Here is a 56859-nt window from a genome sequence, read left to right on the forward strand (position 1 = left end):
TGAAAATCACCGATGACTGCATCAACTGCGACGTGTGCGAGCCCGAGTGCCCGAACGGCGCGATTTCCCAGGGCGAGGAAATCTACGTCATCGATCCCAACCTCTGCACCGAATGCGTCGGTCACTATGACGAGCCGCAGTGCCAGCAGGTCTGCCCGGTCGACTGCATCCCGCTCGACGAAAACAACGTCGAGAGCAAGGACGAGCTGATGCAGAAGTACCTGATCATCACCGGCAAGGCCTGATGCCCGCGGTGCGGCCGGCTCGCCGACGCGCACTGCGCGAGGGCGTGCGGGCCTGTCTCGCCGCCTTCCTGCTGTTCTCCTTCTGCGCCCAGGCGCAACCGCCGGCACAGGGTGCCGTTGCCACCGCGCACCCGCTCGCCAGCGCAGTCGGCCGGGAAATTCTCCAGGCCGGCGGTAATGCCTTCGATGCCGCCGTGGCAGTCAGCGCCGCGCTGGCGGTGGTCGAGCCCTATGGCTCGGGCCTCGGCGGCGGTGGTTTTTTCCTCCTGCGCGAAGCCGGCGAACCGGCTCGCTTCAGCTTCCTCGACGCCCGCGAGCGCGCACCGCTGGCGGCCACTCCCGATCTTTATCTGCGCGACGGCGAGGTGCAGCGCAAGCTGTCGCTGGACGGTGCGCTGGCGGCGGCGATTCCCGGCACCCCGGCGGCGCTGACGGAACTGTCGCAGCAGCGCGGCCGGCTACCGCTGGCGCAAACCCTGGCGCCGGCCATCGCCTTGGCGCGCGACGGCTTCAGCGTCGATGCGGTCTACCGCCAGCGCGCCAGCTGGCGTCTCGATGCGTTACGCGCCGATGCCGAAAGCGCGCGGCTGTTCCTCCGCGACGGCAAGTTGCCGGCCGAAGGCCAGCACCTACGTCAGCCGGAGCTGGCCGCCACCCTCGAACGCCTGGCACGCGAAGGTCGTGACGGCTTCTATCGTGGTGAGCTGGCCGAGCGCCTGGTGCAGGGCGTGCGCGCCGCCGGCGGCATCTGGACGCTGCGGGATCTGGCCGAGTACCAGACCGTCGAGCGCGCGCCGCTGCGTTTCCCGCTGGCCGAAGGCCGCGAGCTGATCGGCGCACCGCCGCCCTCGGCCGGCGGCGTGATCCTCGCGCAGAGCCTGGGCATGCTCGAACGCCTGTCCTGGCGCGAAGCTGCGCCGGTGCAGCGCAGCCACCTGGTAGTCGAGGCGCTACGCCGCGCCTATCGCGACCGCAGCCAGCTGGGCGATCCCGACTTCGTCCGCGCGCCGCTGCAGCGGCTGCTGTCGGCGGACTATCTGCAGACGCTGGCGGCCGGCATCGATCCGGCGCGCGCCACGCCGAGCAGCGCTCTGCCGCCGGCGCCACGCTGGCGCGAGGGCGAGCACACCACCCACTTCGCGGTGATCGATACCGAAGGCAACGCGGTGGCAGCCACCCTCTCGCTAAACATGATGTTCGGTGCGGCCTTCACCGTGCCCGGCACCGGCGTGCTGCTCAACGACGAGATGGACGACTTCGCCGCCGACATCGCCGGCAGCAATGCCTATCAGCTCAAGGGCAGCAGCGCCAACGCGATTTCCGGCGGCAAGCGCCCGCTGTCGAGCATGAGCCCGACCTTCATCGAGAGCGCCAGCGAGTTCACCAGCTTCGGCACGCCCGGCGGCAGCCGCATCCCGAGCATGGTGCTGCTGTCGGTGCTGGCCTACCTGGACGGCGAGCCGGTATCCGCCTGGCCGGCAGCACCGCGTTATCACCATCAGTACCTGCCCGACGTGCTGCAGTACGAGGCCGCCACCTTCAGCCCGGCGCAACTGCAGGCGCTGCGCGCGCTCGGCCACCAGCCGAAGCTGATCGAGCGCGATTACGGCAACCAGCAGGTGCTCTACTGGAACAAGCGCAGCGGCGCAGTCGACGCCGCCAGCGATCCGCGCGGCATCGGCCGGGCGCTCCTGGTGTCGCCGCTCAGGGCCGCTGAATGATCGGACCGTCGTCGTCGGTCGACAGCTGGCGCAGCTGGCGGATTGGCTCCTGCCCGTCGGCCAGCAACAGAGCGTTGCGCAGGCTCTGGATGATGCGACTGGCGTAGCCCAGGTCGTTCATCAGCGAGCTGGTCTGCAGACCGTCCAGGTCGTGGTTGCGCACGGCGACGAACAGGCGCTTGCGAAACGCACCGTCGAATTCGGCGGCCCGCTCGTCGAGCCACTGCAGCCGCTCGCGCCAGCGCTCCTCCGGCAGCTCCGAATGGGTCAGCGCACGAATCTCGCGCAGTGCCTCGAGCAGATGCCGGCGCAGCTCGACGTACGAGCGGCGCACCGTCGAGGCCTCCTGGCGCAGGTAGTGACCGAGGTTTTTCTGCAGGTGCTTGGCGTCCTTGACCGCATCCACCAGCTGCAGCGCGGCGATCTGGCCGCTCAGCCAGAACGTCTGGTGCTGCTCGTCCAGCGGCACCTCGAGGCGGCCCATGAAGCTCAGCAGGTCGGCGTACACACCCTTGATGTGGCGCTGGTAGAGCTGCTCGGCATCCAGCGCACCGGGCTCCGGCGGCGCGGCCATCAGGGCGTCGTCGATGCGTCCCTGGCGCATCAGCTGGTCCACCGGCAGGAACAGCGCATGGCAGATCACTTCCAGGCTCAGCCGGGTCATGTGCTGCAGCTCCTGCGCCACCGCACAGGTGGCGGCATCCGCCGAATCCAGCGCGCGGGCGTTGAGGTAACGCGCGCGGGTGCGCTGCTGCGGTTCGTCCGGCTGCGCCAGCTCGGTGATTAGCACCGTCGGCTCGACCCGATCGGGCAAGAGGCGAATCAGCAGCGCTGCCAGGCGCGCCTGCCACGGCCAGAACAGCAGCACGCCCAACCCGTTGAACAGCGTGTGGAACAACGCCAGCTGCAGCAGCACGTTGTCGCCCAGGCCCACCGCCTCCACCAGCCAGCGCACCAGCGCGGTCAATGGCAGCAGCAGGACCAGCGCCACCAGCGCCGTGAGCGCATTGAACAGCACGTGCGCCAGCGCCAGACGCTGCCCGCTGCGGTTGCCGCCGAGCGAACCGACGAAGGCGGTGGTGACGCTGCTGCCGACGTTGGCACCGATGGCGATGGCCAGTGCCGGGCCGAGCGTCAGCTGGCCGGCACCCAGCGCGGCGAGCGTCAGCATCAGCGTTGCGTGACTGGACTGCAGCACCACCGTGGCCGCCAGGCCGATGCCGACGAACAGCAGCTGGCCGATCAGCCCCTCGGCCTGGTAGGCCGACATGTCCACGTCGCTGCCGAAGCTGGAGAAGCCGACCTTGATCTGATCGATGCCGAGGAAGATGAAGGCGATCCCCAACACGATGCGCCCGGCCGCCTTGCCCTTGTCACCGAGGAAGCTCGCCAGCACGCCGAACACCAGTAGCGGCAGCGCCAGCGGCGACAGGCTGAGATTGTGCCCAGCCAGCGCCAGCAGCCAGATGCCGCTGGTGGCGCCGAGATTGGCGCCGAACAGGATCGGGATGCCGCCGGCCAGCTTGATCAGTCCGGTACTGATGAAGGCGATGGTCAGCAGCGACACCAGCGTGCTCGACTGCAGCAGCATGGTGCCGCCGACGCCGAACAGCAGCCCCTTGAACGGCGTCGCGGTGGTCCGCGCCAGCAGCTGTTCGAGCTTGCCACCGGCCAGCTGGCGCAGGCCTTCCTCCAGGCACTGCATGCCGAACAGGAACAGCGCCAGACCGGCGCACAGCTCCAGCCAGGGCTGGCTGCTCCAGAACGCTGCCCCGAGCAGAAGGCTCCCCGCCACGATCAGGAATGTCCTGACGTGCTTCTTGAACGTGCCCATGTGTACTTTTCGTTACCTGCCGCGCGCCATAAGGAAAGAACCGGCTGAGCCGGTCACATAGCGAGGGTCGTCGCTGCAGCACTGGCGCACGACCGCCGGGCATTCTAGGGGATTCGCCATGCGGCGACGATGCCTCGCCGAGGTGGCGGGCCGGACGCGGACAATAGCGGCGGGGGTATTTAGGAGAATGCAGCCTGCAGGGCAGGCTGCGCGATGCGGATTCGGATTACGCGGAGCGAGCGCCCCGCGCCACCGGCATCAGTAAGGTTTTTGCGAAGTGGTGCAACCCAGGCAGCGCACGAAGGCCTCACGCGCCGGGTCGCCGACCAGTGCCTGGCCGGCTTCCTTGACGTTGCCGCCGAGCGCGGTGAACGGCAGGCTGACGACGAACGCGACGGCACCGACCAGCGTCGCGCCGATCAGCAGCGGACGGGCGACGACCAGGTCGCCGATCATGGCGAACGCCGGCGGTGCCTCGACGGTGTAGGTCGGATCGCCACTGGCATTCTGCGTGACTGTTTCCGCCTGTGCCGGCATTGCCAGCAGGCCGGTGGTCAGAGCCAAGACAACAGCGGTGGAGCGGAACAGATTCATGGTGTGGTCCTTCAGCTGTGCGAAACGCGGCATTTTCAAGTTGTGCCGGCCACTATAGCAGTGGCCGCTGCCTCGCGAGCGTGAACGCCGTCAACGCGCCGCGCAGCGATCAGCGCTGGCAACGACTGCAATAGACGCTGGCGCGCTGGCCGAGGCGAACCTCGCGCAGGGTCGTGCCGCAGTGCTTGCAGAACTCGCCGCCGCGCCCGTAGACGAACAGCTCCTGCTGGAAGTAACCCGGCTTGCCGTCGCCGCCGACGAAATCGCGCAGCGTGGTGCCGCCGCGCTCGATAGCCAGCGCCAGGATGCGCTTGATCTCGTCCGCCAGTTTCAGATAGCGCGACCGCGAGATGCCGCCGGCCGGGCGGCGCGGGTCGATGCCGGCGGCGAACAGCGCCTCGCTCGCATAGATATTGCCGACGCCGACCACTACCGCGTTGTCCATGATGAACGGCTTGACCGCCATGCTGCGCCCACGCGACAGCTGGAACAGCCGTTCGCCGTCGAACGCCTCGCTCAGCGGTTCCGGGCCGAGGCTGGCGAGCAATACGTGGTTGAGCGGATCGTCGCTCCACAGCAGCGCGCCGAAGCGCCGCGGATCGGTATAGCGCAGCGCCTGGCCGGATTCGAGCAGCAGATCGACATGCTCGTGCTTGGCCGGCGGCAACGCGCCCTCGACCAGCCGCAGGCTGCCGGACATGCCCAGGTGCGCGATCAGCGTGCCGGCCTCGAAGCGGATCAGCAGGTACTTGGCGCGGCGTTCGACCGCCTCGATGCGCTGCCCCGACAGGCGCACATCCAGGTCCTCGGGAATCGGCCAGCGCAGCCGCCGCTCGCGCACGATCACCCGACTGACGCGCTGACCGACGAGATGCGGGGCGATACCGCGACGAGTGGTTTCGACTTCGGGAAGTTCGGGCATGACGGCGGAGCGGGGGCAACGGAAGGGGAACGCATCCTAGCATGGGCCGCCGGCGCCGCCCGGCCGGGACTGGCGAACTTTCGTGCACGTGCGTGTCCGAAATCAGGTGCCCCGCACATCGCGGGCGAACCGACGGAGGCAGCCCATGAGCCAACCCCTCACAGGCAAACGCGTGGCAATTCTGGTGACCGATGGCTTCGAGCAGGCGGAACTGACCGGCCCGCGCGAGGCGCTGGAAAACGCCGGCGCGCGCGCCGACATCGTCGCGCCGAAGAACGGCGAAGTGACCGGCTGGAACCACACCACGCCGGCCACCAAGTTCCATGTCGATCAGACTTTCGACGCCATCCGCATCGCCGATTACGACGCCGTGCTGCTGCCCGGCGGCGTAGTCAACTCCGACACCATCCGCACCGAGGCCACGGCCCAGCGGCTGGTGCGCGAGGCGGCGCAGGCGGGCAAGCCAATCGCGGTGATCTGCCACGGCAGCTGGCTGCTGATCTCCGCCGGGCTGGTCAACGGCCGGCGCATGACCAGCTGGCCCTCGCTCGCCGACGACTTGCGCAACGCCGGCGCCGAGTGGGTCGACGAGCCGGTGGTGATCGATGGCGGACTGATCAGCAGCCGCAAGCCCGACGACATTCCGGCCTTCAGCAGCGCGCTGATCGAGGCGCTGCAGTCGGCCTGAAGCTCGCGGTTGGCGCGCTTTTCATGTCGCCGGAGCACGGCTCGTTTAGAATGCCCGTCTTTTTCCGGGAGCCCCGCCGATGACCCTGCCCAGCCTGCGCCTCAAAGCCAATGCCGATCGCCGCCTGCGCGCCGGCCATCTGTGGGTCTACAGCAACGAGGTGGACACCGCCGCCACGCCGCTGTCCGGGTTCGTCGCCGGCGACCAGGCGATCCTCGAAGCCGCCGGCGGCAAACCGCTGGGCATCGTCGGCGTGTCGCCGAACAACCTGATCTGCGCCCGCCTGCTGTCGCGCGACCTCAAGCACAGCCTCGACAAGTCGCTGCTGGTGCACCGCATCCAGGTCGCACTGAGCCTGCGCGAGCGGCTGTTCGAGCAGCCGTGCTACCGCCTGGTCTATGGCGACTCCGATCTGCTGCCGGGGCTGGTGGTCGACCGCTTCTTCGACATCCTCGTCGTGCAGCTCGCCTCGGCGACCATGGAGCGCAACAAGGACGCCGTGCTCGAGGCGCTGGTGCAGGTGCTCAAGCCCAGCGGCGTGCTGTGGAAGAACGACTCCAGTGCGCGTGACGCCGAGGGCCTGGAGCGCTACGTCGACACTGCCTTCGGCGTGGTGCCCGAATGGGTCGCGCTGGAGGAGAACGGCGTGAAGTTCGAGGCGCCGGTGATCGCCGGGCAGAAGACCGGCTGGTTCTACGACCACCGCATGAACCGCGCGCGCCTGGCGCCCTACGTCAAGGGCAAGCGCGTACTCGACCTGTTCAGCTACATCGGCGGCTGGGGCGTGCAGGCGGCGGCGTTCGGCGCCAGCGAGGTGTTCTGCGTCGACGCCTCGGCGTTCGCCCTCGATGGTGTCGAGCGCAACGCGGCGCTCAACGGCGTGGCGGACAGGATGACCTGCGTCGAGGGCGATGCCTTCGAGGCGATGAAGGAACTGAAGAACGCCGAGGAGCGCTTCGACGTGGTGATCACCGATCCGCCGGCGTTCATCAAGCGCAGGAAAGACCTGAAGAACGGCGAGGCGGCCTACCGCCGACTCAACGAACAGGCCATGCGCCTGCTCAACAAGGACGGCATCCTGGTCAGCGCCAGCTGCTCGATGCACCTGCCCGAAGACGATCTGCAGAACATCCTGCTCGGCAGCGCCCGCCATCTGGACCGCAACATCCAGCTGCTCGAACGCGGCGCGCAGGGGCCGGACCACCCGGTACACCCGGCGATCCCGGAGACCCGCTACATCAAGAGCCTGACCTGCCGCATCCTGCCCAACAGCTGATTCGCGTCAGTCGTCGGCCTTGCGCACGTACTGCGCACGGTCGATGCCGTGGCGCTGCAGCTTGTCGTAGAAGGTCTTGCGCGGGATGCCCAGCGTCTCCAGGGTCGAGCGCACGTCGCCGGCGTTGGCCAGCAGCGCCTCGCGAATCAGGTCCGCCTCGTACTGTTCGAGGCGGGCCGGCAGGCTGGCATGGCCGCTTTCGATCCGCAGTGTCGCCGGCGGCGCGATGACATCGCCCAGCCCCAGCGCCAGCCGCTCGGCGAAATGCGCCAGCTCGCGCACATTGCCGGGCCAGTCGTGCTGAAACAGGTAGCGGCTGACCTGCGGCGAGAGCTGCGGCACCTCGATGCCGAAGCGCGCGGCGGCGCGCTGCATGAAATGCGCGAACAGCAGCGGAATGTCTTCCTTGCGCTCGCGCAGCGGCGGAATCGACACCGTCACCACATTCAGCCGGTAGTACAGGTCCTCGCGAAAATCGCCGCGCTGCACCGGGTTGCCAAGGTCGATCTTCGACGCGGCGACCACGCGCAGGCTCAGCTCGCGGCTTTCGTTGCTGCCCAGCGGCTCGATGGTGCGCTGCTCCAGCACGCGCAGCAGGCGTACCTGCGCCGCCGGCGGCATGCTCTCGATCTCGTCGAGGAACAGCGTGCCGCCGCTGGAGTGCTCGATGCGGCCGATGCGCTTCTTCTGCGCGCCGGTGAACGCACCCGCCTCGTGGCCGAACAGCTCGCTCTCGATCATGCTTTCCGGCAGCGCCCCGCAGTTCACCGCGACGAAGTTGCCACTGCGCCGGCTGCTCCATTCGTGCAGCAGGCTGGCGACCACCTCCTTGCCGCTGCCGGTTTCGCCGGCGATCAGCACGTCCACCTCGGTGTCGGCGATGTGGCGGATGGTGCGTCGCAGGTTTTCCATCGCCGGGGTCTGGCCGATCAGCGGCAGCGACTCCTCGGCACTCTGCGCCGCCAGTCGCAGGCGGCGGTTCTCCAGCACCAGCCGGCGCTTTTCCGCCGCGCGGCTGACGCTCTGCACCAGCCGGTCGGCGCCGTAGGGCTTGGCGATGAAATCGTAGGCACCGTCATGCAGCGCCGCGACTGCCATCGGCACGTCGCCGTGGCCGGTGATGAGGATCACCGGCAGGTCGGCGTCCAGCGCCTTGAGTCGCTGGAACAGCTCCAGGCCGTCGATGCGCGGCATGCGGATATCGCTGACCACCACGCCGGGGAAATCGGCATCGAGAAATGCCAGCGCGCTTTCGGCATCGGCGAACGGGTAAACCTCGAAGCCGGCCAGTTCCAGCGACTCCTGGTTGGCGTTGCGCAGCTCGGCGTCATCATCGACGAACGCGACGCGGGGACGGTCATTCATGTTCAGGCTGCCTTCTGCAGATGGACGGTGAAACGGGTGCCCTGCGGGCCGCTGACGACCTCGATGCGGCCGCCGAAGTCGCTGACAATGTCCTTGGAGATCACCAGACCGAGCCCGAGCCCCGCCGCCTTGGAGGTGTTGAAGGGGGTGAACAGCGCCTGCATGATCTCGGGCGCGATGCCGCCGCCGTTGTCGCTGACGATCAGCTCGACGCCGGACGCGCCCTCCACCACGCTGATCTCGACGCGCCCGTCCGGCCGGCTTTCCACCGCCTCCAGGCCGTTCTGCAGCAGGTTGATCAGCACCTGTTCCAGGCGGATGCGCGTGCCCATGACCCGCAGGCCGGGCGCCGGCAGCTGCGCGTCGATGGCGCCGTAGCGCTGGCGAAAGCGACTGCCGAGCAGCAGCAGCGCACCCTCGATCACCTCGTCGAGTCGCGTCGGCTCGGCCTTCGCCCGGCCCTTGCGGGAGAACGTGCGCAGCTCGTCGGTGATGGTGCCGATGCGCTCGGTGAGGCCGGCGATCTGCTCCAGCTTGCGTTCGGTGCCCTGCGGATCGCCGCGCTTGAGGTAGGTGCGCGCGTTGTCGGCATAGGTGCGGATCGCCGCCACCGGCTGGTTGATCTCGTGCGCGACGCCGGCGGCGACCTGGCCGAGGATCGCCAGACGGTTGGCCTGGACCAGTTCCTGCTGAACGGTCTGCAGGCTGGTCTGCGCCTTGAGGCGCTCGTCGATCTGCATCTTCAGCTGGTCATGCGCCTCGCTCAGCGCGCGGGTGCGCTCGGCCACCCGCCGCTCCAGCTCGATGCGCGCGTTGTGGTGATCGACCGTCCGCTCGTCGCTCTTCTGGCGACGATAGAGAAACAGCCCACCGCTGCCGAGCAGCAGCACCAGCACGAACAGCGTGGCGGTACGGCTCTGGCGTACCGCGCGCGCCACCACAGCCTCGCTCGGCAGCAGCAGGTTGAGCTGCCAACCGGTGCCGGCCACTGCCGTCGCCACGCGCAGATAGCCATGCGCGGGTCGGTCCGGCGCCAGCTGCGCCCGCACCACATCGGCGGTGCCGTCTGCACGCGCCTCGAGCGGCAGCGGCGCCAGCGGCGCATCGCCGAACTGCAGGCTCTCGCGGATCGCCGTCTTGCGCTGCGGCTCGATGGGCGCCACGGCCATGAAGCGCCAGTGCGGCACGCTGGTTGCCAGCACGATGGACCGCTCGTCGACCACATAGGTCAGCCCGCCGGAGCGGCGCCAGTCCTGCTCCACCGTATCGAACTCGACCTTGACCACGATCACGCCCAACGCACCGGCCGGCCCGTCGACGCGCCGCGAGATGTATAGCCCCGGCCGCTTGCTGACGTTGCCCAGGCCGTAGTGCTCGGCATGGCCGTCGCGCAGCGCATCGCGGAAATAGGCGCGGAAATCGTAACGACTGCCGACGAAGCTGGCCGGCTCCCGCCAGTTGCTCGCCGCGACGCCCACGCCGTCGACATCCAACAGGTAGATGACCGAGGCCTGAGTGCCGGCCAGCAGCGCCTCGAGCTTGCGGTCGATGCGTCGCAGCGCCTGATCGTCGCGGGTGAGCAAGCCGTCGCGGATATCGCGGTCGTCGGCCAGCACGAAAGGCAGCGAGCGCTGCTTCTCCAGCACCGTGCTCAGCAACGCGCTCTGCAGCGCTGCATCGTGCTGGCCGCGCTCGTTGAGGGCGGCATAGGCCTCGTCGCGGCCATGCGTGCCAGCCAGCCACAGCGCAACGCCCACCAGCAGTGCCGCCAGCAGGGCGAAAAGCCCCGCTTCACGGCGCTGACGGCGACGCAAGACGGCCTTGCTGAGTGTGGCTTCGCTCATCGCGGTAGCGCCCCGGCGCAGATCGGGTGTGGGTGCGCATAGTGCGCCGAATTCCGCACAGGCATCAAACCGGATGTGCGGTGTTTCGCACAAGCATGACGTTCAATAACTCGGTTCTTCGGTTTTTAACTAGCTAAATCAACAAGTTATCTAATCCAGGAAAGCTGGCGCGACATTTGCCATGAGGAACATGACGAGGCGTCGACCTCCCCATGAACCTGGCCTGGCAGGCCCTGGAGAACAAGAAATGATCGTTGCGCACCCCGAAACCGATTCCCTGCCCCCACGGAAAACGCCGCTCTACGCGCACCTGTACGTGCAGGTGATCGCCGCGATTATCCTCGGCATCACCCTCGGCCACTTCTACCCTGGAGTCGGCGAGGCGATGAAGCCGCTGGGCGACGCCTTCATCAAGCTGGTCAAGATGATCATCGCGCCGGTGATCTTTCTCACCATCGCCACCGGCATCGCCGGCATGTCCGACATGAAGAAGGTCGGCCGCGTCGCCGGCAAGGCCATGCTGTATTTCCTGACCTTCTCGACCCTGGCGCTGATCATCGGCCTGATCGTCGGCAACGTAATCCAGCCCGGCGCCGGCATGCACATCGATCCGGCCTCGCTGGACCCCAAGGCGGTGGCCGATTACGCGCTGAAGGCCCATGAGCAGTCGATCGTCGGCTTCCTGAGCAACATCATCCCGACCACCATCGTCGGCGCCTTCGCCTCCGGCGACATCCTCCAGGTGCTGTTCTTCTCCGTGCTGTTCGGTATTTCCCTGGCGCTGGTCGGCGACAAGGGCAAGCCGGTGGTCAGCTTCCTGCAGGACCTGGTGGCGCCGGTGTTCAAGCTGGTGGCGATCCTGATGAAGGCCGCGCCCGTCGGTGCCTTCGGTGCCATGGCCTTCACCATCGGCAAGTACGGCATCGGCTCGATCGCCAACCTGGCGATGCTGATCGGCACCTTCTACATCACCGCGCTGCTGTTCGTGCTGGTGGTGCTGGGCGCCGTCGCGCGCTACAACGGTTTCTCGATCCTCGCGCTGATCCGCTACATCAAGGAGGAACTGCTGCTGGTACTGGGCACCAGCTCCTCGGAAGCGGCGCTGCCGACGCTGATGGACAAGATGGAAAAGGCCGGCTGCAAGCGCTCGGTGGTCGGCATGGTGATTCCCACCGGCTACTCGTTCAACCTCGACGGCACCAACATCTACATGACCCTGGCGGCGCTGTTCATCGCCCAGGCCACCGACATTCCCCTGTCGCTCGGCGACCAGATCGCCCTGCTGCTGGTGGCGATGCTCAGCTCCAAGGGCGCGGCGGGCATCACCGGCGCCGGCTTCATCACCCTGGCCGCGACGCTTTCGGTGGTGCCGGCGGTGCCGGTGGCCGGCATGGCGCTGATCCTCGGCATCGACCGCTTCATGTCCGAGTGCCGCGCGCTGACCAACCTGGTCGGCAACGCGGTGGCGACCATCGTCGTCGCCCGCTGGGAGGGCGAGCTGGACAAGCAGCAGCTGGTCGCCGCACTTGAGCGGCCGAGCACCACGGCGCCGGAGCCTGTCGAGCTGCCGCAGACGGCCTGACCGACCGCGGATACCCACGACGCCCGGCCCGCCCGGGCGTCGTGCCGTCCGGGCGGCCGACCGCCGCCCTTTCGCCCGCGCGCCGGCTGGGATTAGAATCCCCGCTCCTGCCCCACCTCAGGCGGACTCGCGAGCCGGCCGAAGCAGCGGCGATCCCGCCTGACCACCCGGCCCCGCCCCCGACAGACATCCACCGCGTTTGCCTCGGGCGTGCAGCACGCTCACCATATGCTTAAAACCTGACCAGCCTCAGCAGGACGATTGCCATGCCCGATTACCGCTCGAAAACCTCCACCCACGGCCGCAACATGGCCGGCGCCCGTGCCCTGTGGCGCGCCACCGGGATGAAGGACGAGGACTTCAAGAAGCCGATCATCGCCATTGCCAACTCCTTCACCCAGTTCGTGCCCGGCCACGTGCACCTGAAGGACATGGGCCAGCTGGTCGCCCACGAGATCGAGAAGCACGGCGGCGTGGCCAAGGAATTCAACACCATCGCGGTCGATGACGGCATCGCCATGGGTCACGACGGCATGCTCTATTCGCTGCCTTCGCGCGAGATCATCGCCGACTCGGTGGAGTACATGGTCAACGCGCACTGCGCCGACGCCATCGTCTGCATCTCCAACTGCGACAAGATCACCCCCGGCATGCTGATGGCCGCGCTGCGCCTGAACATCCCGGTGGTGTTCGTCTCCGGCGGGCCGATGGAAGCCGGCAAGACCAAACTGGCCGCGCACGGCCTGGACCTGGTCGACGCCATGGTCGCCGCCGCCGACGATTCCTGCTCCGACGAAACCGTCGCCGAGTACGAGCGCAGCGCCTGCCCGACCTGCGGCAGCTGCTCCGGCATGTTCACCGCCAACTCGATGAACTGCCTGACCGAAGCCCTCGGCCTGTCCCTGCCGGGCAACGGCACCACGCTGGCCACCCATGCCGACCGCGAGCAGCTGTTCCTGCGTGCCGGGCGCATCGCCGTCGAGCTGTGCAAGCGCTACTACGCGGACGGCGATGCCTCCGTGCTGCCGCGCAACATCGCCAACCGCAAGGCATTCGAGAACGCCATGACCCTGGACATCGCCATGGGCGGCTCGACCAACACCATCCTGCACCTGCTGGCCGCGGCCCAGGAGGCCGAGGTTGACTTCGACCTGCGCGCCATCGACGCGCTGTCGCGCAAGGTGCCGCAGCTGTGCAAGGTGGCGCCGAACATCCAGAAGTACCACATGGAAGACGTGCACCGCGCCGGCGGCATCTTCTCCATCCTCGGCGAGCTGGCCCGTGGCGGCCTGCTGCATACCGATGTCTCCACCGTGCACAGCCCGAGCATGGCCGATGCCATCGCCGAATGGGACATCACCCAGACCAATGACGAAGCGGTACATACCTTCTTCAAGGCCGGCCCGGCCGGCATCCCGACGCAGACCGCGTTCAGCCAGGCCACCCGCTGGCCGAGCCTGGACCTGGACCGTGCCGAAGGCTGCATCCGCAGCGTCGAGCACGCCTATTCCCAGGAGGGCGGCCTCGCCGTGCTCTACGGCAACATCGCCCTCGACGGCTGCGTGGTGAAGACCGCCGGCGTGGACGAATCGATCCACGTCTTCGAAGGCACGGCGAAGATCTACGAAAGCCAGGACAGCGCCGTGAAGGGCATCCTCGCCGACGAGGTGAAGCCGGGCGACATCGTCATCATCCGCTATGAAGGCCCGAAGGGCGGCCCGGGCATGCAGGAAATGCTCTACCCGACCTCGTACCTAAAGTCCAAGGGCCTGGGCAAGGAATGCGCGCTGCTCACCGACGGCCGCTTCTCCGGCGGCACCTCGGGCCTGTCCATCGGCCACGCCTCGCCGGAAGCCGCCGCCGGTGGTGCCATCGGCCTGGTACGCGAAGGCGACCGCATCCACATCGACATCCACAACCGCAGCATCCAGCTGCTGGTCAGCGATGAGGAGCTGGCCCACCGCCGCATCGAACAGGACAAGCTCGGCTGGAAGCCGGCCCAACCGCGCGCGCGCAAGGTTTCGACCGCGCTCAAGGCCTACGCCCTGCTGGCCACCAGCGCCGACAAGGGCGCGGTGCGCAACAAGGCGCTGCTCGGCGACTGATCCGGCGGCAAACAAAAAGCCCGGCCATGTGCCGGGCTTTTTCGTGCTAACCGATCCGCCAGGGCGGGCGGCAACTCAGCCGCGACGGGCAGCGAGGATGCTCGCCACCTGGTTCGGCTTGCAGTTCAGGTAGGCCGAGGATTGCAGCCAGTTCTGGTCGGGATACCAGGAAAACATGAATTGCCCGCCCTTGAGGCTGTCGACCACCATCCGCGCGACTTCCGGGCGTACCGCCGGGCAACCCTGGCTGCGGCCGATGCGGCCCTGGGTGGCGATCCAGTCGGGGTTCACGTAAGCCGCCGGGTGGATGACGATGGCGCGCGCGCGGGCGCGATCGTTGATGCCCGGCTCCAGGCCGTCCATGCGCAGCGAATAGCCATGCTTGCCGCTGTAGCTCTCGGCGGTGCGAAACAGGCCGATGCTCGACTGGTGGCTGCCCACGGCGTTGGAGAAACGCGTGGCGTGGTTGTCGCCGGACTTCTGCCCGTGGGCGACCAGATCGCGCAGCAACAAAGTGCTGCGCTGCAGGTCGAAGATCCACAGGCGTCGCTCGGACGAGGGCAGCGAGAAATCGATGACCGCCAGGCGCTGGGCCGGCGCGGCGCCGTTGTTCACCGCGCACTGCATGGCGGCAACGGCATGGGTCAGGACCTGGCGATCCAGCGTCGGCGCCACGCGCGCGAGGCTGTCGACCAGCGGTTGATAGACGGGAACGGTCGCCCAGACGGGCGCCGACAGGACAGACAGGCCTGCCAACAGGCAGAGTCGTCGCAGCAACGGACGCATACAGAAAGCCTCATCGGGCACGACCTTGCGACTTCCTGTCTGGCCGGCGCCTTATACTCGCTACCCCAAAGTGTAGCGACACAACTCGGGCCAAGCTGTAAACAGCCTGGCCCGACACGGTATGTTCTAGTGATCGGATCGACCTGCACCGCCGCCGCGGCTGGGGTCGAATGCCGCGCAGTCTAGCAGTCGAACGGTGCACGGGGAGCGCAACGTTGTACAAAAAACACGCATTTCGTCTGGCTGCCGGACTGTTGCTGCTGCCGCTGGCGGCCCTCGCCGCGCCGGCTGGCGAGCCTGTCGGCCCGCTGCGCACGGCCCTCGAACAGCTGCCGGCGTACTGCAGTGGTTATCTCCCACCGCTGCAACCGGCCGCCCGCGAGCGCCTTCAAGGATTCTACGCGCGGCAGGATTTCGCGCCGGTGTGGCGCTCCTACCGGCAGATCGACGGCCTGCTGCGACAGCTCGAACAGCTGGCCGACGACGGCCTGGCCCCGGCCAGCTACCACCTCGAACGCATCCGCCAACTGACCCATAGCGCCAGCGCCGCGCCGCAGCACCGGATCTGCAGCGATCTGCTGGCCAGCCACGCCTACCTCAGCGCCCTGCACGACCTGGCCCACGGCCGCCTGCCGCGCGAGCAGATCGAACCGCTGTGGCGCAGCCCTGACTGGCCGCTCGAGGACGATCGCCAGGCCGCGCTGGAACTCGCCAGCAGCGGGCTGAACGACCTGGCCGACGCCTTCGCCCGGGCGCGCCCGGATATGCCGCAATACCTTGCCCTGCGCGCCGCCTATGCGCGCCTGCGCAGACAGCCGCTGCCGCAGTGGCCGACGGTCCCCGCCGGGCCGACGCTGCGCCCGCAGATGCTCGACGCCCGCGTGCCGTTGCTGCGCGAGCGCCTGCTCGGCCACGCCGGGCTGGGCCTGGTCGGCGACGAGAGCCGGCGCTACGACCCGGTGCTGGTCGCTGCAGTCGAGGCATTCCAGCGCCAGCACGGGCTGGAGCCCGACGGGCTGGTCGGTCGCGGCACGCTGGCGGCGCTCAACGTCAGCCCGGCCAGCCGCCTGGATCAGCTGCGCATCAACCTCGAGCGCCTGCGCTGGATCGCCCGCGAAATCGAGCCGCGCTCGCTGCTGGTGGATATCGCCGGCGCCCGGCTGATCCTGCTCGAGGAATGCGAGGTGCAATGGCAGACGCGCACCCAGGTCGGCCGCGAGGGGCGACGCACGCCGCCGCTCAAGTCCACGGTTACCCGGCTGACGCTGAATCCGACCTGGACCGTGCCGCCGACCATCCTGCGCGAGGACAAGCTGCCGCTGATCCGCGAAGACCTCGGCTACCTGGAGCGCAGCCGCCTGCGCGTGCTCGACGCCCAGGGTAACCGCCTCGATCCGCAGCACGTCGACTGGAGCAGCCCGCACGGCATCTACCTGCGCCAGGACGCCGGGCCGGAAAATCCGCTCGGTCGGGTGGCGATCCGCTTCGCCAACCCCTTCTCGGTGTACCTGCACGACACGCCCAGCCAGCGCCTGTTCACCCAGGCGGCGCGCACCACCAGCTCGGGCTGCGTGCGCGTCGAGGGCGCGTTGCAGGTCGTCGACCTGCTGCTCGACGACCGCGAACGCGCCGAAGTCGCGCGCCTGCTGGAAACCGGCGTCACCCACGAGTATCGGCTGGCGCGACCGATACCGATCCTCATGGCGTACTGGACGGCCGAGGCGGACGAGCAGGGCGAGCCGCAGTACCGCCCGGATATCTACCGCCAGGACGCCGCCCTGCTGGCCGCACTGAACCGCGCCCAGCGCGATTAAACGGGCGTCCGCCGGCGGCTTTTGCCGGCCGCGCTTGAACCAAAGCACTCGCGCGCTAGTCTCTTGCTGACTGCCGCGAGGGCTGCGTGGCCCATGCGGACCGATCTACCGTCCGGCCAACCGATGGCTGGCTCAGCGCCATGGACAGCCGAGCAGAACACTTCTTGAACACCGATCACAGCACGCGCGCCAGGGAATGGACCGAAACCCAGCGCCTGACCGCACTGGCGCGTTACTTCGTGCCGGGCAGCCTGTGCGAGGCGGACTTTCACGATCTGCTCGCGCTCGCCGCCGAGCTTTGCGCGGCACCGGCGGCTGCGCTGCACCTGATCACCGCCGAGCAGCAGCATTGCCCGACGGCCCTCGGCGCCGACCGCACGACCGTGCCACGTAACGGAACGGCGAGCGCCTGGGCCATCGAGCATGCCGAATCGCTGGCGCTCCTGCAGGCCGACTGCCTGCCGGACGGCGTCGAGCTGCCACACCTGGCCGACGGCACACCGGCCGCCTCCTACGCGGCGGCCGTCCTGCGCACCGCCGACGGCCTGCCGCTGGGCACGCTGTGCGTGCTCGACCGCGAGCCGCGCGTGCTCGACGCGGACGCCGGGCGACGCCTGCAGTCGCTGGGCCGCCAGGCGATGGCGCAGCTGGAGCTGCTGCGCGACCGCCACATCATCGACAGCGTGATCGACCACGCGGTCATCACGCTGGACCTGCAAGGCCGCATCACCAGCTGGAACGAGGGCGCCCATCGCATCCTTCACTGGGACGCCGAACAGATGCTCGGCCATTGCTTCAGCGAACTGCTCGCCGAGCAGAACAGTCAGGACGTAACCCGCCAGGCGCTGCAGGATGCGCTGGCGCAAGGCTCCGCTGTGCACCAGCGCTGGTATCGCCGACGCGACGGTAGCCGCTTCTGGGGCAGCGGCACGCTCACCGTACTGCGGGAAGGATCGCAACCGCACGGCTTCATCAAGATCATGCGCGACCTCACCGCACTGCAGGCCGAGCAGGCCGCCACCCGCGCCGCCGAGGAGCGTTACCGCACGCTGGTCAACCTCAGTCCGCAGGTGGTCTGGCAGTGCGACGCGGATGGCGCGCTGACGTTCTGCAACAGCTACTGGAGCGACTTCACCGGGCTCGACGAGGATGCCTCGCGCGGCGACGGCTGGCTCGCGGCGGTAGCCGAGGCGGAACGCACGACGCTGGCGCAGCAGTGGCGACAGGCAGTACAGGGCCGGCTGCCGTTCAGCCTCGACCTGCCGCTGATCGCCGCCGATGCCAGCACGCGCTGGTTCCAGCTGAGCGCCGCGCCGGTCTATGACAGCGCCGGCGCGGTGCAGCACTGGCTCTGCGTCGCCCACGATATCGACAACCGCCGCCGCGCCCAGGCGCAGCAGCTGGAAAGCGAAGCCTTCACCCGCCTGCTGCTCGACTCGGCCAGCGAAGGCTTCTACTCCATCGACCGCAGCGGCGCCGTGACCCTGTGCAACCAGGCGTTCCTCACCCTGCTCGGCTTCGAAAGCCGCGATCAGGTGCTCGGGCGCCACCTGCACCGGATCATCCATCACAGCCATCCGGACGGCAGCGACTACCCGGTGCACGACTGTCCGATCCAGCACACCGCCGTCACCGGCGAGCCGCGCGAGGTCGATTACGAGCTGTTCTTCCGCCAGGACGGTAGCAGCCTGCCGGTGGCCTACCGAGTCGCGCCGATCTACCGCGACGGCGAGCTGCAAGGCGCGATCTGCACCTTCACCGACATCAGCGAACGCACCCACGGCGACGCGTTGCAGGCCTTCCTGCTGGACATCAGCGACCGGCTGCAGGAGGACGACACCCAGGTCGACATCGGCTGCGTGCTGGATGAACGCCTCGGCCGGCTAACGCGCACCGACTGCATCGCCTACGGCCATCTGGAAGATGCCACCACGCTGGTGGTGAGCCGGCAATGGCGGGCCCTGAACAGTCCCGACCGGCTCGGTCGCCACCCGCTCGGCAGCAGCGCCGAGATGCTGACCCAGCACCTCGCGCAAGGCAGCATCCTGGTGCTGGAAAACCTACTCGACGCCGCCGACGACCCGCAGCCGCGGCAGCTGCACGCCAGCCTGGCCAGCCAGAGCCTGCTGTTCGCCCCGCTACCGATTTCCGCGCAGCAGCCCAACCGGCTGTTCCTGCTGTTCGCCAGCCGTCTGCCGCGTCACTGGAACCAGGCCGACGTCGCGCTGGTGCGCGAAGTGGTCGACCGCATCCGCAATGCCAGCCAGCGTGCCAGTGCCAACCGTGCGCTGCGCGAAGCGGAACAGCGCGTCAGCCTGGCCAACGAAATCGCCTCGATCGGCGTGTGGGAATACAACGACACCCATCACAGCATGCACTGGGATGCCCAGCTCAAGGCGCTGGCCGGGCTGTCGCCGGAGCAGCCGCCGCCGCGCGTCGACGAGGTGCTGGCGCGCGTACACCCGGACGACCGCGCCGAGCTGCTGGCCGCACTCGGCCGCGCACTGCAGGGCAAGGACGGCGGCGAATTCCAGCTCGACTACCGCGTGCTGGACACCCGGACCGCGCAGTTCCGCTGGCTGACCAACCGCGGCCGCCGCGTGCTGGATGCCAACGGCGAAGTGCGAATTCTCGGCACCGCGCGCGACATCACCGCCGAGCGCAATGCCGCCGAGCACATGCTGCGCATGAACGCACTGCTCGAACAGCAGATCAGCGAACGCCGCCTGGCCGAACAGCGCCAGACCGCGCTGATCGAGCTGGGCGACCTGCTGCGCGAGCAGCACGACAGCCAGACCATCGCCCACGCCGCGGTCAGCGTCATCGGCGGCACGCTGGGTGTGGCACGGGTGCTGTTCGCCAGCATCGAGCCCGGCAGCCTCTACGCCACCATCGAGCGCTACTGGAGCGACGGTGCCTCGCGCGACAGCAGCGAGCGGGTGCATTTCCCCGACTTCGGCGACCTCTACTACGACCTGCAGAACAATGATCTGGTGGTGATCGACGATGTGCTGCACGACGCGCGCACCGTCGCCCAAACCGACCTGTACAGCGAACGGCAGATCCGCAGTCTGGTCTGCGTGCCGCTGTTCGAGCAGGGCCAGCTGGCCGCCGCGCTGATGTTGCTGCATGGCGAGCCGCGCATCTGGCTCGACGACGACATCTCGTTCATCCGCGAGGTCGCCGATCGCGCCTGGAACGCCGACGAACGCATGCGCGCCGAGCGTGCGCTGCGCGAGAGCGAGGAACAGTTCCGCACGCTGGCCGACAACATCAGCCAGTTCGCCTGGATGGCCGACCCGAGCGGGCGCATCTACTGGTACAACAAGCGCTGGTACGACTACACCGGCACCACCTTCGAGGCAATGCGCGCGCTCGGCTGGCGCGCGGTCAACCACCCCGACCACCACGAGCGGGTCAGCGCCTCGCTCAAGCGCGCCTTCGCCATCGGCTCGGTCTGGGAGGAGACCTTCCCGCTGCGCGGCAAGGACGGCATCTACCGCTGGTTCCTCTCCCGCGCGCTGCCGATTCGCGACGATTTCGGCCAGGTCACCCAGTGGTTCGGCACCAACACCGACATCACCGCCCAGGTCGCCGCCGAGGAGGCCCTGCGCGAACTCAACGAAAGCCTGGAGCGCCGGGTCGCCGAGCGCACCCGCGAGCTGGCGGCGATCAACAGCCGCCTGCATATCGAGATGGCCGAGCGCGAGCGCGCAGAAGAGGCGCTGCGCCACGCGCAGAAGATGGAAGCCATCGGCCAGCTCACCGGCGGCCTGGCGCACGACTTCAACAACATGCTCACCGGCGTGCTCGGCGCGCTGGATCTGATCCAGCGGCGGGTCAACAATGGCAACAGCGCAGACCTGCACCGCTACATCGACGCCGCGATGACCTCCGCCAACCGCGCCGCGGCGCTGACCCATCGCCTGCTCGCCTTCGCGCGCCGCCAGTCGCTCGACCCCAAGCCGGTGGATGTCAACCAGCTGGTGGTATCGATGGAGGACATGCTGCGGCGCACCATCGGCGAGCACATCCGCCTGCACACCCAGCTGCAGGCGGACGCCTGGCTGGCGTATACCGATGCCCACCAGCTGGAAAACGCCCTGCTCAACCTGGTGATCAATGCCCGCGACGCCATGCCGAGCGGCGGCGACCTGCAGGTGCGCACCCGCTGCGTGCAGATCGACAGCGCACAGCCGAACGGCCCGGAGCCCGGCGACTACGTGGTGCTCAGCATCGCCGACAGCGGCGCCGGAATGACCGCAGAGGTGATCGCCAAGGCGTTCGATCCGTTCTTCACCACCAAGCCCATCGGCCAGGGCACCGGCCTCGGCCTGTCGATGGTGTACGGTTTCGCCAAGCAGACCGGCGGCCACGTGCACATCGACAGCACGCCGGGCGAAGGCACGCGGATCACTCTCTACCTGCCGCGTAACCACAGCGCGCTGGCGGAAGCGGCGGGCGCGCCCGAACCCACCGAGGTGCCGCAGGCGCAGCATGGCGAGACGGTGCTGGTGGTCGAGGACGAAGCCGCCGTGCGCATGCTGGTGATCGAGGTGCTGCACGAGCTGGGCTATGTCGCGCTCGAAGCCTGCGACGCCGCCACCGCCCTGCCCTACCTGCAGAGCGAGCAGCGCATCGATCTGCTGGTCAGCGACTTCGGCCTGCCCGGCCTCAACGGCCGCCAGCTCGCCGACCTCGCGCGCCAGCAACGTCCGCAGCTGAAGGTGCTGTTCATCACCGGCTATGCGGCGGACGCCACGGTGCGCGGGGATTTCCTCGGCCCGGGCATGGACATGCTGGCCAAGCCGTTCAGCATCGATGCCCTCGGCCAGCACATCCGCCAGCTGATCGAGCGCGACGGCTAGGCCAGCGAAGCGGAACTCGGCCGGGGCGGGCGGACTCTTAACAGCACGCACACTCGGAGGTGTCGATCATGCGACATACATCACTGGCGATACTGGCGTTCGCCGCACTGCCTCTCGGCAACGCCCTGGCTGACGGTCTGGTCCGCGACCTGCTGTCCTCGGGCGCGACAACCGCCTCCACCTACCTGACCTTCAAGGACAACAAGCTGGCCCTGCCGGCGCGCGAGGATGCCAGCAGCTTCGTCGCCAGCGATGGCGCCATCCGCGGCCCCCATCTGGAAGCGCTGCTGCGCCAGCTGCGCGCCGAGCAGCCACAGCTGCAGGCCAGCGACATGGGGCTGGCAAGCGCGATTCTCGCCGCCGAGCCGACCCGCTGAGCCACGCACCGCCCGGCGCCCGTTGCCCGGTGCCCGGTGCCCGGTGCCTGCATTTTCATCCACCCATCGCAGGAGGATTGCACGTGAAGAAGAGCGCATCGGCCGTCTGGCAAGGCGGCCTGAAGGACGGCAAGGGCACCATCAGCACCCAGAGCGGCGCGCTGAAGGACAACCCCTATGGCTTCAATACCCGCTTCGAGGACGCCCCGGGTACCAATCCGGAAGAGCTGATCGGCGCCGCGCATGCCGGCTGCTTCTCGATGGCGCTGTCGTTGATGCTCGGCCAGGCCGGGCTCACCGCCGAGCGTATCGAGACCCACGCCGAGGTAACGCTGGACAAGGATGGCGATGGCTTCAGCATCACCGCCGTCGACCTGACCTTGAAGGCGAAGATTCCGGGAGCCAGCGACGCTCAGTTCCAGCAGATCGCCGAGCAGGCCAAGCAGGGCTGCCCGGTCTCCAAGGTGCTCAACGCGCGCATCAGCCTGAACGCCACCCTGCTCGGCTGAACGCGGCGGTCCCGGTTGCACAAATGAAAACGCCACGGCGCAGGCCGTGGCGTTTTTCGTTGCGGTCAGCAATCAGCCGCGGATGTTGTAGATGTCCTTCTCGTTCAGCTCAGCGTAGGCGTACAGACGCTTGAGGTAGGCACGCTGCTGTTCCCATACCTTGGTCGCAGCCGGATCGGCGGCGGCAGAGGCATCGACCACTTCAGCGGCGACTTCCTTCAGGCGCGCCAGAACCTCGTCCGGCAGGCGGCGTACTTCCACGCCCTGCTCGCGCAGCTGCTCCAGCGCCTCCATGTTCTTGGCGTTGTAGTCGTCGAGCATGTCGCCGTTGACGTCGCGCGCGGCGGCGCGAACGATGGCTTTCAGATCATCCGGCAGGGTTTCCCAAGCCTTGAGATTGACGTCCAGCTCGAAAGTGACGTTCGGCTCCTGCCAGCCTGGCGTGTAGTAGTACTTGGACGCCTTGTGCAGGCCGAGGGCCAGGTCGTTGTACGGACCGATCCACTCGGTGGCGTCGATCGCGCCGGTCTGCAGCGCGGTGAAGATCTCGCCGGCCGGCATGTTGACCACGGTGCCGCCCATCTTGGTCAGCACTTCGCCGCCCAGGCCGGGAGTCCGCATCTTCAGGCCCTGGAAATCCTCGACCGAGTTGATTTCCTTGTTGAACCAGCCAGCAGTCTGCACGCCAGTCGCGCCGCAGGCCATCGGCAGCACACCGAACGGCTTGTACACCTCTTCCCACAGCTGCATGCCGCCGCCACGGTGCAACCAGGCATTCATTTCCTGCGCATTCGGGCCGAACGGCAGCGCACAGAAGAACTGCGCGGCCGGCACCTTGCCCTTCCAGTAGTAAGGCGCGCCGTGCCCCATCTCGGCGGTACCGCGCGAAACCGCATCGAATACTTCCAGCGCGGGAACCAGTTCGCCCGCCGCGTAGACCTTGACCTTCAGCCGACCGCCGCTCATTTCGTTGACCAGCGTGGCGAAACGCTCGGCGCCAACGCCGACGCCGGGGAAGTTCTTCGGCCAGGAGGTGACCATCTTCCAGTTGAAGGTCTGTTGCTCGGCGGCAGGTGCGCCGGCGGCTGCGGTCTTTTCGCTCTTGTCATTGCAGCCGGCCAGAGCGGCGGCGGCCAGGCCGACGCCCGCGGCGGCGAGAATGTCACGACGTTTCATGTGGTGCTCCTTGTTGTTTGTCTTATTTGCACAACGACTTGGCTGAACACGACCGACCAGACAGGACCGCGCGGGGCAACGCCCCGGAGCCAGAACCGGCAACCGTGCAAGCAAGGTGAAGAAAACTAGCGATATCTGCGGCTCAAGCCTAGTCCATCCCTCTAAAAGTCGTATGCCGATTGCTGCAAAGCGCCACTACTGCAAGAATCCTTCTGCGCAAAATTTCCTTGCGCCCAACAAGAAGGACTCATCAATGTCCCATGACGCCCCGCCACTACTGCGCGTGGCTGGCCTCATCGATTCGCTGAATCGGCGTTTCGGCCAGCTGTGTGCCTGGTTCACGCTCTTCCTCGTTGCCGGTACCGCGATCGTCGTGGTGCTGCGCTATGGCTTCGGCATCGGCGCTATCGCCCTGCAGGAGGCCGTCATGTATGCCCATGCGCTGGTCTTCATGGGCGCCGCCGCCTGGACGCTGCAGCGCAACGGCCATGTCCGCGTCGACATCTTCTACCAGAAGCTGGTTTCCCGCCGACAGGCGATCGTCGATGGCCTCGGCCACGTGCTGTTCCTGATCCCGGTCTGCCTGTTCCTGGCCTGGAACAGCTGGGATTACGTCGCCAACTCCTGGGCCACGCACGAAGGTTCCAACGAATCCGGCGGCCTGAAGTTCGTCTACCTGCAGAAGAGCATCATCCTGGTGATGGTCATCAGCCTCGCGCTGCAAGCCGTCGCCGATCTGATCAAGCTCGGTTACCGCCTCGCCGGCCGCCTGACGCAGGACGAGGAGGTGCAGCATGGCTGAGATCATGGCAATCGCACTGTTCGTCGGCATCTGCATCGCGCTGATGTCGGGCTATCCGGTGGCCTTCACCCTCGGCGGCATGGCACTGCTGTTCGCCGGCGTCGGCGTGGTCACCGGCACGTTCGACGTCGGCTTCCTGCATGCGCTGCCCAACCGCATCTTCGGCATCATGAACAACCAGACGATGCTGGCGGTGCCGCTGTTCGTCTTCATGGGCGTGATGCTGGAGAAATCCCGCGTCGCCGAAGACCTGCTGGAATCCATGTCGCGGCTGTTCGGCACCCTGCGTGGCGGTCTGGCGATCTCGGTGTGCGTGGTCGGCACGCTGCTCGCGGCCTCGACCGGCATCGTCGGCGCCACCGTGGTGACGATGGGTCTGCTGGCCCTGCCGACCATGCTGCGCCGCGGTTACGACCCGGCGATCGCCACTGGCACGCTGGCGGCCACCGGCACGCTCGGGCAGATCATCCCGCCGTCGATCATCCTGGTCCTGCTCGGCGACGTGATGTCCAGCGCGTTCCAGCAGGCACAGCTGAAGATGGGCATCTTCTCGCCGAAGACCGTCTCGGTCGGCGACCTGTTCGTCGGCGCGCTGCTGCCGGGGCTGGCGCTGGTCGGCCTGTACATCGTCTACCTGATCATCATCGCCATCTTCCAGCCGAAGAAGCTGCCCGCGCTGCCGCAGGAAGAGCTCGGCCCGATCGAATGGGGACGGCTGATCAAGGCGCTGCTGCCGCCGCTGGTGCTGATCGCCGCCGTGCTCGGCTCGATCCTCGCCGGCTATGCGACGCCCACCGAAGCCGCCGCCATCGGCGCGCTGGGCGCGACGGCGCTGTCACTGGTCAAGCGTCAGCTGAGCTTCAGCCAGTTGAAGGAAGTCGCCTTCGGCACCACCGAGATCACCTCGATGGTGTTCCTGATCCTGATCGGCGCCTCGCTGTTCTCCCTGGTGTTCCGCGGCTTCGGCGGCGAGGTGCTGATCGAGGACGCCCTGCATTCGCTGCCCGGCGGCGTGCTCGGTGCGTTCCTGGTGGTGATGCTGGTGATCTTCCTGCTCGGCTTCATCCTCGACTTCATCGAGATCATCTTCGTCGTCGTACCGATCGTCGGCCCCATCCTGCTGGCGATGGGGCTCGATCCGATCTGGCTCGGCGTGATGCTCGCGCTCAACCTGCAGACCTCGTTCCTCACTCCGCCGTTCGGCTTCTCGCTGTTCTACCTGCGGGGCGTCACTCCGCGCAGTGTGCCGACGAGCACCATCTACAAGGGTGTGGTGCCGTTCATCGGCATCCAGTTGCTGATGCTGGTGGTCGCCTACCTCTGGCCGGATCTGATCACCTGGCTGCCCGAGCAGGTGTATGGCAGCTAGTAGTCTGTGCGGTTAGTTGGTTGAGCCAAGTGCGGATGCAACGCCGTATCGGGGCCATGGGCGCCGAATTGATTAACTGAATTAACCAACAGCTCACTAGCCCCCAGCAACGCCCGTCGACGACGGGCGTTGTGCCTTGCACGCGCCGATCGCCGTTACAATCGGCGCCCGCCCGACCGACACTCACACCGATGCGCGCTCACGCCAGCTTCACCGATCATTTCCTCGCGCTCGACCGCTTCCTCACCGAGCACCAGTCATTGTGGCGGCCTCGGCCTTTCGTGCAGCACCGGTTGGAATGGGAAGCCACGCATCCGCAATTGGCCGCCTGGCTGCGCGCACGCTCGCTGGCCGACGCCGAAGCCGCACACAACCAGCCGAGCGAACTCGATGCACCGGCGCCCTTCCCCCAGCTGGCGGCCGAGGCACGGGCGCTCAGCAAGCTGGCGGAGCTGCCGGCCCAGCCGCTGCCGGCGCCGAACAGCCGCCTGCAGGTCGACGTTCCCGGGCGCAAATGGCAGCAGATCCGCGCGTTCGCCGCGCACCTGCAATTCCGCCAATCCACGCACCACTGGCTGGACTGGTGCGCTGGCAAGGGCCATCTGGGCCGCCAGCTGGCGCAGGACGGCGGCGCCCTGACCTGCCTGGAATGGGACGCCGCGCTGGTCGAAGACGGCGCCCGCCTCAGCCGGCGTCTGGGTATCGATGCCCGTCATCTCCAGCAGGACGTGCTCGGCGCGGACTGCGCCGCGTACCTGCATGCCGATCACACGCCGGTCGCCCTGCACGCCTGCGGCGACCTGCACGTACGTCTGCTGCAGCTGGCCATCGCCGCCGGCGTGCGCCAGCTCGCCATCGCACCCTGCTGCTACAACCGGACCCAGGCCGAGCGCTATCAGCCGCTGTCACGGGCCGCGCAGGACTCCAGCCTGCGGCTATCGCGCGACGACCTCGGCCTGCCGCTGACCGAGACCGTCACCGCCGGTGCCCGCGAACGCCGCAACCGCGACCAGTCGATGGCCTGGCGGCTTGGCTTCGACCTGTTGCAGCGTCGTCTGCGCGGGCAGGACGACTACCTGCCCACCCCCTCGCTGCCCAGCGCCTGGCTGCGGAAAGACTTCGAACGCTATTGCCGCGACCTCGCCGCACTCAAGCAGCTGCCCGAGCCAGGCACAGAAGACTGGCCGGCGCTGGAACGGGCCGGCTGGCAGCGCCTGGCCGAAGTGCGCAACCTCGAACTGCTGCGCGGCCTGTTCCGCCGCCCGCTGGAAGTCTGGCTGCTGCTCGACCGCGCCCTGCTGCTGGAAGAAAACGGCTACGCGGTACGCCTCGGCCGCTTCTGCACCGGCGAACTCACCCCGCGCAACCTGCTGCTGCTCGCCGAACGCCGCTGATCCCCGAAGCCACGCAAGTGCTTGGCAGAGAACGGTTTACTCGCCGCGCGCAATCGCTATAATGGCGCCCGGTTTGCCGGTATAGCTCAGCTGGTAGAGCAACTGACTTGTAATCAGTAGGTCCCGGGTTCGACTCCTGGTGCCGGCACCACGAACACAAAGGCTCGCAGAAATGCGGGCCTTTTTCGTTTCTGCCGGAAGTGGAGCGCCCCTTTCGCCGGTTCCGGGCGTCCTTCCGCACATACCCGAGCAATAGCTTCCAGTTTTCGCCGCCTCCCTCTCCCAGGCAGCACCCGCGTTGCCTTTTCCGTAACACCCGATACCTGATATCGGCGTGCCGAGTCCTGCGCTGTACGGATCTCTATCATTTCTATACACCAAACCAATTTGTATAGGTTTTGTAAAAGATGTAGCCTCCCTTCATCACTCCCGGAGCCAGTCATGCCTGTCGGCTTCGGGTGGATGCATGCCATGACAGGCCATCGGAGACCGTACCCGCATGTTCATGCGTACCCGAACTTTCAAAGACACCCTGCGTGAGTGCCAGGCGCAGCGGGCGGTATTCGAGGCCGAATACGTGGCGCTGCGCAGTGCCGTGGCGACCATCGAATTCAGTCCCGAGGGGCTGGTGCTGCAGGCCAACCCGCTGTTCCTGAACCTGCTGGGTTTTACCCTAGAGGAGGTCAGCGGACGCCAGCACCGCGCGTTCTGCGATCCCGCCTATGCACAGAGCCGCGACTACAGCGCCTTCTGGCAGGGCCTGCAGCAGGGCCGCAGCGTGACCAATCTCATGCCGTGGCTGGCAAAACACGGTCGGCAAGTGTGGCTGCAGGCCAGTTACGTTCCGGTCCGTGATGCCGGCGGCAAAGTGCAACGCATCGTCATGCTCGCTACCGATGTGACCGAACAAACGCTGCGCGCGCAGGCGGATGCCAGCCGCATGCAGGCGGTCGAGCGCTCCTCAGCGGTGATCGAGTTCGATCTGCAGGGGCTGGTGGTCAATGCCAACGCGAATTTCCTCCAGGTCATGGGTTATCGCCTGGACGATATTCGCGGCAAGCACCACCGCCTGTTCTGCGAGCCCGAAGAAGCACGGAGCGACGCCTATCGCGACTTCTGGGCCCGGCTGAACCGGGGCGAGTTCAGTACCGGCCTGTTCCGGCGACTGACCAAACAGGGCCGTGGCGTCTGGCTCCAGGCCACCTACAACCCGCTCTACGATGCCCAGGGCCGCCTGTACGGCGTGGCCAAGTTCGCTTCCGATATCACCGCCAGGGTCGAGCAGCGGGACGCCGAAACTCGCGCAGCGCAGATGGCCTTCGAGACCTCGCGGCAGACCGACGAGTCCGCGCGGCAAGGCGCCGCGGTGGTCCAGCAGTCGGTCAGCGTGGTGCAGAGCATCGCCGACGAACTTGCGCAGGTCGCGCAGGCCATCGGTGCGCTGAGCGCCCAGTCGGAAGAAATCGGCAGCATCGTCGGCGCCATTCGCGGCATTGCCGAGCAGACCAACCTGCTGGCGCTCAACGCGGCTATCGAGGCAGCCCGCGCCGGCGAGCAGGGCCGCGGCTTCGCGGTGGTCGCCGATGAGGTACGCAACCTGGCGCAGCGCACCAGCCAGGCGACCGTGGCCATTACCGAGGTGGTCGGCAAGAACCGCGAACTGGCCCGGGTGGCGACGGAGAGCATGCAGGCCAGCACGCGCAAGGCGGAACAAGGCGTCGCCCTCGCCAATCAGGCCGGCACGGTCATCCTCGACATACAGCACGGCGCGCAGCAGGTCGTGGAAGCCATCGGTGAATTCGCCCAGACCCTGGCCTCTCCGGGGCACTGAGCAAACCCTGGCTCCCTTGCCCCGGGCCGCCTGCGGCTCGCGCTCGGCAGGCGGGCCGCCAGGTGCTCAGAACTGTTCGGCCTCCAGGCCGTAGAGCGAGGCGCTGCCGGCGCGGATGCTACCCTCCAGTCCCAGCGTGCGCGGCAGCAGGCGCTCGAAGTAGAACGCCGCGCTGCCCAGCTTGGCGCGGTAGTACGCATCGTCGGCTGCGCCGCGGGCAGCGCTCGCCGTCATGCGCGCCCACATGTAGGCATAGGCGGTGTAGCCGAACAGCTGCAGGTATTCCACCGACGCCGCGCCGACGGCGTTGGCATCGCCGCGGGCCTGTTCCTGCAGCCAGGCGCTGACGCGCTCCAGACGCTCGACCGCCTCGTGCAGCGCGGCGTTGAACGGCGTGTCGTGGGTTGCCGCGAAGGCGCGGACCTCATCGGTGAACAGTCGCAGCGACACACCACCGTTGGCGACCACCTTGCGTCCGAGCAGATCGAGCGCCTGGATGCCGTTGGTGCCTTCGTAGATCTGTGCGATGCGCACGTCGCGTACCAGCTGCTCCTGCCCCCATTCGCGGATGTAGCCGTGGCCACCGAACACCTGCTGGCCGAGAACACAGCTCTCGAACCCGGCATCGGTGAAGAACGCCTTGGCCACCGGCGTCAGCAACGCCACCAGCGCCTCGGCGCGCTCCTTCTGCGCCGGGTCGTCGGCGTACTTGGCCAGGTCCAGCTGCTGGCCGACGTAGCAGGCGAAAGCGCGCCCGCCCTCGGTCATGGTTTTCATGGTCAGCAGCATGCGCCGCACATCGGCGTGGACGATGATCGGGTCGGCGCCCCGCTCGGGCGCGACCGGCCCCGTGGCCGCGCGGCTCTGCAGGCGTTCGCGGGCGTAATCGCGCGCCGCCTGGTAGGAAGCCTCGGCGCAGCCGATGCCCTGGATGCCGATGGACAGCCGCTCGTAGTTCATCATGGTGAACATCGCCGCCAGCCCCTTGTTCACCTCGCCGACCAGATAGCCGCAGGCACCGTCGAAGTTCATCACGCAGGTGGCCGAGGCCTTGATGCCCATCTTGTGTTCGATGGAGCCGCAGGACACCGCGTTGGCCGCCCCGAGGCTACCGTCCTCGCTGACCAGCACCTTCGGCACGAGGAACAGCGAGATCCCCTTTGGCCCGGCCGGGGCGTCGGGCAGCTTGGCCAGCACCAGATGAATGATGTTCTCGGTCAGGTCCTGCTCGCCGCCGGTGATGAAGATCTTGGTGCCGCTGATGCGGTAGCTGCCGTCGGCCTGCGGCTCGGCGCGGGTGCGGATGATGCCCAGGTCCGTGCCGGCGTGCGGCTCGGTCAGGCACATGGAGCCGGCCCAGCGGCCCTCGTACAGCGGCGGCAGGTAGCGCTGCCGGAGGGCTTCGCTGGCATGCGCGTCGATCGCCAGGCAGGCGCCGGAGCTCAGCGCCGAGTACAGCGCGAAGCTCGAGTTGGCCGCGTAGAGCATTTCCTCGAAGGCCACCGCGAGCATCTTCGGCATGCCCATGCCGCCGTATTCGGGATTACCGGCCAGGCCCACCCAGCCGCCTTCGGCGTAGGTGGCATAGGCCTCGCGAAAGCCCGCCGGGGTGCGCACCCGGCCTTCGAGCCACTGCGCGCCCTCCTCGTCGCCGCTGCGGTTCAGCGGTGCCAGCAGCTCGCCGGTGACCTTGGCCGCCTCATCGAGTATGGCGTTGGCGGTCTCGGCATCGATCCGCTCGGCCAGCGCCGGCAGGCGCGCCCACAGCGCAGGCGCATCGAAGACTTCGTGGAGGATGAAGCGGGCGTCACGCAGATCGGCCTTGTAACTGGGCATGGTGAATTACCTCGGTCGGCAGGATGGGTTCTGGGGAGGGCAGCTGGCGCAGGCCGGGAAGGCTGCCGAGCAGCAGCGCATCGACCAGCCGGGTCTGCTGCTCGGCCGTGAGGCCATGCGCGGCCAGCCAGAGCGGCAGGTGTTCGATGAGTTCGAGCAGCACGCGACCTGCCGTCGGCGCCTCGCCGCCCTGCAGCCAGGTAGCGAGCTGCTCGACGATGCGTCGGCGCAGGCTGTCGATGCGTCGCCGGTGGCCATCGCGCAGGCAGTGCCGCTCGCGCGTGGCCAGCAGGAAGCGCGACGGACAGTGTCGATACAGCTCGACCAGCGCCCGGCTCAGCCGCTGCACGCGCGGGCGCACGGCCGGTTCGCCGCGCACACCGCGCTCGGCGAGCAGCAGCAGATGCTCGTAATGCTCCTCCAGCGCGTCGAACAGCAGCTCTTCCTTGCCGGCGACATGCGTGTACAGGGTCGCGGTGGAAATGCCCATGTGGCTGGCCAGCCGGCGCAGGCTGACCTGACCGAAGCCCTCGTCGGCGAACAGCTGCAGCGCACGCTCGCGGCTGATTTCAAAGGTTGCGGCAGATCGGGCGTGCATGGCAGCCTCCACGGAGATGGTCGGGCCTGCACGCAGGCGACGGTGTGAGCCAGTCTAGGCAGGCGCCGAGTGCACTTGCTATGCCCAAAACCGTCGTTGCAGCGGCATAGATTCGGCCACCCGACGCCACCGCGGGCGCAAGCCAGACCCCAGCAAACGGATAGCAACGCCATGCGTGAACAGGATTCGGTGGCGGCCTACCTCGTCCAGGCCGCGCTTCATCGTCTGCGCGACAACCCGGCGCGCCTGCAGCAGGTGCTCGCCGCCGCGGGCATCGACGCCGCCGCGCTGACCGCGCCGCACGCCCAGGTGCCGGCCGCCGCGGTCAGCCGCTTCTGGCTGGCGATGAGCGCCGAGCTGGGCGACGAATTCTTCGGCTTCGACTCCCACGGCCTGCCCAACGGCAGCTTCGCCCTGATCTGTCGCGGGCTGATCCAGGAAACCAGCCTGGGCAAGGCGCTGCCGCGCTGCCTGCAGTACCTCGGCCTGTTCATCCACGACATCCGCGCGACGCTGGAGGTGCGCAATGGCCAGGCCGTCGTCAGGCTGAGCAGCGAGCTGGCCGACCCAACGCTCAAGGGACCGGCCGAGGAAATCTTCCTCAGCATCGTGCTGGGTGTGATGTGCTGGCTGGTGGGACGGCGCATTCCGCTCAATCGCAGCCGTTTCAGCACGCCCGCCCCGGCCGGCCAGACCACGCCGTGGCACTGGGGACCGCTGGTGGAATATGACGGGGCGCAGAGCGAGGTGGCCTTCGAGGCCAGCTACTTGCGCTTGCCGGTGATCCAGGATGGCGCCTCGCTGCGCGCCTTCCTGCGCAGCTGTCCGCAGTGGCTGGTGGTGCGCTTTCGCAACGACAGCGGCTTGGCCTCGCAGCTCTTTCGCGCGCTGCGCAGCCAGCCCAGCGATCAGTGGCCGACGCTCGCCGCCATCGCCCGCGCGCGCGGGCTTGGCGAGCAGGTGCTGCGGCGGCAACTGGCCAAGGAAGGTTTCACCTATCAGGAGATCAAGCACGAGGTGCGCCGCGCCCTGGTGTTCAACCTGCTGCGCGACCGCCAGCTGAGCATCAGCGAAATCGCCGTGCGCGCCGGTTTCCAGGAGCCCAGCGCGTTTCATCGACTGTTCCGCCGCTGGACCGGCCAGAGCCCGGGGCAATTTCGCAGCCAGCTGCACCCGCCGCCGCGGAGTTGAGCGTCACAGCACGAATAAACTGTATGCATATACAGATTTTCGGTTGCCGGCGCCGCGCTTTCTGCCCATGCTTGGCGCTCGTTGCAGCCATCGATGACCAGCATGCGGCTCTTTCTCTGCGAAAAACCCTCCCAGGCCAAAGACATCGCCAAGGTGCTCGGCGCCAACCGGCGCGGCGACGGCTGCTGGCAGGGTGCCGGCGTGAGCGTGACCTGGTGCATCGGCCACCTGCTGGAGACCGCGCCGCCGGATGCCTATGACGCGCGCTACAAGCGCTGGGTTCTGGCCGACCTGCCGATCGTGCCGCAGCAGTGGAAGATGCAGGTCAAGCCGAAGACCGCCAGCCAGTTCAAGGCGGTCAAGCGCCTGCTCGGCGAGTGCGCGGAGCTGGTGATCGCCACCGACGCCGACCGCGAGGGCGAGATGATCGCCCGCGAGCTGGTCGAGCACTGCCGCTATCTCGGGCCGATCCAGCGGTTGTGGCTGTCGGCGCTGGACGAGGCGTCGATCCGCAAGGCACTCGGCGCGCTCAAACCGGGCGGCGAGACCTTCAACCTCTACCAGGCCGCGCTGGGCCGCTCGCGCGCCGACTGGCTGATCGGCATGAACATGAGCCGGCTGTTCACCCTGCTCGGCCGCCAGTCCGGCTACCAGGGCGTGCTCCCGGTGGGTCGCGTGCAGACGCCGACGCTGCGCCTGGTGGTCGACCGCGACCGCAGCATCGCCGACTTCGTGCCGGTGCCGTTCTGGGCCATCGACGTGCAGCTGCTGGCTGATGGCACGCCGTTCACCGCGCAGTGGCGCGCCCCGGAAGATGCCTGCGACGAGCAGGGCCGCTGCCTCAACCCCGAGCTGGCGCGCGACGCCGCCGAGGCCATGCGCCGCGCCGGCAGCGCACGGCTGGTCGAGCTGAACACTGAACGGATGCGCGAGGCGGCACCGCTACCGTTCGATCTCGGCACGCTGCAGGAGGTCTGTTCGAAGAAGCTCGGCCTCGGCGCCCAGGAAACCCTCGACATCGCCCAGGCGCTGTACGAAACGCACAAGCTCATCACCTACCCGCGCAGCGACTGCGGCTACCTGCCGCTCAGCCAGCACACCGAAGCCCCGGCGATCCTCGACGCACTGGGTGCTGCCGATCCGGCGCTGGCTGCCCTGGCGCCGCACCTCGACGCCCGGCGCCGTTCGCGGGCCTGGAACGACGCGAAAGTGAGCGCGCACCACGGCATCATCCCCACTGTCGCCGCGCAGGCCTCGACACGCCTGAGCGGCAAGCCGCGCGCCGTCTACGGGCTGATCCGCGCGCGCTACCTGGCGCAGTTCCTGCCCCACCACGAGTACGACCGCACCCAGGCCGACTTCACCTGCGCCGGTCAGACGCTGCGCGCGGTGGGCAAGCGCATCGTCGAGCCGGGCTGGCGTCGCGCGCTGCCCGAGGCACTGACGCCGGCCAAAGGCCGCGAAGCGCACGAGCCGCAGGCACTGCCGGCACTCGCGGCGAACCAGGACTACGCGGTGGCCGAGGTGAAGCTCAAGGACCAGCACACCCAGCCGCCCAAGCCATTCACCGAGGGCGAACTGATCAAGGCGATGAAGAACGTTGCCAAGCTGGTCGACGACCCGCGCCTGAAGCAGAAGCTCAAAGACACCACCGGCATCGGCACCGAGGCGACGCGCGCCGGGATCATCCAGGGCCTGCTCGAACGCGGCTACCTGAGCAAGCAGGGCAAGGCGCTGGCCGCGACCCCGGCGGCGTTCGGCCTGATCGACGCGGTGCCGCGGCCGATCGCTGACCCCGGCACCACGGCGATCTGGGAGCAGGCGCTGGATATGGTGCAGAACGGCGAGATGCCGCTGGAGGAATTCGTCGTCAAGCAGTCAGCGTGGATGAGCAAGCTGGTCGAACGCTGCGCCGGATTACGCCTCACCATCAGCGGGCCACCTGCGCGCGGCGGCACGCCCCGGAAGAACAAGCGCAAGGCCGCAGCAAACAAAGGTACCACCGGCAGGCGCCGCAAAGCCGCGGCCGCCCCGCGTTGAGAGGCCGCCTCAGCCGCCGAGCAGGCTGAACAGAAACGCCGCGCCGACGCCGAGCGCCACCAGGCTGGCGACCAGCACCGCCGCGGCGGCGATGTCCTTGGCCACGCCGATCTCCGGATGCTGCTGCGGATGCAGGTGGTCCATCAGGGTTTCCAGCGCGCTGTTGAGCAGCTCGGCGATCACCACCAGGCCCACCGTCAGCGTCAGCACCGCCCACCAGATGGCCGCTGGGCGCGTCAGCAGCAACACCAGCAGCACCAGCGTCGCGGCCAGCAGGTGCGTGCGCAGGCTGCGCTCGCGGCGCCAGGCCTGCGCCAGCCCGTGGCGAGCGAACCGCAGGCGGCGGTAGAACGGTTGTCCTTTCATGACAGCTCCTTGACTGGCGGGCCTCCCATGCTCCCAGCAGATCGGCGGCAATTCCAGCGGCACGCGCGGCGCCGGTGACGGCTGCGGAACATGCCGGCGCCGCCGCGCTCTGAATGCTGACGGTACCGCGCGCCTGCGTCGGACACCGCCATGCGCCGCGGCCTGCGCCATTCGACGGCCTCGCCGGGGCATTTGCCGATTCTTTCGCAAGAGGACACCCCCATGCGCAAGCTGCTTCTGCTTTCTCTCGCCCTCGCCAGCCCGCTGGCCCTGGCCGAACCCGAGTGCACCAGCGCCGACAAGGCGCAGTGGCAGGATCAGGAAAAATTCCAGGCCGACCTCAAGGCCCAGGGCTACGAGATCAAGAAGTTCAAGGTCACCGACGGCAACTGCTACGAGATCTACGGCTGGAACAAGGACAAGCAGAAGGTCGAGATCTATTTCGATCCGGTGAGCGGCGAGGCGGTCAAGACCGATATCGACGACTGACATGAAACCCGACCGCGTCACGCTCTGGGACCCGCTGGTACGCCTGTTCCACTGGTCGCTGGCCGGCACCTTCATCGCCAACTACTTCTTCACCGAGGAGGGCGAGGCGTGGCATCGCTGGCTGGGCTACTACGCCGTGGCCTGGCTGGCGATCCGCCTGGTGTGGGGGTTCGTCGGCACGCCGGCGGCGCGCTGGGCCGACTTCTGGCCCACCCGCGCGCGGCTGGCGGAACATCTGGGCGCGCTGCTGCACGGGCGGCCCTACCATCGCCTGGGGCATTCGCCGCTCGGCGCGCTGGTGATGATCCTGATGATGCTGCTGATGCTCGGCCTGGGCGTCACCGGCTTTCTGATGGAGGAAGTCGACTACTTCTGGGGGCTGGACGGCCCTCTGATCGTGCACGATGCTTTCGCCAACGCGCTGCTCGGACTGGTCGGCCTGCACCTGCTGGCCGCGCTGGTGGAAAGCCTGCGGCTGCGCGAAAACCTCTTTCTCTCGATGGTGACCGGACGCCGACGCCGGCTGTGAAGGTCACCATCCGTAATTCTGGAGCGACCATGAGCAAAGCGATCTACGTTCAACCCGGCGGCGGCTACGACAAGGTCATCGTCGGCAGCTGCCCGGCGCGCGAACCGGCGGCCGGCGAAATTACCGTGCGTCTGCGCGCCAACTCGCTCAACTACCACGATTTCGCGGTGGTCAGCGGCATGTGGGGCCCAAGCGAGCCGCGCATCCCGATGGCCGACGGCGCCGGCGAGGTGATCGCGGTGGGTGCCGGGGTCAGCGAGTTCGCCGTCGGCGATCAAGTGGTCAGCACCTTCTTCCCCGACTGGCTGGACGGCGAGCCACTGGTGGAAGGCTTCGCCACGGTGCCCGGCGACGGCATCGACGGCTACGCGCGCGAGACGGTGACCGCCCGCGTCACCTCGTTCACCCGTGCGCCGAAGGGCTGGAGCCATGCCGAGGCGGCGACCCTGACCACCGCCGGGCTCACCGCCTGGCGCGCGCTGATGGTCGACGGCGCGCTCAAGCCCGGCGAGACGGTGCTGGTACAGGGCACCGGTGGCGTGTCGATCTTCGCCCTGCAGTTCGCCAAGCTGGCCGGCGCCAGCGTAATCGCCACTTCCTCCAGCGACGACAAGCTCGAACGCCTGCGCGGCCTCGGTGCCGACCACCTGATCAACTACCGCAGCACCCCGGAGTGGGGCCAGCGCGTGCTCGAACTCACCGATGGCCGTGGCGTCGACCACGTCATTGAGGTCGGTGGCCCAGCGACGCTGGTGCAGTCGATGGCCGCCACCCGCATCGGCGGGCACATCGCGGTGATCGGCATCCTCACCGGGGTGGCCGGCGAGCTGCCGCTGGTCACCGCGCTGGTGCGCCAGCTGCGCCTGCAGGGCGTGCTGGTCGGCAGCCGCACCCAGCAGCAGGAGATGATCCGCGCCATCGACGCCAACGGCCTGCGTCCGGTGATCGACCGGCATTTCCCGCTGGAGCAGATCTGCGACGCCTTCCGCTATCAGGAGAGCAATCGCCACTTCGGCAAGATCTGCCTGGATATCTGAGCCTCAGCTCGCCGTCGGCGCATCGATTGCGAGCGCCGCCAGGCGTGCCTGCAGCAGCGCGGGAAAGCGCTTGAACCAGAGCTGATTGAGCGGCGAGGGATGCGGCAGCGGATGCAGGACGAATTCCCGCAGCGCGCCGTGTTCGTCGTGCAGCCGCACGTCGATGCTCGCGCTGAAGCGGTCGTCGCGCCGCCAGAACGCCTCCAGCCGTTCACGCACCGCGCGCGGCTGGTCGATGCCGAACCAGAGAAACGCCTCGCGACCGAACGTGACGATGTGCCGGCCGCGCCATTCGCTCAGCAGCAGCTCGCGCAGCAACGGCTGGAAGCGCCGCTTGACCGCCATCGACCAGGCCCGGTTGCCCTGCGGTTTGTACGGCACCGTACCGAGCCAGAAGAACCCCCGCCCCACCGCCAGCGCCGCGTCGAAGTCCGCCGGCTCCGTGCCGTACAGCTGGCGATGCAGCGCACGGCGCACGCTCTGCCCGCTGGCACCTACGAATGGCGCGCCGTGACGCACCTCCTCACGGCCCGGATCGCGACCGAAGAAGCACAGCGGCGCGGCCGCCTCACCGAGGCCGAGGATCGGCTCCAGCGGGTCCTTGCCTAACTGGCGGTAGACCTCGACGTCGATGCCCGCGGTGTCGGCCGCAAGCCGGCGAAACGCCTCGCGGCGTCGTGCGTCGAGCACTCAGAAGTCCGCTTCGTCGACCGGCTCCACCGCATCGGCCGGAATGACGTAAGCGGCGTCGGCGAGTTCGTTGCTCACCTTCTCGATCTTCAGCGGGCCGTCGACCCACAGCGGCGTGTAGATGTCGTCGAGCTGGATGCCACGCGGGTAGCGCACCAGCACGATCTGATTCGGTGGTGGTGGCGGCACGTGGATGCAGGCGCCCGGATAGGGCACCAGGAAGAACACCGTACTGCGGCCCTGCTCGTCGCTTTCCAGCGGCACCGGATAGCCGCCGAGGCGCACCGGTTTGCCGTCGAGGGCCGGCACCGTCTTGGCCGAATACATCACCGCCGGCAGTCCGGCACCCTGCTTGAGCGCGCCCTGGGCACTGAAGCCCGGGTCCTCGTTGCCGCCGTGGTCGATTTCCGGCATGTCTTCCAGCGCCTGGCGATCCTCGGGCGGCATCAGTTCCAGCCAGTCGAGTTCCGGCGGGGCAGCGTGGGCGAGCAGGGAACAGCAGAGCAACAGCGGCAGCAGCAATCGGGGCATGGCGGGCAGTTCGGTGGCGGGATGGGCCGCCACGGCGGCCCGCGGCGGATCAGTGGTTGCGGCGGGTCAGCGCGCCGTAGATGACCAGCAGGATGATCGCACCGACCACCGCGCCGATAAAGCCCGCGCCCTCGCCGGCTTGGTACAGGCCCAGCGCCTGGCCGCCGTAGCTGGCCAGCAGCGAGCCGCCGATACCGAGCAGGATAGTCATGATCCAGCCCATGCTGTCGTTGCCCGGTTTGAGGAAGCGCGCGACGAGGCCGACGATCAGGCCGATGAGGATGGTGCCGATGATGCCCATGTGGTTCTCCCGGGTCCGTAGGTAGTAACCGATGGACCCGGGCGGCGGCGGTTGCGTTCGCCGCAGCCGGACGACCGGAGCGTCAGGCGTGGTTGATCAGCGTCTCCACGGCGGTGATCTGCCGGTCCAGTGTGGCGCGGTCGGGGCAACGCAGCGTCGCGTGGCCGACCTTGCGGCCGGCCTTGAACGCCTTGCCGTAGTGGTGCAGGTGGCAGTCCTCGACGGCGATGACCCTGGCCACGTCCGGCACTTCGCCGATGAAGTTGAGCATGGCGCTCTCGCCCAGCTTGGCGGTCGAGCCCAGCGGCAGGCCGGCGACGGCGCGCAGGTGGTTCTCGAACTGGCTACACTCGGCGCCTTCGATGGTCCAGTGTCCGGAGTTGTGCACGCGCGGGGCGATCTCGTTGGCCTTCAGCCCACCGTCCACCTCGAAGAACTCGAAGGCCAGCACGCCGACGTAGTCGAGCTTCTCCAGCACGCGGCCGACATAGTCCTCGGCCAGCGCCTGCAGCGGATGGTTGCTGCTGGCCACCGACAACCGCAGGATGCCGCTCTCGTGGGTGTTGTGCACCAGCGGGTAGAAGCAGGTTTCGCCGTCACGGCCGCGCACGGCGATCAGCGAGACTTCGCCGGTGAATGGCACGAAGCCCTCGAGGATGCACGGTACGCTGCCCAGTTCGGCGAACGCGCCGGCAACGTCGGCGGGCTTGCGCAGCAGCTTCTGGCCCTTGCCGTCGTAACCCAGGGTGCGCGTCTTGAGCACCGCCGGCAGGCCGATGGCGGCCACTGCGGCGTCGAGATCGGCCTGCGACTGGATGTCGGCAAACTCCGGCGTGGGAATGCCGAGGTCCTTGAACATGGATTTCTCGAACCAGCGGTCGCGGGCGATGCGCAGCGACTCGGCGGACGGATAGACCGGCACGAACTGCGAGAGGAACGCCACGGTCTCGGCCGGCACGCTCTCGAACTCGAACGTCACCAGGTCCACCTCGTCGGCCAGCCGGCGCAGATGCTCCTTGTCGTCGTAGTCGGCGCGGATGTGCTCGCCGAGCGCCTGGGCGCAGGCGTCCGGCGCCGGGTCGAGGAAGGCGAAGCTCATGCCCAGCGGAGTGCCCGCCAAGGCCAGCATGCGGCCCAGCTGGCCGCCACCGATCACACCAATTTTCATAACTCACGGCCCTTCGTTAGGCGGCCATCCGCGCGCGCCGATGGCAAGTGTAGAACCCGCTCAGCCGCGCGGGTCGGGGTTGTCCAGCACGCTCTGGGTCTGCTCGTCGCGGAATTTCTTCAGCGCGGCGTGATATTCCGGGTACTCGTGGCCGAGGATGCTCGCCGACAGCAGCGCCGCGTTGATCGCCCCGGCCTTGCCGATGGCCAGGGTAGCGACCGGCACGCCCGCCGGCATCTGCACGATCGACAGCAGCGAATCGACACCCGAGAGCATCGACGACTGCACCGGCACACCGAGCACCGGCAGGTGCGTCTTGGCCGCGCACATGCCCGGCAGATGCGCCGCGCCGCCGGCACCGGCGATGATCACGCGCAGCCCGCGGGCTTCGGCCTGTTCGGCGTACTGGAAGAGCAGATCGGGGGTGCGGTGGGCGGAAACCACCGTCACTTCATGGGGAATGCCCAGCTTTTCCAGCATCTCGGCGGTGTGGCTGAGGGTGGACCAATCGGACTTCGAGCCCATGATCACGCCTACCAGTGCGGTCATCGTCGTGCCTCTTTCTCGCGCCTGCCGGCGCATCAGGAACAACGGCCGCGCTGGGGGCAGCGCGGCCGTTAGGAAAAAGGGCCGGAACCAGTCCGACCGAGGGCCGCGCAGTATATCGCAAGCCCCGCCGCGCCGGCACCCGCGCTTGTCCGCCCGGCGCAGGCCGCGCGGGTTTGGCCGGCCGCCGGTTCTCGCAGCGCCGGCAGGTGCCTCAGGCTTGCTATGCTCGCCGCGTACTGTGAGCGGAGGTGCCGTGTTCTCGTTGAAGCGCCAGGGCGATTTTCGCCTGCAACTGACCCGAACCCTGACCCAGCCGGGCCGGCATCTGGTCGAGCTGTACCTGTTCACGCCCCACGAGACCACCTTGTCCGGCCACACCTTGAGCGAGGAGCAGTTCTTCCACGGCGCGCTGATGCACCGTTTCCGCCTGCTCGGCCTGCCGGTCCAGGACCGCGCCAGCAAGCTGGACACCGCCTTCTCGCTGATCTCGCCGCACTACGAGATCATGCACGGCGCCTGGTTCTTCCGTTATCAGGCGTCGCTGGACCGCCTGCGCCAGCAGCTGCAGGGCAAGGCATCCGCCGAGCAGCTGGCGCGCGCGTTGCGCCTGAGCCAGAACTTCGCCCAGCGCCTGCGCAAGGGCGAGCCGCAGCAGAGCAAGCAATCGCGCTATTTCCGCCAGCTGGACGTCTACTTTTCCTGGCTGGCCGAGCAGTTCCTGCTGGAAAGCATGACGCTGGAAGGCTACGACGCACTGGACGACGAGCTGAAACGGGCGGCCCTGGAGTTCATCCAGCAGGAACGCCGCTACCGCGCCGAGCACGACTACCTGGGCGACTTCAAGGGTCCGCCGACCCGCGTGTGGAACCGCATGGGCCTCTACCAGCGGCTGCTGGAGTACCCGGTGGTGCTGCGCCAGCAGCTGATCGAACTGGGCGCCGGCACCCGCAAGCTGGTGAAGGCGGCGTCCACCATGCTGATCATGTCGCTGTTCACCTACTTCCTGTTCAACGTGCGCGATGCCAGTCAGAAGCTCTCCTTCGCCCTGCTGATGGGCATCGCGCTGATCTACGCGATTCGCGACCTGCTGCGCGACGACCTGATCGACACCGCCACCCGCTGGCTGCGCAAGGGCAAGCCGCGCTGGAAGCTGCGCCTGCTGATGCCCTATACGCAGAAGGTGATGGCCCAGCAGTTGCTCTGGCTCGACTACCGCAAGCTGGGCGAGCTTCAGCGTGCGGTGCGCGAACATTCCGGCAAGTGGGCCACCAACGAGGAGCGGCAGATCGTCTGCTACCGTTCGCGGCTGCTGCTGGACAAGGCGGCGCTGACCCAGAACCAGATCCAGGAGCGCCTGACCCTGGATTTCGAGCCGCTCTGCGCGATGATCCAGGCCAGCCACCAGCAGCTGTACGAATGGCAGGAGGAAGACGGCCAGCCGCCGGTCGTCCAGGCGCATGCCATCGAAAAGCAGCACGACTACAACCTGCTGCTGGTCTGCCGGCAACCCGGCGAGCCAGGCGAGATCGCCCAGCGCTGGACCCTGCGCCTGAGCGCCGGCGGCATCGTGCGCTGCGAGAACAAGGCGGTGCCCTGGCCGGAAGCCGCGGCCCGCTCACGCTGGTGGCGTCGGGGCTGAAGGCACGGTTGCCACCGGGCCTTCAACGCTCAGTCAGCGCCTGCACCGTCCCCGCGTCCCGCGCCGCTCTCCAGCTTGCGCCAGAGCAGCCGCACCGGCGCCTTGCGCACCAGCGCGCAGCGGTACAGGCGAATTTCCAGCGGCACGCGCCAATGCTCGCCGCCGCAGATCACCAGTTCGCCGCGCGCCAGTTCGGCGGTCACACTCAGCCGCGGCACCCAGGCCAGGCCGAGCTTCTGCATCGCCATGCTCTTCAGGCTGTCGGCCATGGCCGTTTCGTACACCGTGGTCGAACGCAGCCCGCGCTGGCGCAGCAGTGCATTCACCGAACGACCCAGCGAGGCGCCGGCGCTGTAGGCCAGCAGCGGCACGCTCTGCCCGCTGTCGGGATCGAACAGCGGCGCACCGGCTTCGTCCACCGCACACACCGGGACGATCTCGGTGCGCCCCAGCGCCAGCGAGGGAAAAAGCTCGGGGTCCATCTGCAGGGTCGCTTCCGGATCGTGGTAGGCGAGGATCAGGTCGCAGGCGCCCTCGCGCAGCGAATGCACCGCCTCGCCGACGTTGGTGGCCACCAGCCGGCTGTTGACCGGCACGCCGTCACGCCGTAGCCGCGCCAGCCACGCCGGGAAGAAGCCCAGCGCCAACGAGTGCGCGGCGGCGATACGCAGCACCTCGCCGCGCTGCCCCTCCAGATTGTGCAGGTAGCGCACCACCTCGCCGACCTGCTCGACCATGTTGCGCGCGGTGATCAGAAACAGCTGGCCGGCCTCGGTCAGCTCCACCGGCGTGCGCGAGCGGTTCACCAGCGTCAGCCCGAGCGTGCTCTCCAGGCTGCGGATGCGCCGGCTGAACGCCGGCTGGGTGACGAAACGCCGCTCGGCAGCCTGCGAGAAGCTGCGCGTCGCCGCCAGCGCGACCAGATCTTCCAGCCATTTGGTTTCGATGTTCATGCCATCTCCGAAGCGCCGTCTGCTGACAGGATAACGCTCGCCAGCGAGCGAACGTCACAGCCGCATTATGCCGATCCGGCATGGGACAGCGGATAACGGCATTGGCCGACGAACGGCCGCAGGCCTTATGGTAGCTGGCATCGCGGTCACAGCCGCTTTCCTACCGGATGAGAACTCTCATGTCCTGCGCTGCATCCTTTCGCCTCGAAAAAGACCTGCTCGGCCCACTGGAAGTACCCGCCGATGCCTACTACGGCATCCAGACCCTGCGCGCGGTGAACAACTTCCGCCTGTCCGGCGTGCCGCTGTCGCACTACCCCAAGCTGGTGGTCGCACTGGCGATGGTCAAGCAGGCCGCCGCCGACGCCAACCGCGAGCTGGGCCAGCTGAGCGAGGCCAAGCACCAGGCGATCAGCCAGGCGTGCGCGCGACTGATCCGCGGCGAGTTCCACGAGCAGTTCGTGGTCGACATGATCCAGGGCGGCGCCGGCACCTCGACCAACATGAACGCCAACGAGGTGATCGCCAACCTCGCGCTGGAATACATGGGCCATGCCAAGGGCGAATACCGCTACCTGCACCCGAACAACGACGTGAACATGGCGCAGTCGACCAACGACGCCTACCCGACCGCCATCCGCCTGGGCCTGCTGCTCGGTCACGACACCCTGCTGGCCAGCCTCGACAGCCTGATCCAGGCCTTCGCCGGCAAGGGCGAGGAGTTCGCCCACGTGCTGAAGATGGGCCGCACCCAGCTGCAGGACGCGGTGCCGATGACCCTCGGCCAGGAATTCCACGCCTTCGCCACCACCCTCGGCGAAGACCTCGGACACCTGCGCCGCATCGCTCCGCAATTGCTGGTGGAGGTCAACCTCGGCGGCACCGCGATCGGCACCGGCATCAACGCCGATCCGCGCTACCAGGCCATCGCCGTGCAGCGCCTAGCCGAGATCAGCGGCCAGCCGCTGCAGCCGGCCGCCGACCTGATCGAGGCCACCTCGGACATGGGCGCGTTCGTGCTGTTCTCCGGCCTGCTCAAGCGCACCGCGGTCAAGCTGTCGAAGATCTGCAACGACCTGCGTCTGCTCTCCAGCGGCCCGCGCACCGGCATCAACGAGATCAACCTGCCGCCGCGCCAGCCGGGCAGCTCGATCATGCCGGGCAAGGTCAACCCGGTGATTCCCGAGGCGGTCAACCAGGTCGCCTTCGAGGTCATCGGCAATGACCTGGCGCTGACCATGGCTGCCGAAGCCGGGCAATTGCAGCTCAACGTCATGGAACCGCTGATCGCCTACAAGCTGTTCGACTCGATCCGCCTGCTGCAGCGCGCCATCGACATGCTGCGCGAGCACTGCATCGTCGGTATCACCGCCAATGAAGGGCGCTGCCGCGAGCTGATGGAAAACTCCATCGGCCTGATCACCGCACTCAACCCCTACATCGGCTACGAAAACGCCACGCGCATCGCCGGCCAGGCCCTGCTCGGCGGCCGCGGCGTGCTGGAGCTGGTGCGCGAGGAGCAGCTGCTCGACGACGCCACGCTGGCCGACATCCTGCGCCCGGAAAACATGATCGCCCCACGGCTGGTGCCGCTGGCGGTGTGATCGCCGCTGCCAGCGCGCGCCGTAGAAAAGGGATGGTTTTGGCCATCCCTTTTTCTCGCAGGACGACCGCACCGCTCTCCGCTACTCGATCTCGAACAACCCATCGCGAATCTGCGCCCCGGCCAGGCGTTGGCGGATGTCGTCGTCGATGCGCGGATCGTCCGGGGCGTAGAGCATCACCTGGCGGTAGGCGTTGACGCGGTTGATCTCGCTGCCCAGGTAATCCCACACCACGCGGGTGCAGGCCGGGGTGCGACGGTCGCCGCTGGAGACGCCGGTCTTCAGGCCGTTGAGGCGGCCGATGCGGCTCTTGAAGCTGGGGATGAGGATGGTCTGGCTCATCTCGTTGTCGGTCAGCGACTCGTAGTCGATGAGAAACAGCCGGTCCTGCAGGTAGAACGCCGCGCCGAGGTAGCGGCAGCGCACCACCCATTCCTCGGCCGGCGCCTGGCCGGCGCGCGAGCGCTCCTGACGTTCCTGACGCTCGAAGACGAAGCTGCCGCGGTCCTCGCGCAGGTGCACCAGCGACAGCAGGATCTGCCCCGGCACCGACATGCAGTTGGCGTACTCGAAGTAGTAGCCGCAATAGCGCGACAGCAGGCTGCTGGCGTTGTCGCGCAGCGGCTGGAACAGCTCCAGCAGCGGATCGTTGGCGCCGCTGCGCTCCTGGTCGTGGCGGCGCAGGCCGATCAGCTGGGCGAACTGCTCGCCGGGCAGGCCCAGTTCGTAGGCCTCGACGCCGAAGAAATCGCAGATGCGTTTGAGGTTGTGCGCGGTCGGACGGCTCTGGCCGCCGAGGTAGCGGTTGAACTGCGCGCGGTTGATGCCGAGCTTGCGGCAGACCTCGGCGATCGAGCGGTAGTGGCTGCAGAGCAGTTTGAGGTTGTCACCCAGGTGTTCGTACATGGCGGCGGCATCTGATGCGGGTGACGCGAGTTTAGCATCAACTCGCGTCAGGTCGCCGCGACCTGCGCAATTGCGTGGCCAGGGCGCGCGGCCGAATCATTTCCGCCCCGCACGTTGTCTACTCGCAAAACAACAAGAGAGACCTTCCCTCATGCTCGATATTCTCAACGATCTCATCTGGAGCAAGCTGCTGATCGTCATGCTGATCGGCCTTGGCTTGTACTTCACGATTGCCTCGCGTTTCGTCCAGTTTCGCTATTTCGGCAGCATGTTCCGCATCTTCGGCGAGGCGTTCACCCGCCAGCCGGGCCAGCTCAGTTCGTTCCAGGCGCTGATGCTCTCGGTCGCCGGCCGCGTCGGTGCCGGCAATATCGCCGGGGTTTCGGTGGCGATCATGCTCGGCGGGCCGGGCGCGGTGTTCTGGATGTGGATGGTGGCGCTGGTCGGCATGGCCACCAGCTACTTCGAGTGCTCGCTGGCGCAGCTGTACAAGCGCCGCGAGCCGGACGGCGGCTATCGCGGCGGCCCGGCCTTCTACATCGAGCACGGCCTCCGTCAGCGCTGGCTGGGCATCCTGGTGTCGCTGCTGCTGCTGGTGACCTTCGGTCTGGGCTTCAACGCGGTGCAGTCCTACACCGTGGCCAGCTCGCTGCACGACACCTTCGGCGTGCCGACGCTGGTCAGCGGCGTCGCGCTGATGGTGGTGATGGGGTTGATCATCTTCGGCGGCATCCGCCGCATCGCCAGCTTCGCCGACGTGATGGTGCCGGTCATGGCGCTGTCCTACATCGCGATGGCGATCTATGTGATCGGCAGTAACGCCGGGCAGATTCCCGAGACCTTCAGCCTGATCGTGCGCAGCGCCTTCGGCCTGGAGCCGGCCTTCGCCGGCGGCATCGGCGCGGCGATCATCATGGGCGTCAAGCGCGGTCTGTTCTCCAACGAGGCCGGCCTGGGCAGCGCGCCGAACGTGGCGGCGGTGGCCGAGGTCAAGCACCCGGCGGCGCAGGGCATCGTGCAGTCGCTCAGCGTGTTCATCGATACCATCGTGATCTGCAGCTGCACCGCGCTGATCATCCTGCTCTCGGGCGTCTACCAGCCGGGCATGGAGCAGGCCGGCGTGGTGCTGACGCAGACCGCCGTGGCCGCCGTGGTCGGCGAGTGGGGTCGAGTGTTCGTCAGCCTCGCGCTGCTGCTGTTCGTGTTCACCACGCTGATCTACAACTACTACCTCGGCGAGAACGCGCTGGGCTTCTTCACCGCCAAACGCTGGCCGGTGCAGCTGTACCGCCTGCTGGTGGTGGCGCTGGTGCTGTGGGGCTCGATCCAGGACCTGGGCACGGTGTTCGCCTTCGCCGACCTCACCATGGGCCTGCTGGCGATCTGCAACCTGGTCACCCTGGCGTTGCTGTTCAAGGTCGGCCTGCGCCTGATGCGCGATTACGACAACCAGCTCAAGGCCGGTGTAGAGTCGCCGGTGCTCGACCCGCGCGACTACGCCGATCTGGACCTCGATCCTGCCGTCTGGCCGACCAAGACCGGCGAAGAGGCCCGTATCATCGGCAGCGCCGCTGTTCAGCACTGAGCACCCGCTCGCGTCGACCGACAGGGGGCTCCTAGGCCCCCTGTTTCGTTTGAGGAGATCCCATGCCGGCTTCCAGAAAGACCCTGGTGCTGTACACCGGCGGCACCATTGGCATGCAGCAGAGCGCCGACGGACTGATGCCGGCCTCCGGCTTCGCCGAGCGGCTGCGGGCGCAACAGCTGCTGCAACCGGGGCGGGCGCTGCCAGACTGGCAGTTCCGCGAGCTGCTGCCGCCGATCGACAGCGCCAACATGACACCGCGCCACTGGCTGGCGATTGCCGCGGCGATCCGCCAGGGCGTCGAGCAGGAGGGCTGCGACGCCGTGCTGGTGCTGCATGGCACCGACACCCTGGCCTACAGCGCCGCGGCGCTGAGCTTCCTGCTGCTCGGGCTGGAGGCGCCGGTGCTGCTGACCGGTTCCATGCTACCGGCGGGCGTGCCGGGCAGTGACGCCTGGGACAACCTGTTCGGCGCCCTGCAGGCGCTGCACGACGGCGCGGTAGCCGGCGTCCAGCTGTACTTCCACGACCGCCTGCTGCATGGCGCCCGCGCCAGCAAGCTCGGCACCGCCAGCCTCGATGCGTTCGCCACCCTGCCGCGCCAGCGTCACGAGCCGCGCGGCAGCGGCATCCCGCCGCATCTCGACTACCGCCAGCCGCGCCAGCCGGTCGAGCTGGCCGTGCTGCCGCTGTATCCGGGCATCCAGGCGGCGCAACTGCGCGCCGCGCTCGCCGGCAACGTGCGCGGGCTGGTGCTCGAATGCTACGGCAGCGGCACCGGACCGTCCGACGATGCCGAGCTGCTGGCGGCGCTGGCCGAGGCCCATGCGCGCGGCGTGGTGCTGGTGGCGATCAGTCAGTGCCCACAGGGCCATGTGGATTTCGGCCTGTATGCCGCCGGCAGCCGTCTGGCCGCCTGCGGCTTGCTCGATGGCGGCGGCATGACGCGCGAGGCGGCGCTGGGCAAGCTGTTCGCCCTGCTCGGCGCCGGGCTGACGGCCGCCGAAGTGGCGCACTGGTTCGCGGTCGACCTGTGCGGCGAGCGCGCCGACTGACGCGCCGCCCGGCTCAGCCGGCGACCGGCGTCGGCACCTGCTCCAGCTCGATCCAGAAGCGGCTGCCGACGCCCGGCTCGCTGTGCAGGCCCATCTGCCCGTTCATCTGCCGGGCGAATTCCAGGCACAGCGACAGGCCGATACCGGTGCCCTGGATCATGCTGTTCTCGCGCCCCAGGCGCTGGAACGGCTCGAACACCTGATCCTGCTGCTGCGGGTCGATACCCAGCCCGGTGTCCTCGACGATCAACCGCACGCGGTTGCCGGCGCTCTCCGCGCGCAGCATCACGCAGCCATCGGGCACGTTGTACTTCAGCGCATTGGACAGCAGGTTGAGCAGCACCTGGCGCAGCCGCCGCGGCTCAGCCAGGACCTGCAACGCGTCCGGCGGCAGCTGCACCTCCAGGCGCAGGTTGCGCTGGCGCACCTCCAGCGACACCAGCTCGGCGCATTCGCGCAGCAGCCCGGCGACCGCCACCGGCCGCAGTTCGAGCGTCTGCCGTTCGCTCTGCAGGCCGGACCACTCCAGCACGTCGCCGAGCATCTGGTTCAGATGGCGGCTGGCCAGGAGGATTTCGTCGAGGTACTCGGCGGCCTCGGACTGGCTCTCGTCGTTGCAGTCCATGCGCATCAGCTGGGCGAAGCCGAGGATGGCGTTGAGCGGCGTGCGCAGCTCGTGGCTGATACCCGACAGCAGGCGCGTCTTCGCCTCGTTGGCAGCCTGCGCCTGCGCCGTCGCGGCGCGCAGCTCGGCGTCCGCCTGCTTGAGCGCATCGATATCGACGTGCGTACCGGCCAGCACCCACGGCAGCCCGGTCTGCGCATCGTGCTCCAGCACCCGGCCGCGACTGAGCAGCCAGTGATACTGGCCGAGCGCGTCGGCGAAGCGGTATTCGACGTCGTAGCGCTGCGTCACCCCGTCCCGGACCAGTTTCAGCTGGGCCAGCGCCCGCGGCAGGTCCTCGGGGTGGATGCGCTGGCGGAACTGCTCGCCGGTCAGCTGGCCAGCAGGCAGGCCGAAGCGCCCGGGCAGGCGTCCGCGCAGCTGCAACAGACCGCTCTGCAGGTCGAATTCCCAGAGGCTCTCGGTAGCGCTTTCCAGCACCAGCTCCAGTCGGCGCTGGGTCTGCCAGCGCCGCGTCTCGCTGGACTGCAGCTGACTGCCGATCGACAGCGTGTGCCGGGCCATGTCGTCCAGCTCGCGGATGCTCGAGGTCACCGGCGCCGGCTGCCAGCGCCCCTGGCCGATCTCGTCGAGCATCTGCGAGACGCCGGCAATCGGCGCGCGCAGCGAATCGCTGAGGCGCCGCGCGCGCCGCCACATGAAGGCGAAGAAGCCGAGGTAGAACAACAGCAGCCCGGCGATCAGCAGGTAGCCGATCTGCTGGTAACGGCTGGCCAGGGCGTTGGTCTGGGCGAACATCTGCGCCTCGTCGACCACCGCCAGCAGGTGCCAGCCGGTCTGGTCGATGGTCGTCCAGGCCACCAGCTGCGGCCGGCCGCCGAGCACCAGGCGACGCACACCGACCGGCTGACCTTCGATGGCGGCGGCCAGTTCGCGCGTCTCGGCGCGCTGCTGCAGCTTGAAGTCCTCGGGCTTGAAGATCTCGCGGCGCACCGCCTCCTCATAGGAGTGCTCGGTCAGTTCGGCGAGGCCGAAGTCGCGCTCGCCCGGGCCGGGCAGCGCCATGATGCCCAGGTCGCGGCTGACCAGCATCGCGTAGCCGTCCCACGGCACATGCAGCTGGGCGATCTGCTGCAGGATGCCGCTGACGGTGATGTCGATGCCGCTGACGCCTTCGAGGAAATCGCCGCGATAGACCGGCGCGATGGCCGACATCATCCAGCCGTGGCCGGCGGGGTCGAGGTAGACGTCGGTCCACACCACCCCGCGCTTGGGATTGTGCTCGGCGTCGGCGAGGTAATAGAAGTTGTAGTCGGGAATGACCATGTCATTCGGGTACTGGTCCGGCGTGGAGAACCAGGGGTAGATGTGGTTGTAGCTGTCCCAGCTGTTGAAATACAGGCTGGCGATCAGCGGAAAACGCGCCTTGAGTTCCATCATCAGCGGATCGAGGCTGCGCAGGCGATTGACCTTGTCCAGGTCCTGGCGCGCCGGCGGCGTGGAGCCGGAATAAAACGCCGCCGCGCCGCCCTCGTCACGCGGGCTGTAGCGCACTCCGGCGGCGTTCAGCGCCAGCGCCGGCGGGCAGGCACACGCCGACGGCTGGTCAAGCAGCGCGCGGCCGGTCAGGCTGCGAAACAGCTCGGTGGCCGCGGTGACCTGCCCCAGCTGCGCATCGATGATGCGCGCCTCCAGGCCGACCGAGGCCTGCAGGTCGGTCAGGGCGGTCTGGCGCAGGTAGTCGATATGCGCATCGCGGATGGCATTGTTGGTCAGCAGATAGACTGCGATGAGCACCGCCTCCACCAGCACCAGCGGAATCAGGGCACTCTGAACGAAGGCGCGCCAGATCCATTGGCGCAGACCGATCGGGCTTCTCGACGGCACGGGAGCTCCAGCGCACGGCGCGCAAACGGCTGATGGGCGAAAGCGGCGGGATCATATCACCGCGTCCGGTAAAACCCAGTTTCGCCGATAGGCGTAGAGCCGGCCGTGCGCTGGCGCTTATCCAGCGTTAGCCGCGCTGGCGCGCCAGTGCCGCCAGACGCACCGCCGCGTTGGCCTCGCCGTGGCCGGCGTAGCCGTTGCGCCGCTGCAGGATCTCGACGCAGAAGCGCCCCTCGAACGGCGCGGTACACACCTGCAGCAGCTCGCCGCCCTGCGCATCGCGGTCGTACAGCACATTGCCGCGGGCCAAGCGCTGCAAGGTGGCGTCGTCGAGCGCGAAGCGCGCGGCGAGGTCATCGTAGTAGTTCTGCGGGATGTCCAGCAGCGCCACGCCGGCCTGCTGGAGGCGCTCCACCTCGGCGAGCAGGTCGTCGCAGGTAAAGGCGATGCGCTGCAGCCCGGCGCCACGGTAGCGCGCCAGCGTGTGGGCGACCGCCGTGTCGTGGTCCGGCGAAATCTCCAGCGGCAGGCGTACCCGGCCGCAGCGGCTGTGCACGGCGCGGCTGCGGATCAGCCCGCGGGGGTCGAACACCACCGCCTCGTCGGCCACCTCGAAATCGAACAGGCTGCGGTAGAACAGCAGCCAGCTGGCCAGCCGTTCGGCCGGCAGCGCGCTGGCCAGCTGATCGATGCCGCGCAGGCCGCCGCTCGGCTGCGCCTGCGGGTCGATGCGGAAATCGGTGTCATAGACGCTGTGCCCCGGCGCACCCGGCTCGACCAGATAGATCAGGCTGCCGTCCGGCGCGCGCACGGCCGGAATTTCCCGTTCATCGGGGCCGACCAGGCCGCAATAGGGCTGGGCGCGGAAGGCACAGGCGCGCTCCAGCGCCGGCGCCTCGCGCTCCACCCGCAGCGCCATCGCGCAGAGCGAGGTGCCGTGCGCGGCAAAGAAATCCGCGGCGAACGACTGCGGCTGGGCATTGAGCACGATGTTCGCCTCGCCCTGGCGATACAGCCACACCGCCTTGGAACGGTGCTCGCCGACACGGGCGAAACCCAGGCGTTCGAGCCAGCCGCCGAGGCGTTCGGCCTGCGCAGCGTCGACGGCGAATTCGAGGAAATCCAGCCCCGCATGGCTGGCGGCCGGCGGTGCGGCGAACAGGTTGCCGCGCGGCGTCGCGCCCTGCTGCTCCAGGCGCTGGCGGGTCTGCTCCTCCAGATAGAGCAGCGCGCGCAGGCCGTCGGCGGCACTGGCCAGCGCGGGCGCGGCACGCAGGCCGTCGTTGAAGATTTCCAGCGACAGCGGTCCGCGATAGCCGCTGCGCAGCACCGGCGCGAGAAAGCCGGCCAGATCGAACGCGCCCTGCCCGGGGAAGCAGCGGTGGTGGCGGCTCCACGGCAGCACGTCGAGCGCAAGCAGCGGCGCATCGGCCAGCTGCACGAAGAAGATCTTCTCGGCGGGCAGCGCGGCGATGCCGGCCGGATCGTCACGCAGCGCCAGGGTGTGGAAACTGTCGAGGACGATGCCGAGCGCCGGGTGGTCGGCCCGCGCCACCAGTTCCCAGGCCTGGCCCCAGGTCTGCACATGGCGGCCCCAGGCGAGCGCCTCGTAGCCGATGCGCAGGCCGCGTGCCTGCGCGCGCTCGGCCAGCCGCGCGAGGTCGGCGGCGAGGATTTCCGGCTCGTCCAGCGCCTCGGCCTGGGTGTTGCTGCAGACCAGCAGCAGTTCGGTGCCCAGTTCCTGCATCACGTCGAACTTGCGCTCGGCACGGTCAAGGTTGCGCTGCACGAGCTCGCGCGGGCAGCCCTCGAAGTCGCGGAACGGCTCGAACAGCGCGATGCCAATGCCCAGCTCCTCGCACAGCCGCCGCACTTCGGCCGGGCTGCCCGGGTGATGCAGCAGATCGGTCTCGAACAGCTCGACGGCGTCGAAGCCGGCCGCGGCGATGGCGCGCAGCTTGTCCGGCAGGCTGCCGCTCAGCGAAACCGTGGAGATCGCCCGCGGCCAGCGCCAGCCGCGCTCGCCGGGACGCATCCGGACAGGCGCAGCGACCGGCTGGGCGCCGTTCACGCGCGGAAACGCCGCCAGATTGGCGGCCAGCGGCACGATGGCCGACTCAGTGCACGGTACGATCATGGTCGGGGGACTCGGTAAGGGAAACCAGCGGGCCGGGCTCGGCCTGCTCCAGCAGGGCGCGCAGCGGCGTGGCGATCGAGGCGGTGTAGTCCTTCACGCAGCGGTGATGGCCGCCCAGTACGTCGTAACTCTCGAAGCGGATGCCCATGTTGCGCCACGCGTGGCTGGTGTAATCGGCAGAGAAGTACACCACCGGCGCCGCCAGCCGCCCGGGCAGGTAGCGCGCCATCGCCAGCGAGTAACGCTGGAAGCGCTCGCGCACCTCCAGGTCGCGCGCCGTCGGCGCGGCCTCCGCGCTGGCGCGGCGCAGCAGGCGCCCGCCGAGCTTGTGCAGCAGGTTGGCGATGCGCTTGGGATAGGGCCATTTGCTGGTCTCGCCGAAGCGGCTCAGCGCCTCGTAGGTGCGCGCCAGCAGCGTTTCCGACAGCAACGCGTCGGCGCTGCGCAGGATGACGCGCGACCAGGGCCGCACGTTGGCCGTCGGCGGGTCGATCAGCGCGACGATCTCCACCTCTTCGCCGGCCTCGATCAGCAGGCGCGCGGTTTCGAACGCCACCAACGCGCCGTTGCAGTAGCCGCCGATGCGGTACGGACCGCGCGTCTGCCGTTCGAGGATCAGCGGCAGCCGCGCGCGCGCCATCTGCTCGACCGACGCCGGGATCGGCTCGTTGTCCAGGCCATGCGGGGCGATGGCGATCAGCGGTTGCCGCGAACCGAGCAGCTTGGCCAGACGGCGGATGTAGTAGCCGCCCTGGGCGAAGTCGCCGTGGAACCAGAACAGCGGTGTGCGCTGCGGGTCCTGGTTGAACTCGATCACCGGGATCACCTGCCCGGCAAGGTCCTGCAGGCGCGCGGCGAGCTTGCGCGCGCTCTCCTCGACCAGCACCGTCTCGGGAATCATGCGCCCGAGCAGCTGTTCAAGTTCGGCGAGCATCTCGGTGGCGAGCAGCGAATCGCCGCCGCAGTCGAAGAAGTTGTCGTCCGGGCCGACCGCATCGGTCTTCAGCAGGCGCCGCCAGACGCCCAGCACATCGCGCTCCAACGGCGTCAGCAGCGCATCCGCAGTGGTGGTCCCGGCGCGCGCCTGGGCGGCACGCATCGCCAGCAGCGCATCGCTCAGGCGGTGGCGCAGCACCTTGCCGGTCAACCCGCGCGGCAGCTCGTCGAGCAGCTGGATGCGCCGCGGCACCTTGAAGTACACCAGTTCGCCACGCAGAAACTCGCGCAGCGCCTCCGCCTCCACCTGCATGCCCGGCCGCAGCACCACCGCGGCGGCGACGTCCTCGCCGAGACGCGGATGCGGCACGGCGAACGCCGCGGCCTCGGCCACCGCCGGGTGGCGCAGTAGTGCATCGTCGACTTCCTGCAGGCTGACCTTCTCGCCGCCGCGGTTGATCACCTCGCGCAGGCGGCCGTGCAGGCGCAGAAAGCCGTCGGCGTCGAAGCTGCCGAGATCGCCGGTGTGGAACCAGCCATCGTGAAAGGCCGCCTGGTTCAGCGCCGGATCGCCGAGATAGCCGGCCATCAGCGTCGGCCCGCGGAGCAGCACCTCGCCGCGCTCGCCGGCGGCGACCGGCGCGCCGGCGTCGTCGACGATGCGCACGCTGCCCGGCAGCGGCCGGCCGACCGTGCCGGCCTTGTGCTCGCCGGGAAACGGCGTGTTCACCGCGATCTGCGCGGCCTCGCTGGAACCGTAGTGTTCGAGCAGCGGCATGCCCAGCACTGCCTGCAGGCCGTCGACGATCTCCTGCTGCAACGGCGCCCCGCCCGAAGAGGCGAAGCGCAGGCGATGCCGGGCGAACGCCTCGGGGCGGCTGTGGGTGGCTTCGAGCACCGCGCGGTGCAGCGCCGGGCCGGCGGAATACCAGCTCGGCTGAAGCGTCTCGAACCACTCGTGCAGGTCCACGGTCGCCGGGCTGAGCGGGAACGCCACGCTGCCGCCACCGAGCAGCGGGGTGAGGATGGTCACCTTGAGCCCGTGCGAGTAGTACGGCGCCGAGACGCACAGGCAGCGGTCTTCGGCATTCAGGCGGAACCAGCGCTGCCAGTTCTGCGCGGCGGCGAGCATGTTGCGATGGCTGAACGGGATCAGTTTGGGCCGCGCGGTGGTGCCGGAGCTGCGCAGGATGAATGCCGGCGCGTCCGCTTCCGGCTCGGCATCGGGCGCTGGAACCGCCGCCGCCGTGACGCGCAGCAGCAGGCCGGCGCTGCCGTCTTCGGCGGGCTCGGCGATGATCAGCGGCAGGTCGTGCCGGTGCGCGGCGCGATAGCCGGCATCGGGGCCGCCGTCGATGATCAGCAGCGCATCGAGCGGCAGCTGTTCGAGGAACTGGTCCAGTTCGGCCGGCCCGAGGCGCGGATCGAGCGGCACGGCGACCGCCGAACAGGCGACGCCGAGGATGCCGACGGCGGCCTGAGCGGCGTCGGGGATCATCACGCCGATCTTCGCCTCGCGACCGAGGCCGGCCCGGCGCAGCTGATGGCGGATGCCGTCGAGCTGATCGCACAGGGCGCCGCGATCCAGCGGGGCGAAGCGCGTGGCGAGCAGTGCCGGCCGCCGCGGAGCGGCAGCGGCCAGACGTGCCAGTGCACGATAGAGCGTCGGCGCCGTGGCGGCCGAGTCGCGCACGGGCGCTGCCGGGTCCAGCACGGACCCGGTCGATTCGAGGGAGTGTGTCACGCTGTCTGTCCTTGGCCGAGGGGCGACCGGAGCCGCTTTCCTCACTGGCCTCTAAGACAGCGTGCGTCGAAAAAGTTGCCTGAACTGCGCCGTGTTATCGGCAACTGCAATGAAAAACGCGCTAACCGCTGCGCTTTCCCAGCAAATTTCTCGATCGGATCGGGCTCACTCCGCCAGGTAGCGCGCCCGCGGCGTAGCCATCGGCAGCGGGCCGTCGCCGATCAGGCGGAACTCGCCCGTCTGCGCGTCGTAGGCGCGGATCTCGCTGGTGCCGATGTTGTAAACCCAGCCGTGGATGAACAGCTGGCCGCTGGCCAGGCGCGCGGCGACCGAGGGGTGGGTGCGCAGGTGGTCGAGCTGGGCGACGACGTTTTCCTCAGTGAGGATGCCCAGGGTGTGCTCGTTGGCACAGCCGCAGTTTTCCTCCACCACGTGCCGGGCAACCTCGGCGTGGCTCAGCCAGGCCTTGACCGTGGGCATGCGCTGCAGCGACGCCGGGTCGAGCACCGCCTTCATCGCGCCGCAGTCCGAATGGCCGCAGATGATGATGTGCTGCACGCCGAGCGCCACCACGGCGAACTCGATCGCGGTGGAGACGCCGCCGAGCATCTGCCCATAGGGCGGCACCACGTTGCCGACGTTGCGGGTGACGAACAGGTCGCCCGGCGAGCTCTGGGTGATCAGCTCGGGAATGATCCGCGAGTCGGCGCAGGTGATGAACATCGCCCGCGGCTGCTGCTCGAAAGCGAGCTTCTCGAACAGCTCGCGCTGCTGGGGGTAGATCTCCTCACGGAAGCGTTTGACCCCACCGATGATGTGATCGAGCGCCTCCTGGGCACTTTCGTTGCGTTGTGGATTGCTCATGTTCGACTCTCGCAAGGTGTATTGGCGCGCCTCAGAATTTCTCCGGACGCAGCACTTGTACTTCGGCGAGGTAGCAGACCATCGCGAAGTGTTCGTAGTAACGGGCCTGCAGGTGTTCGGCGATGCGCTCGGCGACCTCGCGGCTGCAGATCACTTCCAGACGGATGTTGCCGTCGGTGTTCCACTCGGCGCTGCGTACGCCACGGCTGCCGCTGCCGCGGGCGTCGGACAGGGTCCAGCCCGGTGCGCCGAGTGCCTGCAGGTCGGCTTCCAGCTTGTGCTCCAGCGCCGCTTCGCAGATCACCGTGAGCAGGGTGCGGGTATGTGCGTTCATCTCAGAGTCCCCAGGCGATCAATCGCTCGGCCAGCGCCAGATAGAGCGGGATGCCGATCAGGATGTTGAAGGGAAAGGTGATGCCCAGCGAGGCGGTCAGCGACAGCGACGGATTGGCCTCCGGCACCGCCAGACGCATCGCCGCCGGCACCGCGATGTACGA

The 56859-nt window shown here is 68.2% G+C and carries 46 protein-coding genes and 1 tRNA gene (2 of these 47 cut by a window edge); 24 read left to right on the top strand and 23 right to left on the bottom strand.

Annotation, left to right across the window (positions count from 1 at the left end; translation table 11 throughout):
* Together NAV27_RS13735 and ggt are read left to right on the top strand one after the other, a co-directional pair.
* Nucleotides 1–245: the 3' portion of a YfhL family 4Fe-4S dicluster ferredoxin gene (locus NAV27_RS13735; RefSeq protein ID WP_008568547.1), read on the top strand. It extends 7 nt beyond the left edge of the window; the window shows 245 of its 252 coding nt (coding positions 8–252); its start codon lies beyond the left edge, outside the window; it ends in the stop codon at nucleotides 243–245.
* Complete coding sequence (gene ggt / locus NAV27_RS13740) at nucleotides 245–1966, top strand: gamma-glutamyltransferase (protein WP_102829121.1); 1722 nt, start codon at nucleotides 245–247, stop codon at nucleotides 1964–1966. Before NAV27_RS13735 ends, ggt begins: the two co-directional genes overlap by 1 nt.
* Here ggt and NAV27_RS13745 read toward each other — a convergent pair.
* The 3 genes from NAV27_RS13745 to mutM form a co-directional block, all read right to left on the bottom strand.
* A complete protein-coding gene (locus NAV27_RS13745) occupies nucleotides 1950–3800 on the bottom strand; it encodes a Na/Pi cotransporter family protein (protein WP_102829122.1) in 1851 nt (616 codons plus the stop codon). The genes ggt and NAV27_RS13745 overlap by 17 nt on opposite strands.
* Nucleotides 3801–4058: 258 nt before the next feature.
* Nucleotides 4059–4394 (bottom strand): multidrug transporter, encoded by a 336-nt coding sequence (locus tag NAV27_RS13750; RefSeq protein ID WP_102829192.1) that lies wholly within the window; start codon nucleotides 4392–4394, stop codon nucleotides 4059–4061.
* Nucleotides 4395–4503: 109 nt separating this feature from the next.
* On the bottom strand, nucleotides 4504–5316 hold the full coding sequence (mutM, locus tag NAV27_RS13755) for a bifunctional DNA-formamidopyrimidine glycosylase/DNA-(apurinic or apyrimidinic site) lyase (RefSeq protein WP_102829123.1): 813 nt from the start codon (nucleotides 5314–5316) through the stop codon (nucleotides 4504–4506).
* Nucleotides 5317–5461: 145 nt separating this feature from the next.
* On the opposite strand from mutM, the gene NAV27_RS13760 reads away from it, so the two are divergent.
* Both NAV27_RS13760 and NAV27_RS13765 read left to right on the top strand, forming a co-directional pair.
* The gene (locus NAV27_RS13760; protein WP_102829124.1) at nucleotides 5462–6004 is read left to right on the top strand and encodes a type 1 glutamine amidotransferase domain-containing protein; all 543 of its coding nucleotides are present in this window, start codon (nucleotides 5462–5464) and stop codon (nucleotides 6002–6004) included.
* A gap of 79 nt (nucleotides 6005–6083) precedes the next feature.
* Nucleotides 6084–7280, top strand: coding sequence for a class I SAM-dependent rRNA methyltransferase (locus NAV27_RS13765; protein ID WP_102829125.1), 1197 nt, complete (start codon nucleotides 6084–6086; stop codon nucleotides 7278–7280).
* Nucleotides 7281–7286: 6 nt separating this feature from the next.
* On the opposite strand, the gene NAV27_RS13770 is transcribed toward NAV27_RS13765, so the two are convergent.
* Nucleotides 7287–8645 carry a sigma-54-dependent transcriptional regulator gene (locus NAV27_RS13770; RefSeq protein WP_043299470.1) on the bottom strand — a complete coding sequence of 453 codons (1359 nt, stop codon included), beginning with the start codon at nucleotides 8643–8645 and terminating at the stop codon, nucleotides 7287–7289.
* A gap of 2 nt (nucleotides 8646–8647) precedes the next feature.
* On the bottom strand, nucleotides 8648–10489 hold the full coding sequence (locus tag NAV27_RS13775; protein WP_102829126.1) for a sensor histidine kinase: 1842 nt from the start codon (nucleotides 10487–10489) through the stop codon (nucleotides 8648–8650).
* 247 nt (nucleotides 10490–10736) lie between these two features.
* On the opposite strand from NAV27_RS13775, the gene NAV27_RS13780 reads away from it, so the two are divergent.
* Complete coding sequence (locus tag NAV27_RS13780) at nucleotides 10737–12071, top strand: dicarboxylate/amino acid:cation symporter (protein WP_054094340.1); 1335 nt, start codon at nucleotides 10737–10739, stop codon at nucleotides 12069–12071.
* 266 nt (nucleotides 12072–12337) lie between these two features.
* Nucleotides 12338–14176, top strand: a complete 1839-nt coding sequence (ilvD, locus tag NAV27_RS13785; protein ID WP_102829127.1) for a dihydroxy-acid dehydratase — start codon at nucleotides 12338–12340, stop codon at nucleotides 14174–14176.
* Nucleotides 14177–14251: 75 nt separating this feature from the next.
* Here ilvD and NAV27_RS13790 read toward each other — a convergent pair whose 3' ends face one another.
* On the bottom strand, nucleotides 14252–14962 hold the full coding sequence (locus NAV27_RS13790; RefSeq protein ID WP_102829128.1) for a murein L,D-transpeptidase catalytic domain family protein: 711 nt from the start codon (nucleotides 14960–14962) through the stop codon (nucleotides 14252–14254).
* A 215-nt stretch (nucleotides 14963–15177) separates the two neighbouring features.
* Here NAV27_RS13790 and NAV27_RS13795 point away from each other — a divergent pair, with 215 nt between their 5' ends.
* From NAV27_RS13795 to NAV27_RS13810, 4 genes are all read left to right on the top strand, one after another.
* Entirely contained in the window at nucleotides 15178–16776 is a 1599-nt protein-coding gene (locus tag NAV27_RS13795; RefSeq protein WP_102829129.1) for a L,D-transpeptidase family protein, read from the top strand.
* A gap of 164 nt (nucleotides 16777–16940) precedes the next feature.
* Nucleotides 16941–21644: a PAS domain S-box protein gene (locus NAV27_RS13800; RefSeq protein ID WP_369805776.1), complete on the top strand. Its 4704-nt coding sequence runs from the start codon at nucleotides 16941–16943 to the stop codon at nucleotides 21642–21644.
* A gap of 68 nt (nucleotides 21645–21712) precedes the next feature.
* A complete protein-coding gene (locus NAV27_RS13805) occupies nucleotides 21713–22021 on the top strand; it encodes a DUF2388 domain-containing protein (RefSeq protein ID WP_102829131.1) in 309 nt (102 codons plus the stop codon).
* Nucleotides 22022–22104: 83 nt separating this feature from the next.
* On the top strand, nucleotides 22105–22530 hold the full coding sequence (locus tag NAV27_RS13810; protein ID WP_102829132.1) for an OsmC family protein: 426 nt from the start codon (nucleotides 22105–22107) through the stop codon (nucleotides 22528–22530).
* Nucleotides 22531–22602: 72 nt separating this feature from the next.
* On the opposite strand, the gene NAV27_RS13815 is transcribed toward NAV27_RS13810, so the two are convergent.
* Nucleotides 22603–23706, bottom strand: a complete 1104-nt coding sequence (locus tag NAV27_RS13815) for a TRAP transporter substrate-binding protein (RefSeq protein ID WP_102829133.1) — start codon at nucleotides 23704–23706, stop codon at nucleotides 22603–22605.
* A 253-nt stretch (nucleotides 23707–23959) separates the two neighbouring features.
* On the opposite strand from NAV27_RS13815, the gene NAV27_RS13820 reads away from it, so the two are divergent.
* From NAV27_RS13820 to NAV27_RS19160, 5 genes are all read left to right on the top strand, one after another.
* Nucleotides 23960–24508, top strand: a complete 549-nt coding sequence (locus NAV27_RS13820) for a TRAP transporter small permease subunit (RefSeq protein WP_102829134.1) — start codon at nucleotides 23960–23962, stop codon at nucleotides 24506–24508.
* A complete protein-coding gene (locus NAV27_RS13825; RefSeq protein WP_102829135.1) occupies nucleotides 24501–25877 on the top strand; it encodes a TRAP transporter large permease in 1377 nt (458 codons plus the stop codon). Before NAV27_RS13820 ends, NAV27_RS13825 begins: the two co-directional genes overlap by 8 nt.
* A 191-nt stretch (nucleotides 25878–26068) precedes the next feature.
* Complete coding sequence (locus NAV27_RS13830) at nucleotides 26069–27271, top strand: methyltransferase (protein WP_102829136.1); 1203 nt, start codon at nucleotides 26069–26071, stop codon at nucleotides 27269–27271.
* Nucleotides 27272–27346: 75 nt separating this feature from the next.
* Nucleotides 27347–27422 (top strand) — tRNA-Thr (locus tag NAV27_RS13835).
* Nucleotides 27423–27770: 348 nt separating this feature from the next.
* Complete coding sequence (locus NAV27_RS19160) at nucleotides 27771–29102, top strand: methyl-accepting chemotaxis protein (RefSeq protein WP_102829137.1); 1332 nt, start codon at nucleotides 27771–27773, stop codon at nucleotides 29100–29102.
* Nucleotides 29103–29168: 66 nt separating this feature from the next.
* On the opposite strand, the gene NAV27_RS13850 is transcribed toward NAV27_RS19160, so the two are convergent.
* On the bottom strand, nucleotides 29169–30938 hold the full coding sequence (locus NAV27_RS13850; RefSeq protein ID WP_102829138.1) for an acyl-CoA dehydrogenase C-terminal domain-containing protein: 1770 nt from the start codon (nucleotides 30936–30938) through the stop codon (nucleotides 29169–29171).
* Nucleotides 30910–31536, bottom strand: coding sequence for a TetR/AcrR family transcriptional regulator (locus NAV27_RS13855; RefSeq protein ID WP_102829139.1), 627 nt, complete (start codon nucleotides 31534–31536; stop codon nucleotides 30910–30912). Before NAV27_RS13855 ends, NAV27_RS13850 begins: the two co-directional genes overlap by 29 nt.
* A 171-nt stretch (nucleotides 31537–31707) precedes the next feature.
* Here NAV27_RS13855 and NAV27_RS13860 point away from each other — a divergent pair, with 171 nt between their 5' ends.
* Both NAV27_RS13860 and NAV27_RS13865 read left to right on the top strand, forming a co-directional pair.
* Nucleotides 31708–32727, top strand: coding sequence for an AraC family transcriptional regulator (locus NAV27_RS13860; RefSeq protein ID WP_102829140.1), 1020 nt, complete (start codon nucleotides 31708–31710; stop codon nucleotides 32725–32727).
* Between the two features lie 102 nt (nucleotides 32728–32829).
* The gene (locus tag NAV27_RS13865; protein ID WP_180981446.1) at nucleotides 32830–34767 is read left to right on the top strand and encodes a DNA topoisomerase III; all 1938 of its coding nucleotides are present in this window, start codon (nucleotides 32830–32832) and stop codon (nucleotides 34765–34767) included.
* A 9-nt stretch (nucleotides 34768–34776) separates the two neighbouring features.
* On the opposite strand, the gene NAV27_RS13870 is transcribed toward NAV27_RS13865, so the two are convergent.
* Nucleotides 34777–35133, bottom strand: a complete 357-nt coding sequence (locus NAV27_RS13870) for a diacylglycerol kinase (protein ID WP_102829142.1) — start codon at nucleotides 35131–35133, stop codon at nucleotides 34777–34779.
* A 222-nt stretch (nucleotides 35134–35355) separates the two neighbouring features.
* Between NAV27_RS13870 and NAV27_RS13875 the strand changes: the two genes are divergently transcribed.
* Genes NAV27_RS13875 through NAV27_RS13885 form a run of 3 tightly spaced genes read left to right on the top strand, consistent with a single transcriptional unit; the run spans nucleotide 35356 to nucleotide 37188 of the window.
* Nucleotides 35356–35622: a PepSY domain-containing protein gene (locus NAV27_RS13875; protein ID WP_102829143.1), complete on the top strand. Its 267-nt coding sequence runs from the start codon at nucleotides 35356–35358 to the stop codon at nucleotides 35620–35622.
* Between the two features lies 1 nt (nucleotide 35623).
* Complete coding sequence (locus tag NAV27_RS13880) at nucleotides 35624–36151, top strand: cytochrome b/b6 domain-containing protein (protein WP_102829144.1); 528 nt, start codon at nucleotides 35624–35626, stop codon at nucleotides 36149–36151.
* A 29-nt stretch (nucleotides 36152–36180) separates the two neighbouring features.
* The gene (locus NAV27_RS13885; protein ID WP_102829145.1) at nucleotides 36181–37188 is read left to right on the top strand and encodes a zinc-dependent alcohol dehydrogenase family protein; all 1008 of its coding nucleotides are present in this window, start codon (nucleotides 36181–36183) and stop codon (nucleotides 37186–37188) included.
* 3 nt (nucleotides 37189–37191) lie between these two features.
* Here NAV27_RS13885 and NAV27_RS13890 read toward each other — a convergent pair whose 3' ends face one another.
* The 5 genes from NAV27_RS13890 to purE form a co-directional block, all read right to left on the bottom strand.
* Entirely contained in the window at nucleotides 37192–37878 is a 687-nt protein-coding gene (locus NAV27_RS13890; protein WP_102829146.1) for a uracil-DNA glycosylase family protein, read from the bottom strand.
* Nucleotides 37879–38409, bottom strand: a complete 531-nt coding sequence (locus NAV27_RS13895; RefSeq protein WP_102829147.1) for a DUF3299 domain-containing protein — start codon at nucleotides 38407–38409, stop codon at nucleotides 37879–37881.
* 49 nt (nucleotides 38410–38458) lie between these two features.
* Complete coding sequence (locus tag NAV27_RS13900; protein WP_102829148.1) at nucleotides 38459–38710, bottom strand: GlsB/YeaQ/YmgE family stress response membrane protein; 252 nt, start codon at nucleotides 38708–38710, stop codon at nucleotides 38459–38461.
* An 82-nt stretch (nucleotides 38711–38792) separates the two neighbouring features.
* Nucleotides 38793–39878: a 5-(carboxyamino)imidazole ribonucleotide synthase gene (locus NAV27_RS13905; RefSeq protein WP_102829149.1), complete on the bottom strand. Its 1086-nt coding sequence runs from the start codon at nucleotides 39876–39878 to the stop codon at nucleotides 38793–38795.
* A 60-nt stretch (nucleotides 39879–39938) separates the two neighbouring features.
* Nucleotides 39939–40427, bottom strand: coding sequence for a 5-(carboxyamino)imidazole ribonucleotide mutase (purE, locus tag NAV27_RS13910; RefSeq protein ID WP_102829150.1), 489 nt, complete (start codon nucleotides 40425–40427; stop codon nucleotides 39939–39941).
* Between the two features lie 253 nt (nucleotides 40428–40680).
* Here purE and NAV27_RS13915 point away from each other — a divergent pair, with 253 nt between their 5' ends.
* A complete protein-coding gene (locus NAV27_RS13915; protein WP_102829151.1) occupies nucleotides 40681–42066 on the top strand; it encodes a hypothetical protein in 1386 nt (461 codons plus the stop codon).
* A gap of 29 nt (nucleotides 42067–42095) precedes the next feature.
* Here the strand turns inward: NAV27_RS13915 and NAV27_RS13920 are convergent, their stop codons facing one another.
* Nucleotides 42096–43019 carry a LysR substrate-binding domain-containing protein gene (locus tag NAV27_RS13920; protein ID WP_102829152.1) on the bottom strand — a complete coding sequence of 308 codons (924 nt, stop codon included), beginning with the start codon at nucleotides 43017–43019 and terminating at the stop codon, nucleotides 42096–42098.
* A gap of 179 nt (nucleotides 43020–43198) precedes the next feature.
* On the opposite strand from NAV27_RS13920, the gene NAV27_RS13925 reads away from it, so the two are divergent.
* Nucleotides 43199–44623, top strand: coding sequence for an aspartate ammonia-lyase (locus NAV27_RS13925; protein ID WP_008568585.1), 1425 nt, complete (start codon nucleotides 43199–43201; stop codon nucleotides 44621–44623).
* A gap of 81 nt (nucleotides 44624–44704) precedes the next feature.
* Here NAV27_RS13925 and NAV27_RS13930 read toward each other — a convergent pair whose 3' ends face one another.
* Nucleotides 44705–45529, bottom strand: a complete 825-nt coding sequence (locus NAV27_RS13930; protein WP_077682821.1) for a helix-turn-helix domain-containing protein — start codon at nucleotides 45527–45529, stop codon at nucleotides 44705–44707.
* 151 nt (nucleotides 45530–45680) lie between these two features.
* Here NAV27_RS13930 and NAV27_RS13935 point away from each other — a divergent pair, with 151 nt between their 5' ends.
* Both NAV27_RS13935 and NAV27_RS13940 read left to right on the top strand, forming a co-directional pair.
* Complete coding sequence (locus NAV27_RS13935) at nucleotides 45681–47114, top strand: alanine/glycine:cation symporter family protein (protein WP_102829153.1); 1434 nt, start codon at nucleotides 45681–45683, stop codon at nucleotides 47112–47114.
* Nucleotides 47115–47176: 62 nt separating this feature from the next.
* Complete coding sequence (locus tag NAV27_RS13940) at nucleotides 47177–48169, top strand: asparaginase (protein ID WP_102829154.1); 993 nt, start codon at nucleotides 47177–47179, stop codon at nucleotides 48167–48169.
* Between the two features lie 13 nt (nucleotides 48170–48182).
* Here NAV27_RS13940 and NAV27_RS13945 read toward each other — a convergent pair whose 3' ends face one another.
* The 6 genes from NAV27_RS13945 to NAV27_RS13970 all read right to left on the bottom strand — a co-directional run.
* A complete protein-coding gene (locus tag NAV27_RS13945; RefSeq protein WP_102829155.1) occupies nucleotides 48183–50681 on the bottom strand; it encodes a sensor histidine kinase in 2499 nt (832 codons plus the stop codon).
* Nucleotides 50682–50808: 127 nt separating this feature from the next.
* Nucleotides 50809–52716: a bifunctional sugar phosphate isomerase/epimerase/4-hydroxyphenylpyruvate dioxygenase family protein gene (locus tag NAV27_RS13950; protein ID WP_102829193.1), complete on the bottom strand. Its 1908-nt coding sequence runs from the start codon at nucleotides 52714–52716 to the stop codon at nucleotides 50809–50811.
* 82 nt (nucleotides 52717–52798) lie between these two features.
* Nucleotides 52799–55498: an AMP-binding protein gene (locus tag NAV27_RS13955; RefSeq protein WP_102829156.1), complete on the bottom strand. Its 2700-nt coding sequence runs from the start codon at nucleotides 55496–55498 to the stop codon at nucleotides 52799–52801.
* 165 nt (nucleotides 55499–55663) lie between these two features.
* Nucleotides 55664–56362: a carbonic anhydrase gene (locus NAV27_RS13960; protein ID WP_102829157.1), complete on the bottom strand. Its 699-nt coding sequence runs from the start codon at nucleotides 56360–56362 to the stop codon at nucleotides 55664–55666.
* A 31-nt stretch (nucleotides 56363–56393) separates the two neighbouring features.
* Entirely contained in the window at nucleotides 56394–56696 is a 303-nt protein-coding gene (locus NAV27_RS13965) for a P-II family nitrogen regulator (protein WP_102829158.1), read from the bottom strand.
* 1 nt (nucleotide 56697) lies between these two features.
* Nucleotides 56698–56859 carry the end of a sodium-dependent bicarbonate transport family permease gene (locus NAV27_RS13970; RefSeq protein WP_008568595.1) on the bottom strand. The gene runs 780 nt beyond the window's last position, so 162 of the gene's 942 nt are visible here — the last part of the coding sequence; its start codon lies beyond the right edge, outside the window; its stop codon occupies nucleotides 56698–56700.

This window comes from Stutzerimonas degradans (assembly GCF_024448505.1).
GTDB classification, from domain to species: Bacteria; Pseudomonadota; Gammaproteobacteria; order Pseudomonadales; family Pseudomonadaceae; genus Stutzerimonas; species Stutzerimonas degradans.

What these genes read in the sequence shown, in the direction of transcription:
- ggt (WP_102829121.1), top strand. Translation starts at nt 245, where the DNA reads ATGCCCGCGGTGCGGCCGGCTCGCCGACGCGCACTGCGCGAGGGCGTG.
- NAV27_RS13830 (WP_102829136.1), top strand. Translation starts at nt 26,069, where the DNA reads ATGCGCGCTCACGCCAGCTTCACCGATCATTTCCTCGCGCTCGACCGC.
- NAV27_RS13860 (WP_102829140.1), top strand. Translation starts at nt 31,708, where the DNA reads ATGCGTGAACAGGATTCGGTGGCGGCCTACCTCGTCCAGGCCGCGCTT.
- NAV27_RS13850 (WP_102829138.1), bottom strand. Translation starts at nt 30,938, where the DNA reads ATGCCCAGTTACAAGGCCGATCTGCGTGACGCCCGCTTCATCCTCCAC.
- NAV27_RS13790 (WP_102829128.1), bottom strand. Translation starts at nt 14,962, where the DNA reads ATGCGTCCGTTGCTGCGACGACTCTGCCTGTTGGCAGGCCTGTCTGTC.
- NAV27_RS13760 (WP_102829124.1), top strand. Translation starts at nt 5,462, where the DNA reads ATGAGCCAACCCCTCACAGGCAAACGCGTGGCAATTCTGGTGACCGAT.
- NAV27_RS13925 (WP_008568585.1), top strand. Translation starts at nt 43,199, where the DNA reads ATGTCCTGCGCTGCATCCTTTCGCCTCGAAAAAGACCTGCTCGGCCCA.
- NAV27_RS13885 (WP_102829145.1), top strand. Translation starts at nt 36,181, where the DNA reads ATGAGCAAAGCGATCTACGTTCAACCCGGCGGCGGCTACGACAAGGTC.
- NAV27_RS13855 (WP_102829139.1), bottom strand. Translation starts at nt 31,536, where the DNA reads ATGCACGCCCGATCTGCCGCAACCTTTGAAATCAGCCGCGAGCGTGCG.
- NAV27_RS13775 (WP_102829126.1), bottom strand. Translation starts at nt 10,489, where the DNA reads ATGAGCGAAGCCACACTCAGCAAGGCCGTCTTGCGTCGCCGTCAGCGC.
- NAV27_RS13880 (WP_102829144.1), top strand. Translation starts at nt 35,624, where the DNA reads ATGAAACCCGACCGCGTCACGCTCTGGGACCCGCTGGTACGCCTGTTC.
- NAV27_RS13750 (WP_102829192.1), bottom strand. Translation starts at nt 4,394, where the DNA reads ATGAATCTGTTCCGCTCCACCGCTGTTGTCTTGGCTCTGACCACCGGC.
- ilvD (WP_102829127.1), top strand. Translation starts at nt 12,338, where the DNA reads ATGCCCGATTACCGCTCGAAAACCTCCACCCACGGCCGCAACATGGCC.
- NAV27_RS13935 (WP_102829153.1), top strand. Translation starts at nt 45,681, where the DNA reads ATGCTCGATATTCTCAACGATCTCATCTGGAGCAAGCTGCTGATCGTC.
- NAV27_RS13820 (WP_102829134.1), top strand. Translation starts at nt 23,960, where the DNA reads ATGTCCCATGACGCCCCGCCACTACTGCGCGTGGCTGGCCTCATCGAT.
- NAV27_RS13815 (WP_102829133.1), bottom strand. Translation starts at nt 23,706, where the DNA reads ATGAAACGTCGTGACATTCTCGCCGCCGCGGGCGTCGGCCTGGCCGCC.
- NAV27_RS13870 (WP_102829142.1), bottom strand. Translation starts at nt 35,133, where the DNA reads ATGAAAGGACAACCGTTCTACCGCCGCCTGCGGTTCGCTCGCCACGGG.
- NAV27_RS19160 (WP_102829137.1), top strand. Translation starts at nt 27,771, where the DNA reads ATGTTCATGCGTACCCGAACTTTCAAAGACACCCTGCGTGAGTGCCAG.
- NAV27_RS13940 (WP_102829154.1), top strand. Translation starts at nt 47,177, where the DNA reads ATGCCGGCTTCCAGAAAGACCCTGGTGCTGTACACCGGCGGCACCATT.
- mutM (WP_102829123.1), bottom strand. Translation starts at nt 5,316, where the DNA reads ATGCCCGAACTTCCCGAAGTCGAAACCACTCGTCGCGGTATCGCCCCG.
- NAV27_RS13865 (WP_180981446.1), top strand. Translation starts at nt 32,830, where the DNA reads ATGCGGCTCTTTCTCTGCGAAAAACCCTCCCAGGCCAAAGACATCGCC.
- NAV27_RS13895 (WP_102829147.1), bottom strand. Translation starts at nt 38,409, where the DNA reads ATGCCCCGATTGCTGCTGCCGCTGTTGCTCTGCTGTTCCCTGCTCGCC.
- NAV27_RS13825 (WP_102829135.1), top strand. Translation starts at nt 24,501, where the DNA reads ATGGCTGAGATCATGGCAATCGCACTGTTCGTCGGCATCTGCATCGCG.
- NAV27_RS13960 (WP_102829157.1), bottom strand. Translation starts at nt 56,362, where the DNA reads ATGAGCAATCCACAACGCAACGAAAGTGCCCAGGAGGCGCTCGATCAC.
- NAV27_RS13930 (WP_077682821.1), bottom strand. Translation starts at nt 45,529, where the DNA reads ATGTACGAACACCTGGGTGACAACCTCAAACTGCTCTGCAGCCACTAC.
- purE (WP_102829150.1), bottom strand. Translation starts at nt 40,427, where the DNA reads ATGACCGCACTGGTAGGCGTGATCATGGGCTCGAAGTCCGATTGGTCC.
- NAV27_RS13745 (WP_102829122.1), bottom strand. Translation starts at nt 3,800, where the DNA reads ATGGGCACGTTCAAGAAGCACGTCAGGACATTCCTGATCGTGGCGGGG.
- NAV27_RS13765 (WP_102829125.1), top strand. Translation starts at nt 6,084, where the DNA reads ATGACCCTGCCCAGCCTGCGCCTCAAAGCCAATGCCGATCGCCGCCTG.
- NAV27_RS13900 (WP_102829148.1), bottom strand. Translation starts at nt 38,710, where the DNA reads ATGGGCATCATCGGCACCATCCTCATCGGCCTGATCGTCGGCCTCGTC.
- NAV27_RS13905 (WP_102829149.1), bottom strand. Translation starts at nt 39,878, where the DNA reads ATGAAAATTGGTGTGATCGGTGGCGGCCAGCTGGGCCGCATGCTGGCC.
- NAV27_RS13875 (WP_102829143.1), top strand. Translation starts at nt 35,356, where the DNA reads ATGCGCAAGCTGCTTCTGCTTTCTCTCGCCCTCGCCAGCCCGCTGGCC.
- NAV27_RS13805 (WP_102829131.1), top strand. Translation starts at nt 21,713, where the DNA reads ATGCGACATACATCACTGGCGATACTGGCGTTCGCCGCACTGCCTCTC.
- NAV27_RS13780 (WP_054094340.1), top strand. Translation starts at nt 10,737, where the DNA reads ATGATCGTTGCGCACCCCGAAACCGATTCCCTGCCCCCACGGAAAACG.
- NAV27_RS13770 (WP_043299470.1), bottom strand. Translation starts at nt 8,645, where the DNA reads ATGAATGACCGTCCCCGCGTCGCGTTCGTCGATGATGACGCCGAGCTG.
- NAV27_RS13950 (WP_102829193.1), bottom strand. Translation starts at nt 52,716, where the DNA reads ATGCGTCCCGGCGAGCGCGGCTGGCGCTGGCCGCGGGCGATCTCCACG.
- NAV27_RS13965 (WP_102829158.1), bottom strand. Translation starts at nt 56,696, where the DNA reads ATGAACGCACATACCCGCACCCTGCTCACGGTGATCTGCGAAGCGGCG.
- NAV27_RS13920 (WP_102829152.1), bottom strand. Translation starts at nt 43,019, where the DNA reads ATGAACATCGAAACCAAATGGCTGGAAGATCTGGTCGCGCTGGCGGCG.